This window comes from Zooshikella harenae (genome assembly GCF_018837975.1).
Classification (GTDB): Bacteria; Pseudomonadota; Gammaproteobacteria; order Pseudomonadales; family Zooshikellaceae; genus Zooshikella; species Zooshikella harenae.
Genome location: NZ_JAGSOY010000019.1, coordinates 1 through 57671 on the forward strand (window position 1 = coordinate 1; position 57671 = coordinate 57671).

The 57671-nt window shown below is 40.3% G+C and carries 46 protein-coding genes and 3 tRNA genes; 15 read left to right on the forward strand and 34 right to left on the reverse strand.

Annotation, left to right across the window (positions count from 1 at the left end; genetic code table 11):
* Nucleotides 1-226: 226 nt before the first annotated feature.
* The 14 genes from KCG35_RS09955 to uvrB all read right to left on the reverse strand — a co-directional run bounded on the left by KCG35_RS09955 (nucleotide 227) and on the right by uvrB (nucleotide 14726).
* Nucleotides 227-303: transfer RNA gene (locus KCG35_RS09955), tRNA-Pro, on the reverse strand.
* Nucleotides 304-388: 85 nt separating this feature from the next.
* Nucleotides 389-745 carry a MerR family transcriptional regulator gene (locus tag KCG35_RS09960; RefSeq protein WP_215819548.1) on the reverse strand — a complete coding sequence of 119 codons (357 nt, stop codon included), beginning with the start codon at nucleotides 743-745 and terminating at the stop codon, nucleotides 389-391.
* Nucleotides 720-1028 (reverse strand): integration host factor subunit alpha, encoded by a 309-nt coding sequence (gene ihfA / locus KCG35_RS09965; RefSeq protein ID WP_027709077.1) that lies wholly within the window; start codon nucleotides 1026-1028, stop codon nucleotides 720-722. The genes KCG35_RS09960 and ihfA overlap by 26 nt, the downstream gene beginning before the upstream one ends.
* A gap of 5 nt (nucleotides 1029-1033) precedes the next feature.
* The gene (gene pheT, locus KCG35_RS09970; RefSeq protein WP_215819549.1) at nucleotides 1034-3415 is read right to left on the reverse strand and encodes a phenylalanine--tRNA ligase subunit beta; all 2382 of its coding nucleotides are present in this window, start codon (nucleotides 3413-3415) and stop codon (nucleotides 1034-1036) included.
* Between the two features lie 50 nt (nucleotides 3416-3465).
* Nucleotides 3466-4464, reverse strand: coding sequence for a phenylalanine--tRNA ligase subunit alpha (gene pheS / locus KCG35_RS09975; RefSeq protein WP_215819550.1), 999 nt, complete (start codon nucleotides 4462-4464; stop codon nucleotides 3466-3468).
* 214 nt (nucleotides 4465-4678) lie between these two features.
* Complete coding sequence (rplT, locus tag KCG35_RS09980) at nucleotides 4679-5035, reverse strand: 50S ribosomal protein L20 (RefSeq protein WP_094787767.1); 357 nt, start codon at nucleotides 5033-5035, stop codon at nucleotides 4679-4681.
* A gap of 49 nt (nucleotides 5036-5084) precedes the next feature.
* Nucleotides 5085-5279 carry a 50S ribosomal protein L35 gene (rpmI, locus tag KCG35_RS09985; RefSeq protein ID WP_215819551.1) on the reverse strand — a complete coding sequence of 65 codons (195 nt, stop codon included), beginning with the start codon at nucleotides 5277-5279 and terminating at the stop codon, nucleotides 5085-5087.
* Between the two features lie 90 nt (nucleotides 5280-5369).
* Nucleotides 5370-5867, reverse strand: coding sequence for a translation initiation factor IF-3 (gene infC, locus KCG35_RS09990; protein ID WP_215819552.1), 498 nt, complete (start codon nucleotides 5865-5867; stop codon nucleotides 5370-5372).
* Between the two features lie 56 nt (nucleotides 5868-5923).
* Nucleotides 5924-7861 carry a threonine--tRNA ligase gene (gene thrS, locus KCG35_RS09995; protein WP_215819553.1) on the reverse strand — a complete coding sequence of 646 codons (1938 nt, stop codon included), beginning with the start codon at nucleotides 7859-7861 and terminating at the stop codon, nucleotides 5924-5926.
* A 671-nt stretch (nucleotides 7862-8532) separates the two neighbouring features.
* Nucleotides 8533-8609, reverse strand: a tRNA-Val gene (locus tag KCG35_RS10000).
* Nucleotides 8610-8743: 134 nt separating this feature from the next.
* On the reverse strand, nucleotides 8744-9760 hold the full coding sequence (locus KCG35_RS10005) for an NAD-dependent epimerase (RefSeq protein WP_215819554.1): 1017 nt from the start codon (nucleotides 9758-9760) through the stop codon (nucleotides 8744-8746).
* Between the two features lie 56 nt (nucleotides 9761-9816).
* On the reverse strand, nucleotides 9817-11142 hold the full coding sequence (locus KCG35_RS10010) for a UDP-glucose dehydrogenase family protein (protein WP_215819555.1): 1326 nt from the start codon (nucleotides 11140-11142) through the stop codon (nucleotides 9817-9819).
* 47 nt (nucleotides 11143-11189) lie between these two features.
* Nucleotides 11190-12467 carry a Vi polysaccharide biosynthesis UDP-N-acetylglucosamine C-6 dehydrogenase TviB gene (tviB, locus tag KCG35_RS10015; protein WP_215819556.1) on the reverse strand — a complete coding sequence of 426 codons (1278 nt, stop codon included), beginning with the start codon at nucleotides 12465-12467 and terminating at the stop codon, nucleotides 11190-11192.
* Between the two features lie 243 nt (nucleotides 12468-12710).
* The gene (gene uvrB / locus KCG35_RS10020; RefSeq protein WP_215819557.1) at nucleotides 12711-14726 is read right to left on the reverse strand and encodes an excinuclease ABC subunit UvrB; all 2016 of its coding nucleotides are present in this window, start codon (nucleotides 14724-14726) and stop codon (nucleotides 12711-12713) included.
* 347 nt (nucleotides 14727-15073) lie between these two features.
* Between uvrB and KCG35_RS10025 the strand changes: the two genes are divergently transcribed.
* A tRNA-Asn gene (locus tag KCG35_RS10025) sits at nucleotides 15074-15149 on the forward strand.
* A gap of 16 nt (nucleotides 15150-15165) precedes the next feature.
* On the opposite strand, the gene KCG35_RS10030 is transcribed toward KCG35_RS10025, so the two are convergent.
* On the reverse strand, nucleotides 15166-15447 hold the full coding sequence (locus KCG35_RS10030; protein WP_230409120.1) for a ComEA family DNA-binding protein: 282 nt from the start codon (nucleotides 15445-15447) through the stop codon (nucleotides 15166-15168).
* Nucleotides 15448-16631: 1184 nt separating this feature from the next.
* Nucleotides 16632-17255, reverse strand: a complete 624-nt coding sequence (msrA, locus tag KCG35_RS10035; protein WP_215819558.1) for a peptide-methionine (S)-S-oxide reductase MsrA — start codon at nucleotides 17253-17255, stop codon at nucleotides 16632-16634.
* 193 nt (nucleotides 17256-17448) lie between these two features.
* Here msrA and KCG35_RS10040 point away from each other — a divergent pair, with 193 nt between their 5' ends.
* Nucleotides 17449-18273 (forward strand): dienelactone hydrolase family protein, encoded by an 825-nt coding sequence (locus KCG35_RS10040; RefSeq protein ID WP_215819559.1) that lies wholly within the window; start codon nucleotides 17449-17451, stop codon nucleotides 18271-18273.
* Nucleotides 18274-18337: 64 nt separating this feature from the next.
* Here the strand turns inward: KCG35_RS10040 and glsB are convergent, their stop codons facing one another.
* Complete coding sequence (gene glsB / locus KCG35_RS10045; RefSeq protein WP_215819560.1) at nucleotides 18338-19282, reverse strand: glutaminase B; 945 nt, start codon at nucleotides 19280-19282, stop codon at nucleotides 18338-18340.
* A 566-nt stretch (nucleotides 19283-19848) separates the two neighbouring features.
* Here glsB and KCG35_RS10050 point away from each other — a divergent pair.
* Both KCG35_RS10050 and KCG35_RS10055 read left to right on the forward strand, forming a co-directional pair.
* Nucleotides 19849-20109 carry a hypothetical protein gene (locus KCG35_RS10050; RefSeq protein WP_215819561.1) on the forward strand — a complete coding sequence of 87 codons (261 nt, stop codon included), beginning with the start codon at nucleotides 19849-19851 and terminating at the stop codon, nucleotides 20107-20109.
* A 486-nt stretch (nucleotides 20110-20595) separates the two neighbouring features.
* Nucleotides 20596-22908 carry an immune inhibitor A domain-containing protein gene (locus KCG35_RS10055; RefSeq protein ID WP_215819562.1) on the forward strand — a complete coding sequence of 771 codons (2313 nt, stop codon included), beginning with the start codon at nucleotides 20596-20598 and terminating at the stop codon, nucleotides 22906-22908.
* 116 nt (nucleotides 22909-23024) lie between these two features.
* On the opposite strand, the gene KCG35_RS10060 is transcribed toward KCG35_RS10055, so the two are convergent.
* Together KCG35_RS10060 and KCG35_RS10065 are read right to left on the reverse strand one after the other, a co-directional pair.
* Complete coding sequence (locus KCG35_RS10060; protein ID WP_215819563.1) at nucleotides 23025-23360, reverse strand: hypothetical protein; 336 nt, start codon at nucleotides 23358-23360, stop codon at nucleotides 23025-23027.
* Nucleotides 23361-23462: 102 nt separating this feature from the next.
* Nucleotides 23463-24080 (reverse strand): alpha-ketoglutarate-dependent dioxygenase AlkB family protein, encoded by a 618-nt coding sequence (locus tag KCG35_RS10065; RefSeq protein WP_215819564.1) that lies wholly within the window; start codon nucleotides 24078-24080, stop codon nucleotides 23463-23465.
* A gap of 124 nt (nucleotides 24081-24204) precedes the next feature.
* Between KCG35_RS10065 and KCG35_RS10070 the strand changes: the two genes are divergently transcribed.
* A complete protein-coding gene (locus KCG35_RS10070) occupies nucleotides 24205-25200 on the forward strand; it encodes a ribonuclease Z (protein WP_215819565.1) in 996 nt (331 codons plus the stop codon).
* Nucleotides 25201-25319: 119 nt separating this feature from the next.
* Here KCG35_RS10070 and KCG35_RS10075 read toward each other — a convergent pair whose 3' ends face one another.
* Nucleotides 25320-29129 carry an RIFT barrel domain-containing protein gene (locus tag KCG35_RS10075; RefSeq protein ID WP_215819566.1) on the reverse strand — a complete coding sequence of 1270 codons (3810 nt, stop codon included), beginning with the start codon at nucleotides 29127-29129 and terminating at the stop codon, nucleotides 25320-25322.
* A 2074-nt stretch (nucleotides 29130-31203) separates the two neighbouring features.
* Nucleotides 31204-33162, reverse strand: a complete 1959-nt coding sequence (locus KCG35_RS10080; protein ID WP_215819567.1) for a DNA topoisomerase III — start codon at nucleotides 33160-33162, stop codon at nucleotides 31204-31206.
* 306 nt (nucleotides 33163-33468) lie between these two features.
* On the opposite strand from KCG35_RS10080, the gene KCG35_RS10085 reads away from it, so the two are divergent.
* Nucleotides 33469-34014, forward strand: a complete 546-nt coding sequence (locus tag KCG35_RS10085) for a hypothetical protein (RefSeq protein WP_215819568.1) — start codon at nucleotides 33469-33471, stop codon at nucleotides 34012-34014.
* A gap of 17 nt (nucleotides 34015-34031) precedes the next feature.
* On the opposite strand, the gene KCG35_RS10090 is transcribed toward KCG35_RS10085, so the two are convergent.
* Together KCG35_RS10090 and KCG35_RS10095 are read right to left on the reverse strand one after the other, a co-directional pair.
* Nucleotides 34032-34238: a hypothetical protein gene (locus KCG35_RS10090; RefSeq protein WP_215819569.1), complete on the reverse strand. Its 207-nt coding sequence runs from the start codon at nucleotides 34236-34238 to the stop codon at nucleotides 34032-34034.
* 1102 nt (nucleotides 34239-35340) lie between these two features.
* Nucleotides 35341-36771, reverse strand: coding sequence for an AAA family ATPase (locus KCG35_RS10095; RefSeq protein ID WP_215819570.1), 1431 nt, complete (start codon nucleotides 36769-36771; stop codon nucleotides 35341-35343).
* 308 nt (nucleotides 36772-37079) lie between these two features.
* Here KCG35_RS10095 and KCG35_RS10100 point away from each other — a divergent pair, with 308 nt between their 5' ends.
* Together KCG35_RS10100 and KCG35_RS10105 are read left to right on the forward strand one after the other, a co-directional pair.
* Nucleotides 37080-38174, forward strand: coding sequence for an NAD/NADP octopine/nopaline dehydrogenase family protein (locus tag KCG35_RS10100; RefSeq protein WP_215819571.1), 1095 nt, complete (start codon nucleotides 37080-37082; stop codon nucleotides 38172-38174).
* A gap of 114 nt (nucleotides 38175-38288) precedes the next feature.
* Nucleotides 38289-38969 (forward strand): hypothetical protein, encoded by a 681-nt coding sequence (locus tag KCG35_RS10105; protein WP_215819572.1) that lies wholly within the window; start codon nucleotides 38289-38291, stop codon nucleotides 38967-38969.
* A 173-nt stretch (nucleotides 38970-39142) separates the two neighbouring features.
* On the opposite strand, the gene KCG35_RS10110 is transcribed toward KCG35_RS10105, so the two are convergent.
* A complete protein-coding gene (locus KCG35_RS10110; RefSeq protein ID WP_215819573.1) occupies nucleotides 39143-39559 on the reverse strand; it encodes a hypothetical protein in 417 nt (138 codons plus the stop codon).
* 309 nt (nucleotides 39560-39868) lie between these two features.
* Between KCG35_RS10110 and KCG35_RS10115 the strand changes: the two genes are divergently transcribed.
* The 3 genes from KCG35_RS10115 to KCG35_RS10125 are packed head-to-tail and all read left to right on the forward strand — an operon-like array spanning nucleotide 39869 to nucleotide 43344.
* Nucleotides 39869-41500, forward strand: a complete 1632-nt coding sequence (locus tag KCG35_RS10115; protein WP_215819574.1) for a Y4lR C-terminal helical domain-containing protein — start codon at nucleotides 39869-39871, stop codon at nucleotides 41498-41500.
* 48 nt (nucleotides 41501-41548) lie between these two features.
* Nucleotides 41549-42307 (forward strand): tRNA (N6-threonylcarbamoyladenosine(37)-N6)-methyltransferase TrmO, encoded by a 759-nt coding sequence (gene tsaA, locus KCG35_RS10120; protein WP_309227345.1) that lies wholly within the window; start codon nucleotides 41549-41551, stop codon nucleotides 42305-42307.
* Nucleotides 42308-42363: 56 nt separating this feature from the next.
* Nucleotides 42364-43344, forward strand: coding sequence for an NADPH:quinone reductase (locus KCG35_RS10125; RefSeq protein ID WP_215819575.1), 981 nt, complete (start codon nucleotides 42364-42366; stop codon nucleotides 43342-43344).
* 1 nt (nucleotide 43345) lies between these two features.
* Here KCG35_RS10125 and KCG35_RS10130 read toward each other — a convergent pair whose 3' ends face one another.
* The 3 genes from KCG35_RS10130 to KCG35_RS10140 are packed head-to-tail and all read right to left on the reverse strand — an operon-like array spanning nucleotide 43346 to nucleotide 45537.
* The gene (locus KCG35_RS10130) at nucleotides 43346-44080 is read right to left on the reverse strand and encodes an amino acid ABC transporter ATP-binding protein (protein ID WP_215819576.1); all 735 of its coding nucleotides are present in this window, start codon (nucleotides 44078-44080) and stop codon (nucleotides 43346-43348) included.
* Between the two features lie 3 nt (nucleotides 44081-44083).
* A complete protein-coding gene (locus tag KCG35_RS10135; RefSeq protein ID WP_215819577.1) occupies nucleotides 44084-44755 on the reverse strand; it encodes an amino acid ABC transporter permease in 672 nt (223 codons plus the stop codon).
* Nucleotides 44752-45537, reverse strand: coding sequence for an amino acid ABC transporter substrate-binding protein (locus KCG35_RS10140; RefSeq protein WP_230409121.1), 786 nt, complete (start codon nucleotides 45535-45537; stop codon nucleotides 44752-44754). Before KCG35_RS10140 ends, KCG35_RS10135 begins: the two co-directional genes overlap by 4 nt.
* A gap of 566 nt (nucleotides 45538-46103) precedes the next feature.
* Between KCG35_RS10140 and udk the strand changes: the two genes are divergently transcribed.
* Both udk and KCG35_RS10150 read left to right on the forward strand, forming a co-directional pair.
* On the forward strand, nucleotides 46104-46724 hold the full coding sequence (udk, locus tag KCG35_RS10145) for a uridine kinase (protein WP_215819578.1): 621 nt from the start codon (nucleotides 46104-46106) through the stop codon (nucleotides 46722-46724).
* Nucleotides 46725-47126: 402 nt separating this feature from the next.
* Entirely contained in the window at nucleotides 47127-47513 is a 387-nt protein-coding gene (locus KCG35_RS10150) for a hypothetical protein (protein ID WP_215819579.1), read from the forward strand.
* A 112-nt stretch (nucleotides 47514-47625) separates the two neighbouring features.
* On the opposite strand, the gene KCG35_RS10155 is transcribed toward KCG35_RS10150, so the two are convergent.
* Nucleotides 47626-48594 carry a DUF3137 domain-containing protein gene (locus tag KCG35_RS10155; protein ID WP_215819580.1) on the reverse strand — a complete coding sequence of 323 codons (969 nt, stop codon included), beginning with the start codon at nucleotides 48592-48594 and terminating at the stop codon, nucleotides 47626-47628.
* Between the two features lie 416 nt (nucleotides 48595-49010).
* Here KCG35_RS10155 and KCG35_RS10160 point away from each other — a divergent pair, with 416 nt between their 5' ends.
* Together KCG35_RS10160 and KCG35_RS10165 are read left to right on the forward strand one after the other, a co-directional pair.
* On the forward strand, nucleotides 49011-50183 hold the full coding sequence (locus tag KCG35_RS10160; RefSeq protein ID WP_215819581.1) for a Tim44 domain-containing protein: 1173 nt from the start codon (nucleotides 49011-49013) through the stop codon (nucleotides 50181-50183).
* A gap of 918 nt (nucleotides 50184-51101) precedes the next feature.
* Nucleotides 51102-51545: a hypothetical protein gene (locus KCG35_RS10165; RefSeq protein WP_215819582.1), complete on the forward strand. Its 444-nt coding sequence runs from the start codon at nucleotides 51102-51104 to the stop codon at nucleotides 51543-51545.
* 41 nt (nucleotides 51546-51586) lie between these two features.
* Here the strand turns inward: KCG35_RS10165 and KCG35_RS10170 are convergent, their stop codons facing one another.
* Genes KCG35_RS10170 through KCG35_RS10195 form a run of 6 tightly spaced genes read right to left on the reverse strand, consistent with a single transcriptional unit; the run spans nucleotide 51587 to nucleotide 57563 of the window.
* On the reverse strand, nucleotides 51587-52081 hold the full coding sequence (locus tag KCG35_RS10170) for a hypothetical protein (RefSeq protein WP_215819583.1): 495 nt from the start codon (nucleotides 52079-52081) through the stop codon (nucleotides 51587-51589).
* A complete protein-coding gene (locus KCG35_RS10175; RefSeq protein WP_215819584.1) occupies nucleotides 52082-52789 on the reverse strand; it encodes an OmpA family protein in 708 nt (235 codons plus the stop codon).
* 51 nt (nucleotides 52790-52840) lie between these two features.
* The gene (locus KCG35_RS10180) at nucleotides 52841-54055 is read right to left on the reverse strand and encodes a hypothetical protein (RefSeq protein ID WP_215819585.1); all 1215 of its coding nucleotides are present in this window, start codon (nucleotides 54053-54055) and stop codon (nucleotides 52841-52843) included.
* Between the two features lie 53 nt (nucleotides 54056-54108).
* Complete coding sequence (locus tag KCG35_RS10185) at nucleotides 54109-55455, reverse strand: sodium ion-translocating decarboxylase subunit beta (protein WP_215819586.1); 1347 nt, start codon at nucleotides 55453-55455, stop codon at nucleotides 54109-54111.
* A 16-nt stretch (nucleotides 55456-55471) separates the two neighbouring features.
* On the reverse strand, nucleotides 55472-57256 hold the full coding sequence (oadA, locus tag KCG35_RS10190; protein ID WP_215819587.1) for a sodium-extruding oxaloacetate decarboxylase subunit alpha: 1785 nt from the start codon (nucleotides 57254-57256) through the stop codon (nucleotides 55472-55474).
* A 46-nt stretch (nucleotides 57257-57302) separates the two neighbouring features.
* Nucleotides 57303-57563: an OadG family protein gene (locus tag KCG35_RS10195; RefSeq protein ID WP_215819588.1), complete on the reverse strand. Its 261-nt coding sequence runs from the start codon at nucleotides 57561-57563 to the stop codon at nucleotides 57303-57305.
* Between the last annotated feature and the right edge of the window lie 108 nt (nucleotides 57564-57671).

Here is a 57671-nt window from a genome sequence, read left to right on the forward strand (position 1 = left end):
CAGCATTAGAAACCAAAAGATTGAACATTACTTTAAGAAAGATGACACACGACAGAATAGCAAACTTAGATGACCAATCAGTTCAAAATATAAAGACAACAACTGACGTGTAAAAAGAAGGGGGAATTCGCGTTCTATATACTTAAAATATACTTAAAGTTTACTTAAACGAGAATGAGTCTCAAAAGCAAAAAGCCCGTAACTCATTGAATTACAGGCTTTAAAATGGTCGGAGTGAGAGGATTCGAACCTCCGACCCCCACAACCCCATTGTGGTGCGCTACCAGGCTGCGCTACACTCCGAAAATAAAGAGGCTTCACCTCAAATGTGGTGCGAATACTACTACAATTAACTGAGCTTGTGAACTAGCAATTTAATGAAGCGTTATTATTTTTTTAACACTCTTAACACATCTTCTAGCTCAATAATCATTTGTCTTATTAACTGTCTATAGTAACTCATATCATCTTTAGAGTTTTCACTCTCCAGCTGATTACGAGCCCCACCAATTGTAAATCCTTGCTCGTATAACAAACTACGAATTTGTCGTATAAGCAATACATCTTGGCGTTGGTAATAACGGCGATTTCCTCGCCGCTTAACAGGCTTTATTTGAGCAAACTCCTGCTCCCAGTAGCGCAATACATGAGGTTTCACCTCACATAGTTCACTGACCTCACCGATCGTAAAATAGCGCTTTCCAGGAATGGGTGGCAGTTCATTGTTGTTGCTTGGTTCCAGCATAGGTTTCTACCCGAGCTTTTAGTTTTTGCCCTGGGCGGAACGTAACCACACGTCGTGCACAAATTGGTATTTCTTCTCCTGTTTTTGGATTACGACCGGGACGCTCTCGTTTATCTCGCAAGTCAAAGTTGCCAAAACCAGAGAGCTTAACCTGCTCATTTGCTTCCAAGGCATGACGAATTTCTTCAAAGAATAATTCAACCATATCCTTAGCTTCTCGCTTATTTAGGCCCAATTCCTCAAACAGGCGCTCCGCCATTTCTGCTTTCGTCAATGCCCCCATGGTCATTACTTCCTTAAGATTGCGTTAAACCTCTCTTCTAACTTTTGGGTCACTCTGGTCATTAAGTCGTGTACCTCATCCTCATTAAGAGTGCGTGATGGATGCTGTAACGTCAAGCCCATTGCAACACTTTTTCTATTAGGATCAATACCTTTGCCAATATAAACGTCAAATAACTTCAGATCTTTCAATAATTCACCTGCTTCAAATTCAACAATGCTCATTAAATCTGTAGCATCAACGGCCTGATCAACCACGACTGCAATATCACGGCGAACACCAGGAAATTTTGATATTTCTTGGAAATTGGCAACACTTCCTTGGGTTAATAAGTCTAGCTGTAATTCAAATTGATACACTACTTCAGGTATATCCAATTGTTTTTGTAGTTGAGGATGTAAACGACCTAAAAAGCCAACACATTCATCCTTTAGATACAAAGCAGCACATTGTCCTGGATGAAAGCCTTGCCTTACTTCTCGACGAAACTCAAATTGATCGCCTTTTCCACCTAATGCAGTCAGTTGCTCAACTATCCCTTTACAGTCATAAAAATCAAATTTATCTGAGCTGCTGGTCCAATTTTCCGGATTACGTAATCCACAAACAACACCTGCCAACATCTGCGGCTGCTGTAGTTTATCCCCTTCAGGAAGGAACACTTGACCTTCTTCAAACAAGCGAATTCGAGACTGCTGGCGATTCAGGTTGTAACTTAAGGTTGTCAATAGGCCAGGCAGCAAACTGGTGCGCATAACTCCCATATCGGCTGAAATCGGATTAGCCAGCGCTAGGGCTTCAACTTCAGGCTCTACGCGCTTCTGTAGCTCAGAAGAAATAAAACTATAGTTAATGGCCTCTCTATAACCTTGGGCGACTAAAAGGCGACGAAGTTGGCGAAGTGTCACTTTATCCTCTGGCAAGCCAGACATTGCAACATGTGCCATGGGTGAAGTTGAAGGAAGATTGTTATAACCATAAAGACGTGCTATTTCTTCAATAAGGTCCACTTCTAGCCTAATATCAAAACGATAGGAAGGAATACCAACAACCCAAGCACCTTCCTTCACCGTTTCCATGACCATGCCCAAACCACCGAGTAATTCAGCAATTTCCTCGTTTGATATTTCAAGGCCTAATAAGCTACGCACACGGTTAGCACGTAACTTAACCGCAACAGTATCAGGCAACTGTTCAGGATCAGACTGGTTTATAACTGGCCCTGGCTGCCCTCCACAAATTGTTAAAATAAGTTGTGTCGCACGCTCTATTGCTTTTCTTTGTAGCTGGAAGTCAACACCGCGCTCAAACCGGTGTGATGACTCTGTATGCAATCCATATTTACGTGCTTTTCCAGCAATAAAAATAGGGTTGAAATAAGCGCTTTCTAAAAACACATGACGGGTATTTTTTGACACCCCAGAATGCTCACCACCCATCACCCCAGCAAAGGCAAGTGGTTTGCTCTGATCAGCAATTACCAACACATCATTACTAAGGCTAATCGTTTGGCCATCCAATAATGTAAGTTTTTCTCCATCTTCAGCCATCCGAACTACAATACTGCCTTCCAGCTGTTCCAGATCAAAGCCATGCAGGGGCTGTCCCAACTCCAGCATTACATAGTTTGTTATATCAACAATTGGATCTATGCTGCGTTGTCCAGCTCTTCGTAATTTTTCTTGCATCCATAGTGGTGTTTCAACAGCGACATTAACATCCCGAATTACTCGTCCTACGTAGTTTGGACATCCTTTTGGCGCTTTAATCTCCACAGGAAAAATATCTTTATGAGTCGCAGAGACAGGGGAAACCTCTACTGCATTGACAGCTTGACGGTTAATTATCGCGACTTCTCGTGCAATGCCTGCAATACTTAAGCAGTCAGCACGGTTAGGTGTTAAATCAACATCAATAACAGAGTCATCCAGTTTTAAGTATTCTCGTATATCCACACCTACAGGCGCATCACTTGGTAACTCCATCAACCCATCAGATTGATCAGCCATACCCAGCTCTGCTTCAGCACATAGCATTCCAAAGCTTTCAACGCCGCGAAGCTTAGCTTTACGAATTTTGAAATTCCCAGGTAAAATCGCATTAATTTGTGCAAAAGGCGCCTTTAAACCTACTCTTGCATTAGGTGCACCACATACCACTTGAAACGTAGTTTCTCCGCCTACTGACACCTGACAAAGTTTTAATTTGTCTGCATTGGGATGTTGGTCTGCAGCAGTTATTTCACCCACAACGACGCCAGTAAACTGACCAGCTACTGGTTCTGTTCCATCGACTTCCAACCCTGCCATAGTCAACTGTTCTATAATGGTATGGGTATCAACTTTGGGATTGACCCACTCACGTAGCCAATGTTCACTGAATTTCATGTTCAATCCTTACATTACACCTGGTGTATATCTTTTGATGAGGCAAGCACTTAATTAAATTGCTCTAAAAACCGCACATCATTTTCAAAAAACTGGCGTAAGTCTTGAACGCCATAACGCAACATCGCCATTCGTTCTACACCAAGACCAAAGGCATATCCTGTGTATTTCTCTGAGTCAATATTGGAGTAATCAAAAACCTTCGGATGCACCATACCGCACCCCATAATTTCTAACCACCGTATTTTTCCATCACTATCTCTTCCCCATTCAATATCTACTTCAGCAGAAGGCTCAGTGAACGGGAAGTAGGAAGGACGAAACCTGACTTGTAAATCACGTCCAAAGAATGCCCTAAGAAAATCAATAATCGTACTTTTTAAATCTGCAAAACTCACATTTTCATCAACTAGCAATCCTTCAACCTGATGGAACATAGGTGTATGCGTTTGGTCTGAATCACAACGATACACTTTACCAGGGCAAATAATCCTTATCGGAGGCTGGTTTTGTTCCATTGTACGCACTTGCACTGGAGACGTATGAGTTCGAAGCAATGTATGCGCATTAAAATAAAATGTATCATGCATTGCCCTTGCCGGGTGATGACTAGGAATATTTAAAGCTTCAAAATTATGATAGTCATCTTCAACTTCAGGCCCTTCAGCAACAGAAAAACCTATTTTCTGAAAAATATCTTCTATACGTTCAATTGTTTTCGTAACGGGGTGGATACTGCCCAATGACTCAGCACGACCAGGAAGCGTAACATCGATTGACTCAGCAGCAAGCTGCACTTCTAGTTGAGCCGCTTGTAGCATCTCACGACGATCATTCAAGGCGACCTGTAGTTGTGTTTTTGCCTCATTAATCTTGGCTCCCATTGCGGGTCGTTCATCTGCAGACAATGCACCTAGTGTTTTCAAAAACTGAGTAATTTCTCCTTTTTTACCCAGGTATTTTACCCGCACTTGATCCAGTGATTGGGTATTTTCTGCAGTAGCTGTTTCTTCCAGCGCACTGGCTAACAGCGATTCCAAATTATTCATGGCTCACTCCGCAGACAAAATAGTCGTTAGCGTCGTTATGTAATAATAAGCAGTTGCTTGATTGTTACTGCCAATGACCATGACAGACGCTTACCTCTAGTCCAACTGTTAGAAAAGTCTGATATTACCAAATCAATACGACAAACGTTGTCAAATAAAAAAAGGAGGCTCATGGCCTCCTTTTAATCAAGCTAACAACAGATAATGCTGTGTGTTAGGCCAGCGCTTGCTTTGCTTTCTCTACGATAGCTGCAAACGCTTGCTGCTCATGAACAGCTAAATCTGCTAAAACTTTACGATCAATCTCAACAGATGCTTTCTTAAGTCCCGCAATAAAGCGGCTATACGAAAGACCATTGATACGTGCAGCCGCATTGATACGTGCAATCCACAATGCGCGGAACTGACGTTTACGCTGACGGCGGTCACGGTAAGCATATTGGCCAGCCTTAGTTACCGCTTGCTTCGCTACGCGAAATACACGACTGCGGGCACCGTAGTAACCTTTAGCTTGCTTTAAAATCTTCTTATGGCGACGACGAGCCACAACTCCACGTTTAACACGAGGCATGATACATTCTCCTCAGATGATACCTTTAACTATAAGCAAAGCTTTGGGATTAGTTGGTACGCAGCATGCGTTCAACAGATGCTTGGTCGCTGCTTGCAACCATAGATGTGCCCCGCAACTGACGCTTACGTTTAGTGGTCATCTTGGTAAGAATGTGGCTTTTAAAAGCGTGCTTACGCTTAAAACCTGAAGCTGTCGCTTTGAAGCGCTTTGCAGCACCTCGTTTGGTTTTCATTTTAGGCATACAGAATACTCCGCATTCATAGGCCAGGATACCAACTAAGTAGTTCCTGGCTAATTTTATTGAGCAAATTCAACTACCTAATAATTGAATTTACTTTTTCTTTTTAGGAGCCAAAACCATGATGAGTTGTCGCCCTTCCATTTTTGGGTATTGCTCGACGATCCCGATATCCTCAAGATCTGCCTCAACTCGCTTCAGCAATTCCATACCCAATTCCTGGTGGGCCATTTCTCTACCACGATAACGTAGTGAAACCTTGGCTTTGTTCCCTTCTTCTAGGAAACGTATCAGGTTGCGTAGTTTGACCTGATAATCCCCTTCTTCGGTACCCGGGCGAAACTTTATTTCTTTCACCTGAGTTTGTTTTTGCTTTTTCTTAGCGGCCGCCTTTTGCTTCTTAAGCTCGAACAAATGTTTGCCATAGTCCATTATCTTACAGACTGGAGGCTCAGCACTGTTATTTATTTCTACCAAGTCTAACTCAGCCTGCTTTGCAGTCTCCAGTGCTTCACTAATAGGCACAATACCGACCTGTGTGCCTTCGGCATCTATTAAACGCACCTCCCGAGCTTTAATCTCTTCATTCATGGCGGTTGTTGGTGTGCGTTTATCTTTTCTGTTGTCGCGCTTAATTGTGGTATCTCCTACTTCGTATCTTTCTCATTGCTGCTTCTGCCATGCTGAGCAATTTCCTGCTTTACTAAGCTGATGAAATCGTCAACAGGCACAGAACCTTGGTCTTCGCCTAACCGCGTTCTGACAGCGACCGCATTTGAATCAACTTCCTTATCGCCAACTATTAGTAGATAAGGAACTTTCTGTAAAGTATGCTCACGAATTTTAAAGCTGATTTTCTCGTTTCTCAAGTCTACAGCAGCTCTTATTCCGTGTTTTTTGAGCTTTTCCTGTACCTGAGTAACATAATCCGCTTGTTTGTCTGTAATGTTGAGCAATACGACTTGTGCCGGAGCCAACCAAACAGGCATAGCACCAGCATAGTGCTCAATAAGTATACCTATAAATCGCTCAAATGAACCTAAAATTGCTCGGTGCAACATTACAGGCACTTTTCGTGAACCATCTTCAGCAACATACTGAGCATCTAAACGCTGAGGCATTGAAAAGTCAACTTGAATTGTACCACACTGCCAAACACGACCAATGCAGTCTTTTAGAGAAAACTCAACTTTTGGTCCATAAAAAGCCCCTTCTCCAGGTAGTTCTTCCCATGGTAGATTTTTTGCGTTTAGTGCTTCAGCCAGTGCCTGCTCTGATTTATCCCAAATTTCATCACTTCCAACACGCCTCTCTGGCCGAGTTGAGAGCTTATAGATAATCTCGGAAAATCCAAAATCAGCATACACTTCATGCAGGAAGTCAATAAAGTGAGCTACTTCTTGCTGGATATCATCTTCATCACAAAAGATGTGTGCATCATCCTGAGTGAACCCCCGAACCCGCATCAACCCATGAAGAGCACCAGAGGGTTCGTTTCGATGACAAGAACCAAACTCAGCTAGACGTAATGGTAAATCTCGATAACTTCTTAAGCCTTGGTTAAAAACCTGTATGTGGCAAGGACAGTTCATGGGTTTAATTGCAAAGTCATGGTTTTCAGACTCTGTAGTAAACATTTCTTCATGAAACTTATCCCAGTGGCCAGATTTCTCCCATAAAGTTCGTTCAACGACTTGAGGTGTTTTAATCTCTTGATAACCATGGTCAAGCAGTTTATTTCGCATGTACTGCTCAATTTGCTGATAAAGTGTCCAACCTGCAGCGTGCCAGAAGACCATACCTGGTGCTTCTTTTTGCATATGGAATAAGCTTAGTTTTTTGCCAAGCTTTCGGTGGTCTCTTTTTTCAGCCTCTTCAAGTCGCTTTAAGTACGCTTTAAGCTGCTTTTTATCTGCCCAAGCCGTACCATAAATACGCTGTAACATCTCATTGCTTGAGTCACCACGCCAGTATGCTCCAGCAAGCTTTGTCAATTTAAAAGCGCGTAAAAAACGTGTATTAGGTACATGAGGACCACGACACATATCAATGTATTCTTCGTGGTAGTACAGCCCTACAGCTTTAACTGATGAATCCATATCATCAATCAGCTGCACTTTATATGTTTCATTACGTGACTGGAATATCGCTCTCGCTTCATCCACTGGCGTCATGCGCTTTATGACATCATAGTCTTTAACTATCAACTCATTAATACGCTTCTCAATTGCCTCAACATCTTCTTGTGTGAATGAGTGTTCATAGGCAATATCATAATAAAAGCCATCTTCAATAACAGGACCAATAGCCATCCTTGCTTCAGGATAAAGTTGCTTTACCGCATGCCCCATAAGGTGAGCAAAAGAGTGGCGGATGATCTCAAGTCCTTCCTGATTTTTAGCCGTTATTATTTCTAGCTTGGCATCTTCGGTGATCAAGTCACATGCATCAACCAGCGTACCATTAACACGGCCAGCAATGGTTGCTTTAGCTAAGCCTGGACCAATGTCCTTGGCAACAGTCAATACACTGACATCATGTTCATAATGTCTTTGACTTCCATCAGGGAGGGTAATAACTGGCATAAACTTACCTTAAATGGTGACAGTGGTGACCCATACCAAAGGCCACATGAAACAAGTGAATACTTTAAGTCTGTAGCACGCTTACTCTGTGCAGAACAAATTAGACAAAAGGCTGCTATTTATACTGTTTTTGCGAAAAAAGTCAACTCTTGCTCATATAATTAACCTGATCAAGTTACTTTGAGCCAACCTATTCATTGATAACTGAGAGGTTTAATCTGGAAAACAATTGTTTCCAAATACCCAGAATAGAGTGATTACATTCACTCCCCTGCCTATAGATAAATCGAATCAGGCACAGCACCCAATAGGGCACCACAAGTCTGGCCCGATATATGATCGGTCTATAAAACCAAGAGTATGCCTTGCATAAATGCTCCCACTTAGGGTTATGGCCTTTTTTGTAAAAATCAGAGACATCAACAACAGACTCCAGCTGTAGTGAAGAATCTAATAGCATTCGTTTAATCTGGAGGGAGAAAAGATTGGGCTGAATACAACAAGAAAATCACCTGAAACAGTACAAATATCAATCAAACCATATGAAGGCTACATTAATACTATCCAACGTATTGACTTGCAAGAGTGGCAAAGAAGATTTCTTTTAGAGAAATGAAAAAACTTTTCGACAGGCAATAAAAAAGCCAGTATTTACTGGCTTTTTTAAAATTTGGTAGGCGCGATTGGAGTCGAACCAACGACCTCTACCATGTCAAGGTAGCGCTCTAACCAACTGAGCTACGCGCCTAAATCGTGGGCGTAAGATACCAGCAGATTTTAAAAAGCGCAAGCCCTTTAGCTTGCTTGTTTTAAACTTAAAATTTACGGTTCATTTTGTTGTAGTCAACTATACCACAAGTGTTTTGTTTGCACTTAGGTTATTCACACATGATAAAAGTCTCTATACCACTCAACAAATCGTTTTATACCTGTTTCTACCGTTGTGTTTGGTTTATAACCAACATCATTAACTAAGTCATCCACATCCGCATAGGTATCAGGCACATCTCCTGGTTGTAATGGCAATAAGTTCATTTGAGCCTTTTTCCCTAACGCATTTTCTAACGTTTCAATATAAGTCGAAAGCTCAACAGGCTGATTATTACCAATATTGTAAACCCGCCAAGGGGCATTTGAAGTACCTGGGTCTGGCTGCTTACCTGACCATGATTCATTTGGCTGCGCCACATTATCCAGTGTACGAATTACTCCCTCAACAATGTCATCAACATAGGTAAAATCTCGTCGGTGTTTACCATAGTTAAAGACATCTATTGTCTTACCTTCCAAAATAGCTTTGGTAAATAAAAAAAGCGCCATATCTGGCCTTCCCCATGGCCCATAGACCGTAAAGAAGCGAAGACCTGTAGTAGGTAAACGATATAAGTGTGAGTAAGTATGCGCCATGAGTTCATTAGCTTTTTTACTCGCAGCATACAATGAGAGAGGGTGGTCTACATTATGGTGTACAGAAAACGGCATATTTTCATTCGCACCATAAACAGAACTTGAGGAAGCATATACAAGGTGTTTCACTTGTTGATGGCGACATCCCTCTAGAATATTCATAAAACCAACAATATTGCTATCAACATAAGCATGAGGGTTTTCCAATGAATAACGAACACCTGCTTGTGCTGCCAGATTAATCACTTTATCAAACTTTTCAGCAGTAAAAAGCTGTTCAATCCCTTCTTTATCTGCCAGCTCCATTTTGATGAAGCGAAAGTTTTCTGCACCAGACTGGGAACGAATGCGTGCCAAGCGTGCTTCTTTCAATGTTACATCATAATAATCATTGAGATTATCCAGCCCTACAACCTCGTCACCCCGCGCCAACAACTGGATGCTGACATGACTACCAATAAATCCGGCTGCACCGGTCACTAAAACTTTCATTGTTTATTACTTTTACCTGTCCAACGTATTATGTTGAAATTGTATTTAAAAAATAATCAATTACCGCGACCTATGCCATAGTACTGTAAACCATAAAACTTTAGACGCTCAGGGTCATACAAATTTCGACCATCAAATATAACAGAACTACTGAGCTGTTTTTTTATCAATTCAAAATCGGGGGCTCGAAATACATGCCATTCAGTGCATACCACTAAAGCATCAGCACCTTGCAGTGCCTCTTCTGGACTACTAGCCAAACTAAAATCATCACGATGACCAAATAAGCTATGAGCAGCATCCATTGCTTCTGGGTCATAAGCCTGCACTCGTCCTCCTGCAGCCCAAATAGCACTCATAAGAGATATACTGGGTGCTTCACGCATATCATCTGTCTTTGGTTTAAAGGAAAGCCCCCACACAGCAAATGTCTTATCTTCAAGACCATCAGTAAAATGAGCCTGTATTTTTTCAAATAAACGAAGCTTCTGGCACTGATTTACATGAATGACTGACTGCAAAATATCTGCACGATAACCTACTTTATTCGCAATATTAACCAAAGCATTCAAGTCTTTTGGAAAACAAGAACCGCCAAAACCACAGCCAGGGTATATAAAATGATAGCCTATACGAGGATCAGCCCCAATGCCTTGCCTAACATGTTCAATATCAGCCCCTAGTTGCTCGGCCAAATTGGCCATTTCATTCATAAAACTTATCTTTGTAGCAAGCATGGCATTCGCAGCGTACTTAGTTAGCTCAGCTGATCGTGTATCCATAAACATCATACGGTCATGCTGTCGGTTGAAGGGTGCATAAATCTCTCTCATCAACAAACGACAAACATCATTATCTGTCCCTACGATAATACGATCAGGCCGCATGAAATCTGCAACAGCTGCACCTTCTTTAAGAAACTCTGGGTTGGCAACCACATCAACAGAAAAGCTCCCCTCTCGCTGCAGTAACTTTTCCTTAATAACAGACCGAACTTGATCTGCAGTTCCCACAGGCACAGTTGATTTGGTAATCACAACTTTATGACCACGCATATGGGTTGCGATGGCATTCGCCACCGCTAGCACATGTTTTAAGTCAGCAGACCCATCTTCCTCTGGTGGTGTACCTACAGCTATAAAAAGCGTAGAAGCAAAATTTATAGCGGCAACCATATCATTTGTAAAATGTAACCTGCCCTTTTCTGCATTCCGCTGTACGATCGCTGCCAACCCTGGCTCAAAGATTGGTATACGGCCTAGCTGTAACGCCTGAACTTTTGTGTTATCAATATCAACAACACTAACCTGATGACCTACATCAGCGAGACAGGCGGCTGTTACTAGACCAACATAGCCTGCCCCTATTACAGATAATTTCATGCACCTTAGCCCAGTTTAGCTACTTTTCTTATGCCACTAACTTTTAACTATAAGCGAGTATCAACCCACACTTTAGGAAAAGCACTTTTCACATCAACTACTACTGCAGTAGATTTACACAGGCTTTCTAGATCTTGCTTTTCCCAGTTCATAAACTGCTGGTGAGCTACAGCAAGCACCACTCCATCATAGGTTGTACTCGGCTTTTCTGTTAAAACTTCTACACCATATTCATGTGCGGCTTCTTCTGGATCAATCCAAGGGTCGTAAATATCAACCTGGACACCCCATGCCTGCAATTCTTCAATAATATCAATTGCTTTAGTGTTACGAAGATCAGGGCAGTTTTCTTTAAACGTCAGACCAAGCATCAACACTTTTGCTTCAGCAATATGAATTTTTTTCTGAATCATTAACTTTATCAGCCGTTCAGCCACATAGCTGCCCATTCGGTCATTGATACGTCTACCCGCAAGAATAACCTCTGGCCTATAGCCAATTTCTTGTGCTTTATGAGTAAGATAATAAGGGTCAACACCAATACAGTGCCCCCCCACCAATCCAGGTCTAAATGGTAAGAAATTCCACTTTGTGCCTGCTGCTTCAAGCACTTCTAGAGTATCAATACCCAGTTTTTCAAAGATCAAAGCCAGCTCATTTATTAATGCTATATTCAAATCACGTTGTGTGTTTTCAATGACTTTTGCAGCTTCAGCCACTTTTATACTGCTGGCTTTATGGGTTCCAGCAACAATGATAGACGCATAAATCTGATCAACAATCTCTGCAATTTCAGGAGTAGAACCTGATGTTACTTTTTTAATATTGACCAAACGGTGTTCTTTATCCCCAGGGTTAATACGTTCTGGGCTATAACCTGCAAAAAAGTCTTGATTAAATACAAGTCCACTATCCCGCTCAATAATTGGAATACAATGCTCTTCTGTAGCGCCTGGGTAAACAGTTGACTCATAAATGACAATATCGCCTTTACTGATAACCTTAGCTAGCGCCTCACTGGCTTTAGTTAAAGGTGTTAGATCAGGCTTTTTAAAGCGGTCTATGGGCGTGGGTACTGTAACAATATAAATATTACATGTACTTAAATCTTCTAACTTTGCACTATAAGTTAACTTTGAAGCCTGCTTTAATTCCTCAGCTTCAACCTCCAATGTACGGTCTATACCTTGTTTCAACTCAGTAATACGTTGCTCATGAATATCAAACCCTACTGTGTTGAATTTCTTACCAAACTCAACAGCCAATGGTAAGCCGACATAACCTAACCCTATAACACCAATCGTTTTAGCAGCTAACTGCTCCATGTTGAATCAAACTCCACGTAAGTTAAATATGAATGTAAAGCCTAAAATGAAAGATCATAGGTAATACTGAATATATTTAACTATACAAAGTATTACTATGTGAAACACTAAATACACTTGTCATGCCCCTTCACTACGATCTTCACAGAAAGTTTTCCTGCTCTCTCTAACTTAATTGATCACTAGCAGAGACACATCAATTCACTGGTTACCAACAAGTGTAATTCAATCAACATGGAATTCTTATTGCAGGAGGGTATTTTGTTTTAGCTTTGTGATCTGATCCCTAACAGCAGCTGCTTGCTCAAACTCCAAATCCTTTGCATGCTGGTACATTTTTTCCTCAAGCGTCTTTAACAATCTAATCATCTCATGAGGAGAAGTAGGCACAGCAACTGCGTATTCCTTTTGCGCTTCTGCCACCTTACGCTTGTCTCCTCGTTTACGTTTACCAGGAATAATTGCTCCTTCCATGATATCAGCTACAGATTTCTGAACTCCTTTGGGTATGATCTTGTGCTGTTTATTATACATTAACTGCTTACTACGACGCCGCTCTGTTTCATCAATTGCCTGCTGCATAGAACCCGTCATACGATCAGCATAAAGAATAGCTTTACCATTAATATTTCGCGCCGCTCGGCCAATAGTTTGTACTAGTGATCGCTCTGAACGCAAAAAACCCTCTTTATCTGCATCTAGGATAGCGATAAGCGAAACCTCTGGCATATCAAGCCCTTCTCTTAGCAGGTTAATACCCACTAATACATCGAAAGTACCCAACCGCAAATCACGAATAATTTCTACTCGCTCCACTGTGTCAATATCCGAATGTAAATAACGAACCTTAACACCATGTTCAGAGAGGTACTCTGTCAAATCTTCCGCCATACGCTTGGTAAGCACCGTAACAAGAACCCTCTCCAGCTTGACGACATGTTTATGTATTTCGGTAAGCAGGTCATCAACTTGAGAGGTAGCAGGCCGTACCTCAATTTCAGGATCGATCAAACCAGTTGGTCTCACAACTTGCTCAACACGCTGCCCCTCATGCTCAACTTCATAATTCCCGGGTGTGGCCGAAACAAAGATTGTTTGTGGTGAACGTATTTCCCATTCTTCAAACTTAAGTGGACGATTATCTAATGCCGAAGGGAGACGAAACCCAAAGTTTACTAGTGTTTCTTTTCGAGAACGATCACCACGGTACATCGCACCAATTTGGGGAATAGTTACATGGGACTCATCAATGACTAACAAAGCATCGTCGGGCAAGTAATCAAATAATGTAGGTGGTGGCTCACCAGGGTTTCGACCTGATAAATAGCGGGAGTAGTTTTCAATGCCACTGCAATAACCAAGCTCAATCATCATTTCAATATCAAACTGGGTACGTTGCTCTAATCGTTGTGCTTCAACCAACTTATCTGCGTTACGTAATTCAGCTAAACGCTCCTTTAACTCAACCTTTATTTGTTCAACGGCATCAAGCACAATTTCTCTTGGCGTTACATAGTGAGTTTTAGGATAAATGGTAATTCGAGGTAGCTTTGTGATAACAGCGCCGGTAAGTGGATCAAATAGAGAGATATTTTCTATTTCATCATCAAAAAGCTCAACGCGAACAGCTTCTAGATCTGAGTCAGCAGGAAAGATATCAATAACATCTCCCTTAACCCGATAAGTGCCTCGATGTAATTCAACATCATTCCGTTGATACTGAAGTTCTGCTAAACGATGCAAAACAGCACGCTGATCAACTTGATCTCCTCGACTTAAATGCAAAAGCATTTTTAAATAACTGTCTGGGTCACCCAACCCATAAATAGCTGATACCGTCGCGACAACTATACAGTCATTTCTCTCCATCATTGCTTTGGTCGCTGAAAGACGCATTTGCTCTATGTGATCATTAATAGACGCATCTTTCTCAATGAATGTATCTGTAGCAGGTACATAGGCTTCAGGTTGATAGTAATCATAGTAGGAAACAAAATATTCAACCGAGTTATTAGGAAAGAACTCTTTGAATTCGCCATAAAGCTGTGCAGCTAACGTTTTGTTATGTACCATTACTAATGTGGGACGTTGAGTTTGAGCTATTACATTGGCTATGGAGAACGTCTTACCAGAACCAGTGACGCCAAGTAGAGTTTGCGTGGCTAGCCCAGCTTCAATCCCATCAACCAAAGACTTGATTGCATTAGGCTGGTCACCTGCAGGTTGGTAATTTGCTACCACACGAAATGCTTTACTCATTACTAGCCTCTCAACGAAAAATCCTTAACTTGATAGTACTTTAACCTGCTCAAGCCATTTTTGCATGTGACAGCGCATTATACTCCCATTGAAAGGCTCAGATTTAAACTAGGATGGTTTTACACGCTGTGCACTCTACCTTACGCATGTACCTTTAGCACTCACTTACTTATATACTTTCTTTCTATTTTTTTAGTACACATAAAAAAGCATCAAACTGAACAGCGTCAAGTTTGATGCTATAAGTTGCTAACCCAATGTGCTTTATCTTTTAATTTTATAATGCCCCTGTAGGGTATTGACGTCTACGTCAACTACTATTACCATAACAGCCGTCCTTCAGGAGATCCCCGATAGCTCAGTTGGTAGAGCAAATGACTGTTAATCATTGGGTCGCTGGTTCGAGTCCAGCTCGGGGAGCCAAACTCTATATAAAGATTTAGAATGAAATCTTTTCTTTGTTTTTATCCAGTGTTTTCTTACCAATGCCTTTTACCTGCTCAACTTCGTCTAGCGAGCCAAAAGCACCAAACTCTTCACGGTAATCAACAATAGCCTGGGCTTTTGAAGGACCGACCCCCACCAACACGTCTGCAATTTGCTCTACAGTTGCTGTATTAATATTTATGGATTGCAGTACCGCAGCTTCATCATCAGCAAAAGAGAATGATGCCGTTGCAAGTGCAAACACCATAACAATACAAGTTAAAAACTGTTTCATTCAGTTCTTCCTTCTGAAAAATCAAATAACACAATCATCCTTGTCGTTATTTAATATTTAAATTCCTTTAACCTTTTCCTTAAGATTAAACTTAAAAATAATTCGTACAGTAACTTAACAATTAACTTTTAATTTGTATATTATTCAACCAACACCAAAGTGCAAAACATGGAATTTAATCACATAAGGTTTTGCTATAATAAATAGTGTTTTTAAGAAAATGAATCGCTCACGTTATCAAGTATTTATATAATAACATTTTATTCCCCCCACAACGTATTGATCAAAAACCAAAAGAAAATAAAATGGATTACTAAAATCAAAATCTAGAAAAACAACTTTTCTACAATTCTTTTAAAATGATTGACTTAACTCAACTAAGTTTTATTAAACAAGATAAAACACTTACCAGAAGTCTTCGCATCACATTAAAAACAAATACTTATTTTGTATCAGTATCAGGAGGATAGAAACATGACAATTTTAAAGTCGCACCCAGTTAATTCATCAGATTTGATAGAACTTAATCACAACACTCGTCTTAATGCCTTTATATAAACAAGCCTATAGCATATCAAACTAAACAATGACATAAGTCATTTTATTCTCTCAAGGAAAGTAATAGGGATATTTTGAAATATAAAAAAATTAATATATTAAATACCATTAACCTATAAAAATAGTTATACACGTACGTGAAAATTTCTTTATCGTACGTAAAAAACGTATTTAATTTGGTAGAGCTACGCATAAAAAAAAGCAAGGTTCTTTATTAATATTAGTTCCGCGTTGAGTTACTCCCTTACTATCTCATCAGAGAAGCTAGAACCCTGACGATCCTCCTCCCCCTTTCTCGTCAGGGTATTTTTTTGTCCCGCAAAAGCAAATTTGACACAAGTCAATGTAGTAAAATTACCAACTTCTCATAAAAAACACCTACTTTAATGTCATTACAAAAAAAATTTGCATTTATGTAGTAAACATACATATAATCAAAATCGTCGATACGTACATGGCGTAGTAGTAACAGTAAAGTTACGACTTTGGTCGCACTACTGCTTCTACTACTATTTAGTCTCACACTCTAAGGTTAGTTTTGTATGAGTAGGCTCCCTGATCCCAAATAGGATCAGGGTTTTTTTTATGTCTAAAAAACAAAACTCTTATAAAACAACAAGTTATAATCATACATTACAAGTCACACCAGTACCTCCTAACCCACAATACCCTTTAGGATTCTTTGCTAGATACTGTTGATGATAATCCTCTGCAAAGTAAAATATCGATGCATCTTCTATTGTTGTCGTAATTTGACCAAATCCTGCATCTCTTAAGCGCTGTTGAAAATGTTGTAAACTTTCATATGCCGCTTCACGCTGTTTATCTGTATAAACAAGAATCATTGATCGATACTGGGTTCCTTTATCATTCCCTTGCCTCATTCCTTGTGTTGGGTTATGTGATTCCCAAAATACTTGCAATAATGTTTGATAATCCACTTGCTTAGGATCATAAATGACCCGAACAACTTCTGCATGACCTGTTAACCCTGTACACACATCCTGATAAGTAGGATGCTTAGTAACCCCTCCAGCATAACCAACCTGAGTAGAATACACTCCAGGCACTAACCAAAACCGCTTTTCAGCCCCCCAGAAGCACCCCAACCCAAACATTGCGGTCTCAAGCCCTTTAGGAAAGGGTTCAGTCATTTCATGACCATTTACCACATGGGTTTTAGCAACTTCTATAGGTACTTCTCGATCAGCCATAGCTTCCTGAACACTTGGTAGTTGGTTGTTACTCATTACCTTGCAACCCCCTCTTCAAAATTAATTCTCTTGAACGTTACATTAACTAAAAATCATTATCACTCCCAAGCAAAAACACATCTTTCCAATCGCTATCTACAGTTAATGTCATTCCCTTGTCTCGATCACACGCCAAAATAGTTACAAAACAACACTTCATGGGACTCTTTAGCATTAAGGAGAATAAAACATGCATTACAACTTCATTAGAATTATCTTTCCATTTTTCTTGCTATTTCCCTTATCGGGCTTATCAGCAGTTAAACATGAGGTCGTGCACTATCAAGCAACAGATGGACATAAGATGAGAGGATACATCTCTTTCAGCGAAAAATATCCCCCCCCCCGACCCGTTGTCATTGTTGTCCATGAGTGGTGGGGATTAAATAATTACACCAAAAAAAGAGCCGACATGTTAGCGGAAGCAGGCTATCTCGCATTTGCGATAGACATGTATGGCCAAGGGAAAAAGGCAGAACACCCAGACAATGCAAAAAAATTTGCCCAAGAAGCAACACAAAAGTGGCCTGTTGCACAAAAGCGCTTCCAAGCAGCTTTGGATACAATTAAACAGCATCCAAAAGCCAATAAAGAATTAATCGCAGCGATTGGATACTGTTTTGGTGGAGGCGTTGTTTTACAAATGGCAAGAATGGGTGAACCTTTAACTGCAGTTGCTAGCTTTCATGGCAGCTTAAAGCCTGTAAAACCAGCGCAGGCAACAACCCTAAAGGCAGCCATTCGGGTTTTTAATGGCGCTGATGATAAAATGATAACAACAGATGACATTAGTGCCATACAGAAAGAAATGAAACAAGCGAACGCTGACTTCAAACTTTACACTTACCCCAATGCCAAACATAGCTTTACCAATCCAGAGGCAGATCAAATTGCCAAGCAATTTAAACTACCCATTGGGTATAATGCGGAAGCAGATAAAGACTCCTGGCAAAAATTACTTGAATTTCTTGCTGTTCAGTTTGAACGTGCGCTACCTGAGCCGATTCCAAGCTAATTTACTGCTCTTGCAGTGTTTCTAGCCGTAACAAAGACATCCAGGTGATAGAGTATGAGATAAACTAAAAAATTGAACGACCCAACTTTGTTGTAAACTTCTCTAGCATTGCTGTTCCTACTAGTGAGTTACCCGCCTCATTCAGTGCGGGTGACCACACACAAACAGACAACTCACCAGGTATAATTGCAATGATCCCACCACCAACACCACTTTTCCCAGGCATACCAACCCGATAGGCAAAGTCCCCAGCTGCATCATACAAACCACTGGTCGCTAATAATGCATTTAAACGTTTAGTTTGTTTAGGAGATAGTAGTGGCTTTGCACCAAACAAAGGACGACCTCTATTGGCAAGAAAAACAAAAGCTTTGGCCAAATCTACACAACTCATCATAAAAGCACACTGCATATAGTAACTTTGCAGAACTTGATCAACCTCGTTGTTGAAGTTACCAAAAGACTTCATCAAGTAAGCCATAGCAGCATTTCGAGCACTATGCGGGTGCTCATACTCACTTCTTGCCACCCACTTGTCTGCCATAATACATTTATTCCCTGATAACTGCCGTACCAGTGCTAACGACTGTTGTTTAGGTGCAGATAGACGAGATTGAAGAATATCATTCACGACCAGCGCACCAGCATTTATAAAGGGATTGCGTGGAATACCATGCTCGTACTCCAACTGACTAAGTGAATTGAATGATTGTCCTGAAGGCTCTTTACCAACCCGAGCCCACAAAGCGTCCCCCACCCGATTCATGGCAAGAGTTAAACTAAACACCTTGGATATACTTTGAATCGAAAATGGCTCAAGGGCATCCCCTGCATAACTCAATTCCCCATCAACTGTGCATACCGCAATGCCAAGCTTGTTTGCACTGACTTTAGCTAAAGCAGGAATATAATTGGCCACTTTGCCTTGTCCCAAAAGGGGGCTGACCTCAGTAAGAATATCTTCAAGCATATCGTTACTTGGCATGTTCCAACTACCTCTTAACTGCATAAAACACCCCATATTCATGGGGGAGGCAATCATACCTGATAACAAAGAAAATGACTGCTATTAGTCACAAATTATTTTCATTTACAAATAAAATAAATTCCCATTATTTAGAAAATCCGTTAATGCATTCAAACTAACGGAATAACTCAAGAACAAAGTCATTCAAAAAGCCACTGTAAAAAGTACCAAACAGCGCCTTTAGGGCAAAAGTGTAGTGTTTTCTAACATACTCAAAACAGAAAAGTAAGGAAATACTTCATCGCTAGTTGTTGTTAGTTGATACCACATTTCGTTTTGCTTTACGAAAGACTATAAAGCACTCATTCTCTTATTTTTTATATGGTTATAGACACTCACTGAAGTAGTAATATAACCACTTACTGTAGTTTGACTTAACACTCTCTTTAAAATAGTTTTATTAACATTAAATTCAGCGAAATAAATAGCTTAATAAATTAATCAGGTTAAAGTTGTTTTCATGACTATCGCGGCTATCAGCCGAAGCATGGTATAGTCAATATAATGCTTAAGCATATAATATTGAAAACTTAATTAAGAGATTTCCAATGAAACACTTAATATCCTTACTTAAACTCACTTTTTTCATAGCCTTCTTCACTATACTCAGTACAGCAACCCAAGCTGACGTTCCAGTCGAAAATTTTGATAAAATTGCTGAGATGCTTAAGCAATCAGGAAAACTCTCCGAAACAGCAACTGAAGAAGAAACAGAACAAGCTGTGAAAGATTACATCAGACAACGTACAAAATCATTTAAAGACAGCCCCCAAAAGCCACCAAAAAAAATGAATCTTAAGTCATACTAAATTAAGATGATTGCATATCAAAAAAAATAGCTCACGGCACTTGTCTCCTAGATAATATTTTTGCTATAACAAACACTTAGAAGAATGGCTTGTTTTCCAAAGATAAAAGGTATCTAGTAAAACAATACAAAGAATCGTTTATTAAGACTTAATCCTCTATTATTCACCCTCTACAGAGGTATAGAAAAGTGATTGCAGAAATAAGGACAATCGCTTATGTTCCCACAAGGAAATGTTCTTAATAAATGATTTATAAAAAAGGAAAAACAAGCCAATTTCCAAACTTTCCTTTTACGCTAATAAATGTAGTTAGAAGATAGACTGGTCGACATTATAACCAGCTTCAAACCATTTATACCTAGAGAATGACTCAAACAAGTCGTGCTAAAAGATTACGATAAGTTAAGCATTCTGCCCTTTATAGTCAGCGTTAAGGAAAACATTTTGTGCTCACACTCTAATAATAAAAACCGGGAGAGTTTTAACGTGTCTCAAAAGCGAGTAATGACCTCTCTGCTAGCAGGCTCTTTCCTGTTTAGCACCTTGGCTGTAGGTAAACCTGTTTCTCATGTACAACCATTTGATTTACCATTGGCTGATAACGATAAACTCATAAACATGCTGAAAAAGTCTGGCAAACTTTCAGCTAATGCAACAGCACAAGAGGAAAAAAAAGCACTTTCAAAATACCTTGCCGATAAAAAAGTCCAATTTAATAGCTTACCACCAGGAGAATGGGCTGATCTGGCCAATAAGCGCTCAGCAACCCAAAAGCAACGTGCTAAAAATTTTTCTACCAGTCAAAATAACCTAAACGATCGTATCTTTACTGACCAACTGACGCCTATCAAGCCTGAAACCTATAATGGTAGTGTCACTTCTGATCGAATTCTGGCTATTCTTATAGACTTTCCTGACTATTTACATAATACGGTAACAAGTGAGTCTACCGATATGTATTATGACGACTATCACCGTCAACACTATCAGGATCTTTTATTTTCACCCAAAGGTTATGACGGACCCAATGGTGAAAACCTGTTATCTATGCGCCAATTTTATAAGGCCCAATCAGGAAACAGTTATGCGGTTAATGGAAACGTCGTTGGCTGGTATACCGCTAGCAAAAGTGCACGTCACTATGGTGCTAACGCTAATTCACAAGGTGCTCGTGAATTAGTACGTGAGGCGCTTGAGGCCGCAGGGAAAGAAATCGACCTTTCCTGGTTTGACCAAGAAGATCGATATGACTATGACAACGATGGTAACTACCGTGAACCAGATGGCGTCATTGACCATTTAATGATTTTCCACGCCAGTGTGGGCGAAGAGGCAGGCGGTGGTGATTTAGGTGAAGATGCCATTTGGTCACACCGCTGGGATTTAGGTGATGTGTTTGTCATTCCTGGCTCTACAAATAATAGCTCTGACCGGTACGAAGGAAAAATGGCAGCCTATGATTACACCATTCAGCCTATCGATGCTGCTGCGGGTGTAACCTCACATGAATATGGCCATGATTTAGGGCTTCCCGATGAATATGACACAGAATATTCAGGAAAAGGCGAGCCTGTATCTTACTGGTCAATTATGTCCAGTGGCAGCTGGGCAGGAATGATTCCTGGCACTGAGCCAACGGGTTTTAGCCCTTATGCTAGAGAATTTCTCCAAGCCAATGTTGGTGGTAACTGGTTAAAAGGCACATCAATTGATGTTGATACCATTACACCATGGGGTATGACTTTCTTCCTGGATCAAGCGAGCAGTAAAGGTACTCATAACGATTACCTACGGATTAATGTCCCAGACAAGCGCATTCACATTACAGCTCCAGCAAGTGGACATTACGCTTATTACAGTGATCGTGGTGATAACTTAAATAACACCATGACAATTTCGCTGCCATTGACCAAAACCAACCAGCCTAAGCTTATCTTCAAGACCTGGTATGAAATCGAAGAAGGCTATGACTATGCCCGGGTGCTTGTTGATGGAAAGCCAATTGCAGGTAATATCACCGTTGACTTTGATCCCAATGGTATAGGCTTTGGTATTGGTGTCACTGGGAGTTCTGGTGGCTGGATTGATGCTGAGTTTGACCTAAGCCAGTTTGCGGGACATACCGTGACACTTACCTTTAACTACATGACTGACAGTGGTGTAACTCGACCCGGTTGGTTTGTAGATGATATTCAAGTCATTGATGGAAGCAATGTTATTCTAAGTGATAATGTAGAAAGCGATAGTGCTTTCGAAATGACTGGATTCAGAAAAGACCCAGGCTATCTCCTTGCAAAGAACTATTACCTACTTGAATGGCGTAACCATGATGGCGTAGATATGGGATTGGCCCATATTAATCGTGGAAAAGGGTTAATGAGCTTTGATCCAGGCTTAGTCGTATGGTATGTCGACCATAGTCATACTGATAACTGGGTAGGTATCCATCCAGGAGAAGGCTTTTTAGGTGTTGTAGACCAAGATCAATCTGTCGTTTATTGGCAGGACGGTACTGTTGCAGAAACACGTTATCAATTAAAAGATGCTGCATTTGGTTATAACTTACAGTCTGCACTCAGTATTGAACGTAAAGGAAAAGTCATCACCGACCAATCTCGTTACAGCGACCCTGTTTTCTTTGATCGGTTACGCTATATTAACGACACTATCCCTGATGCAGGAAAAAAACTTCCTGAGTTAGGTCTAACGTTTGAAGTTACAGGTCAAAGTGAAGATCAGACAGTTGGCCGCATCATGTTACGCCGCTTTGATGATAACCTTTGGGGATCTTCTAAATAAACGAGATACGACAGAAGTAAACTAAGAAGCAATTCGCTTAATCTGTATCTACCTTTAGTGACATCGGTGACTAAAGGTAGATATCAAACACACTAGCTACCTTTCCTCTAACTAAATTATTTAGCTTTCCGATTTACTTTAAGCTTAAATCCAACCGGCTTATCTTTAAGCCAATCTACAAACCGGGAAATTTCAACACTTTTCAATAGTTTTTCCTGAGAGTTATACTCTAATCCAAGTGTTTTCTCTGAAAATGTCGCATGCAAATTTTTATGACATGGGATACAAACCCATAAGATACGCGTGATCATATCTTCTTTACTAAAGAGTTTACGAAATTGACGACGACTGTGGTATGTGCGCGGAATCAAATGATGTTTTGTCAACCGCTCTGACCGATCACACAATTGACAGTTTGAAGGACTGGGTGGAATTCTTAACAGCTCAACCATATTGCGTTATTCATTCTTAAAAGTGTTAACCCAAAAATATAATTAAGTTAAAAGCAGCCGACATTTAGCCATATTCTTACATATAACCCTTAAGTACTTACATTATATCTCAGCCAGTTTAACCAAACGAAACGTCAAATTAACACGAGGCTCACTCACTTTATTAAGGCTTCGCTTGGGAACGCTATGTTGCCAATAACGCTGTGTAGCTCCCTTCATTAGTAAACAACTTCCACTGATAAGCGTCTGGGTGACCACAGGCTGTTGACTCTTCCTATACTTTTTATGACGTAGCTTGAAGTCACGGCTAGCACCAAAACTTACAGAGGCTATTACTGGATCATCGCCCAGCTCAGGCTCATCATCACTATGCCAGCCCATATAATCTGCCCCATTCTGGTATAAATTCAGCAGTACACTATTAAAATGCTCCCCACATACATGCTCAACTTTTTGCTTGATTTTGGTAAGTTCAGCCGTCCATGGTAAGGGTTGGTGCAACACACCACTATAAGCATAAACAGCTTCAGAGTCTCCATACCAGGCTACTTTTCGAGGGACTACAACCTGCTTGCCAAAAAGGCTCAGCGTTTCGTATTGCCAGTCCACACTGTTCATTAAAAACTGAAAGTAGGCTTGCTGTTCAGATAGGTTAAATAGCTGGGAAAGGTAACCAACCTCCCCATCAGGCAATGTTAACCAGTGAAATCTTGGAGCCATAAACACCTTTTCAAAAAATGCCTTTACCAAGAGCTACAACGAAAAGTATAACTAAGGTATATATTTACTAAAGGTATAGACAAGGTACAATCCAAGCCGCTGTTATTTTTAAGTACTACATACTATGATTGAATTTCACTTTTTAGGTACAGCGGCAGGTGTACCTACCCCCAAACGTAATGTCACTGCTTTAGGTGTTCGTTTTCCTCAGCAACGTAATTGGGTATTGATTGACTGCGGAGAAGGAACCCAACATCAATTAATGCATAGCGAGTTAACCCTAAGTCGTTTAAACACTATTTTCTTAACCCATCTTCATGGTGATCACTGTTATGGTTTACCTGGTATCCTTGCTAGTCGTTCCTTACAGGGAAGTGGCTCAGAGCAAACTCTTACTGTCATTGGTCCTCCAGGAACAGAGCGACTGATCAAAACCATTATTGAACTCACTGAGCTCAACTTAAACTACCCACTAAAAATAGTTGAATTCACACCCGAAGACTGGCAAAAACAGCACTGGGATTTTCCTGGCTTGAGTGTACAACCTGTTGCTCTTTCCCACTCAATCCCCAGTTTTGCGTATCGTTTTACAGAAGCACCACGACCTGGACGCTTTGAAGTTGCAAAAGCTAAAGCAGATGGTATTCCTCCAGGACCTATTTATCAGCAACTGCAGCAAGGTAAAAGCATTACCCTAGCTGATGGTCGGCTGATTAATGGATTAGATTATATTGCTGCCCCACCCAAACCTCGGCAGTTTATCATTGGAGGAGATAATGACAGACCAGAATGCCTTCAGTCAGCTTTGCTTGATTGTGATCTGCTAATACACGAAGCCACCATGACCGAGGAGATGCGAGCAGCGATTCAAGGGTATGTTAGCCACTCAACAGCTAGTGATGTGGCCCAGATTGCTGAACAGGCTCAATTACCCAATTTGGTTTTAACTCATTTCAGTGCTCGATTTATGGATCGACAACATGCATTACAAAGTGTGATTGATGAAGCTCGGCAACATTATTCTGGCAAGCTGTTTCTAGCCAATGATTTTATGCAATTCCATTTAGATCGTGAGGGTAAATTAACGCAATACAATCCCTCTCATACAGTCCAGTCATAGCCATTACAATCAGCTTTTATATATTTTCCCCAAACAATAGTCACCTTTAGTCAAATTCTCTCTAAAAATAAAAAAGGCTGCATGAAGCAGCCTTTTTGTTTGCATGTTACAGCTATTTTCTAGAACGTATCTGGTAGTCGGAACAACCACACACCCTCATCTTCTTTATTAAAACCTAAGAAACAATCATAGTCAGGTAAATAGCGCCAGCGTCCATAAATACCTCGGTCCCGACGTCCTCCCCAGCTGGCAAGGGCACTTGGCGCTCTACTTTCTACTTGTGGTTGCAACTCTTTAATTGACCAATCACTAGGGTCAAGAATCAATACATTGTAATGACCATCCCACAATACAAACACATCACGCTTACTGTCATAGTCAATGCCATAGTGACGTAAGGTTGGGGCTTCATAGCTCAACATACCTTGGCCATTATTAAAATATGCAGACTGTTTTCCTTTGAGCTTAATGGGCTGAATCATCATTTCAGGTATTGAGGCTTTAGGATCCTGCCAGTCAACTTCACTCAAGTCATAAATAGCCAGGCTATGATTTAATAGTTGAATGAATAGTTTACGCTTAGGATCATAAACACCTGGAGAAGCTCCACCATAGTTTGGCCCAATAGGTGACTGATGTTTAACCTCATCAGTCTTTGGATCATAGGCAATCAACTTATAGCCATTGGCTACCAATAAGTAACCAGTTGAAGGATCAAAAGCTGAGCTAAATTCACCTTTTATGGTAAGAGATGACTTCTGCTCCCATTTTGGATTATCGCTGTCAAACCAGTAGTTTTTTTCAGTGGTATAACCAGCGCCATATCGTGTGCCATTACCCATCCAAAAACGCTGAACATTTGGCAGGTATTCTACGCCATCATAAGAATGTGCTGAGGTTGGAGTACCATCTTTAGTTATACAAGCAATTGCAGGTTGTCCTTCTGCAGTAGTACATCCCCCATAGTTATCTAGGTAGTACTCACTGGGTTCAGTCAACCGAGTCCAATTAAGCGTTTCAAAATCCATTTGGTAGACTTCATTACCACCATAGTCTGTTTTCCCTCCGCCCCAGACTATCAGCTTGTTATCTCCTACGGCACCACCAGACCAGGCATCAAGAACACCAGCAGGCCCTAGTGATCCCCAAGCCTCATGATAAGCGGGGAAAGTATCGCTTAATGTATTACTACCTTTTGCTTCAAGCCACTGACCAGGCTTCAACTCCTCAACAAATGCCTCAAGGGATTTATGTGTGGTAGGTGTCTCTGGCGTATCATCTGTAGGATCTGATGGGGTGCTTGGTTCAGAACCAGATCCAGGCGTTTGCGGCTCTTCAGGACTACCATTATCGACAATAATTACACCACCATCATCAGTACCTGAATCCCCTGTATCAGGTGTATTAGGATCTGTAGGGGTTGTTGGTGTACTTGGATCACTGGGGGTCCCAGGATCTGAAGGTGTACTAGGGTCTGTAGGCGTTCCAGGGTCATTAGGTGAACCAGGATCAGACGGTGTATCACCAGGGTCAGAGGGTGTATTAGGTACAGTAGGCGGCTCAGGTGGTTCTGGGTAACGAGGTGGCAACGTACCTGTTAAAGGACCAGGTTGATTTGTCGCAATAACTTCATTGCCTTTTGTGCCAACCCCATACTCACCTTCCAATGCAATTTGCTTATCAGAAGCAGGAGCAAAAATTGAACGTGGTACCACTGCAAACTGAGGCTCAATACTATAATCCGGCTTATAAGAGCGCTGTTCAAACTTGCTCCAGGCTTGACTTGCATTAGGATAATTTGAATCAGTAGCAGCCGCCAAAGCTATCTGCATGTTAGCAGGAAACCCTTCTGGGGAAGCAGCATAACCCAACATTTGCTTAGGATTTAACTCTAAAGGAATCTGGTCTTCTGAAGCAGAAAAGGACTCAGCTAATGGAATGATTCGTTGAGAGTTACATGGTGCACTATTCAAGCTAATTGATGTTGTTCTGTTGAAAGCTTGAGCAAAAGAATCCAGAACTTTTGCTTTGTTATTTGGCTCTACAACCCGAATGCCTTGTTGTAGACTTGCAAAAATCCAACAGTAGCCAGGATCAATCATACGACTTACGCTGAATTTTGCACGCTTATCCATGACTTCACCTGCTTTTGTGAAGCCTAAATCTTTAAGAAAACCAATTGACCATGCATGAAAATCATCCATCCAAGGTGATAGCGCTGTTCCACTCTTATAAACGACAGCATATTCACCTGTTCTTACACCAAATCGGTCAATCATGACTCCAGGATCATAACCCAGACGTTTTTTCACATCTTCACTATCACGGTCCGCTTCATTCCGAGCCACATACAAGTTATACAAATAATCCACGTTGTTATTAATTAACTTGATAAAATAATATTTCATTGGGTGGTTATCAGGCGTGATAAATGCGGCCTCACCTAACGCTCTCAGAGACCAAGCTTCTCCTCTCACTTGACCCCGCCGCAAAATACCTTCCTCTTTACGGCGATAATAAGGATGCATATTAATTAAGTTATAGTTAGCCCAGAACTGCAACTCTTCAAGCAAATAGTAATCACCCGTTACAACATAAGGCAAATAAGCTAAAGAGGGCTGATGCGCACTGTCAGGCTTATAAGGTGACGGGCATTGCTTACACGCAGGAAATGCCTCACTACGATCAGTTTTGGGATTATGGTGATCAAAATCATTCCCCCATAATCCAGCATAAGGCCAATCATCAATACGAAGCATATAACCTGTTTTTTTGTCCCGGTAATGAACAGACCAGCTTCCTGCCAAGCTCGCATTCCCTTCTGTTACCGTTTTAAGACGTTTATCCTGAGAGAGTAGATAAGCTGTGGACCACGCTGGCATAGGACCTATATCATACCGTCCTCCAGCCATTGGCATAATAGGCTCCACAGTACCCACCTTCATTAAATCATTTTTAGCTTGGTAGTCACTGTATAAGTTAGTAATTAGCCCACCAGCTACATTTAAATCAGGTTGATAAAGAGGGAAGACCTTACTATTCATAAGGTAATTTCGATTAAAAATAACGTGTGTTAATGCCTTCCCTTGTAAGAAAATGTCTTTTTTCCAACGAGCATGATGATAATGAGTGACATTCGACTTTTTATATACTGACTGTTTATTTGCAATCAGTTCTACATCATATGTTACATTGCCAGGGTTGGTAGCATAAGAGTAACTATTTTCAACGACGACAGAAACACGTACTTTTTCACGTTTTCCATATGTTCGCACATAAAATCGTGCATGAAGCAATGGGTGCTCAGCACCTCCGGCTTTAAGTGGCGCGGTAAAAATAAACTCGTTTGCGATTCCACCCTCTAGCCATTGGCGCTTTAACTCCCCAGACTCAATAACATCAGATAGCTTAGAGGTATAAGCTTTGCCGCCAATGGTCAGTTGCAGGGTAAAATCAAGATCTAGCGCAGCGAGTTGTGTTCGATTAAGCCCAGTAGTCGATTCAGTTTCATCAATGGTATATAAGCGAAGGGTTTGCTGTTTTGCTGACGGGATTTTAACTTTGGCAGAAATGATCGCGTGTTTTAAAGAACCATCCTGATAAGTTGCTTTTTTATCGACCTGAGTTGCAATCGACTTACCTGCACTATCAACTAAAAGCACAGTTTTACCTTGAGGTACATCACCCTCTTTAAATACGTGACCAAATGTCACATAGTCTTCAGCTGCAGTGGTAGTTTTATCATGGACCAACGCTACATCAGTGACATACTGACTGTTTGAAAGCGTGGTATCAGCTTTGGCCTGACTAAAGAAAAAAGTACCAGGTAAGGTTGACTTTGTCGTCGATGCTAACTTAGGTATAACCTGTGTTGAGGCACTTGCACCTACAATACAAGCTATTAATACGTTATATGAAAAATATCTCATAAAAAAAGAATCCCGCGCTTCAGCCTTGCTTAACCAGTTGACGAATAAACCATGATCGACCGCTCAGGTATACGATAAAAACGCCTATTTTACGAGCGATCACAACCCAAAATAGCGAACCAGTTAACAATTATTAATGGATTTTGCTTGATCATTTACGAAAGTCGACAAAATTATAACTTTTCGTAAATACATTCCTCTCCACATCCTGTGTCGGACAAAATGACTCAAGAAAAACAGCACAGGTCCTACTGCCGTTAACAATTAACACTTAAACTATCTCATAGTAGAAACACTAATTACTCTGCTTATCTACCGAATAAACGTTTATCACTTCACAAAAGTCCCTAAAACCCCTACTCTGCCAAAGTTATCTTTCTGATTGAGTGGGTTATAGTGTAAAGATGACTTACCAGACAACTTACCTAAAATAGGTTTAGCAGACCCAGTTCCTTTCCTGCTGTTGTTGTAACCATTTAATCCCTTCTTGGTAACCTGGTAAAAAATTATTTCCTTTAATTTAGCCTTCTGCACATTACATTCTTCAACCGAGGACAGTCGCAACAAGCATTTGGTCAACTCGGCATCCTCAAAGAGGAAATAGAGAAAGCTTTTATATGCCATCCACTCTACCGATCTTTTAATGAAGCCAATCTTAAACGATATAACAGAGTAAAACGTTGCTAATGCTCTCAGTTTAGTCGTTTCAATCGTGTTAAACCCTTAATAAAATATATTGTTGAAGTTTACACTACACTAATTGCCTAGTTCACAAATCATTTTTTTAGCTCGATCAAACTATCCATAATCTCATACAAAATCCCTCTTAATGAGAAAATATTGTGGGTTTAATTAGGCTACCTTAAAATTCCAATAGTTAGCGGTTATAGCATCAATGGTAGTTCTATTATTTGTCGTTTATGGAAAAGAGTAGCTCAAAAAACCATAATACCCACTCATAAATTCCAAGCAGATCAGTCAACTACCATTTACCCAACTCGTTACAATATAATACAAATCAATCCAAACCTAATAACCCTTTTCATAAAAGAGTAAAATTTCAATTAATACCTTTAAAGTACAACTAGTTACGTTGAGTAACCAGAGAGCCTCAAGTTCAACCAAAGCGTCATAAAACTACCAATTCGTGTTAACTATCAATAAAGAATCAAAATTATTTCTCTTTAAACACAGTTTCATTAAATCTTACAGGGACTCACACAAACTAACGACTTCACATCATACTTATTTTGTTTTTTCACTCTTATTAAAAAGCAGTGAGCATATAACTTATTTACAAATACTGATATTACCTAACAGTACAAAGTAAAACCTCACTGACTGGGTAGTAACCCCCATCTTCAAGGCCAAACAATCTATTTTCAATCTAAAAAAATATCACCTTAGGCACCCATACAAAAAAAATAAAATTACAGACTTTATTCTCATATAAAACAACAGCATAAATACAACAAATCAAATTCACTTTTTGATTATCACCTGCCCAATACTACGCACCCCTTGCACTTTTATAAAGACAATTAAACTATTACTTAATTAATAGCGTAGAGTACTAAAACGTGCCACCACAGCGAGGGATTTTTAAGGACGAACTTAATGGTTTAACCCCCTCCTAACCCCCCCTCATTATGGGTATAGTGAAACAGGCTAGGGCTAATATTAGGGACAAAAAAAACGATGGGAATTTAGCAAAACACTACAACAAAATAATAATAAAAACATAAACAATTAGCGAACAATTCTTAGGAAGACTTAACAATCCTCGCAATATCAAGGTAAACCTATAAAATACAAGAGAAACAGTACCAAGAAAAGTTTTAGCTTATGTCTTCATAATACTAAGAGATAATGCTTTCCCAAAATTACAATGCCTATCACCATCCTTTAAAACCAGTTCACTTCCTTATGGGTAGCAGGGAAGGATTCACGGCGTATTCGAAGGGCATTATGCAAACGTTGGACAAAGGTGCTTTAGAAAATGGATCTTATAAATGATTGCCCTGGGGATTCATTACTTGACGCCATTCCTAAAAAACCCGTTGTTATACGCATATTAAGGCTTTTTTTTTCTTTTATATTTTCTTTTAGGATTTTTGTGTACAACTTGGCCTTTTCCTTTTAACGACCTAAAAGCACTGATATCTACTTGGTCAATTAACTGATGAAGAGTATTCTCCATCGGTTCCATAAAGCTTTTATAACTGGTTTCTTTGCTACTAATAGAGGTCAATTGTGATTCCCATTGAGCCGTCATATCGGGAGTGGTAGCAATTTCAGGTAAGCTAGCAATGAGTTGACGACCCGTTTCAGTGGAACGAATTGTTTTACCTTGCCGAGTGAGAAACTGTCGTTTAAATAATAACTCAATTATTCCTGCACGAGTCGCTTCCGTGCCGAGGCCATCTGTTTCTCTTAATATTTTTTTGATTTTCGGATCTTTTACAAAGCGAGCAATACCCGTCATGGCAGAAAGTAATGTGGCATCTGTAAAAGGCTTAGGTGGTTGAGTCATTCTTTCAGCCAGCTCACCTTTTAGACATTGAACAACTTCACCTTTTTTCACATTAGGGAGCTTTTGCTGGTCTTCTTGATCGCAAACTTGAACATCTCCTTGCGTTACTCCTGTCACCTGAATTCCAGTTTTATTATTCTGTGACAATAGTTTTTTCCAGCCCAAGTCAGTGGTTTGTCTTGCAGTGGCGATAAACTTACCACCACTGATTTCTACTTCTACTCTACGCTCATCATATTGCCATGCGGGGTAAAACTGTGCGAGATACTGTCTTGCAATAAGCTCATAAATTTGTAATTCGGTTTTAGATAGTCGGCTTGGGTCAAGTTTACGCTCAGTAGGAATTATGGCATGGTGAGCTTCCACCTTTTTATCATTCCAGGCTTTGCTTTTTAGGCTTAAGTCTGCGTTGTTTACCGCTGTTTTTAACGGTTGGCACACATGGCTAATTGCTGCTGTGACAGTATTTATTTGGTTTAAATGTTCTTTAGGCAAATAGCGACAATCTGAGCGCGGGTAAGTAATCAGTTTATGTTTTTCGTATAAATCCTGACAGGTGTTCAAAACTTGTTGTGCATTTAACCCGTAACGTTTAGCGGCATCAATTTGTAAGGCTGATAAACTATAAGGTAATGGGGCTGCCTGTTGTTTACGCTTTTTTGTAGCAATAGTAACCATCCCAGGCTGACCAGTAATGCGTTTGACGACGTTTTCAGCCAGTTTTTTTGAGAGGACTCGGCCTTCTTCATCTTGATATGGCTGGCAGGCTTCACTAGGTTGCCATTTCGCTCTAAACTGTTCGCCTTTTTCTGTTTCCAGCAAGGCAAACACTTCAAAGTAAGGTTTTGATTGAAAATCTTCGATTTCAAGATCACGCCTTGCCACGAGACCTAACAATGGGGTTTGCACTCGCCCTACTGAAAGCACCCCTTGATAACCGGCTTTTCTACCTTGAATCGAGCACACCCGACTCATATTAATGCCATATAACCAATCGGCCCTGGCCCTCGCTAGAGCAGAAATAGAAAGAGGAACAAAATCACGGTTATCTCGTAAATTAGCCAATGATTTTTTTATAGAGTTTGGGTTTAAATCATTAATTAAGCAGCGTTTGACCTCATTACGCTGTTTATCCGGTACACCTGTGTAATTAATAACCTCATCGATCAAGATTTGACCTTCTCGATCTGGGTCTCCTATGTGTATTAGGTCACTTGCCTGTTTGATCAGCTTTTTTAAAACTTCAAATTGTTTTCTTGTGTTTGGTTTGACTTTCAGTTTCCACTTATGAGGAATAATCGGTAAATGACCTAAATCCCACCTCTTATATTGAGGGTTATAGTCTTCAGGCTCTGCTTGCTCAAGTAAGTGTCCTATGCACCAAGATACACAGTCACCATTTCCTACCCTAATATAACCATCCTGTCGTTGATGCGGTTTTGGTAAAACATCAGCCACAGCACGTGCCATACTTGGTTTTTCAGCAATATAAAGCTTCATGTGTATACTTAACCGACTCACCCACTGTATAAATACACAGCTTACCCCAGTTTACAGAATAACTAAAGCACCAGGATGTGAATCAGATCCTATACAGTAAAGGCTATTCCATGAACAATTAACCTCTACCTTAGATGCGATGCCTATTGTAGTGGTTGTTTTAGGGAGAGCTTAAGTAAGTGACAGAAGTACAAAAAAATACTTAAGCTTGTTATGATTGATACAATACCTTTTTGTATCCCCCCTCTTGAAAAGCCAGCACAACAGGCATCCGCTATAAAGTATACATAATGTTAAGGAAACCTCATGCCTTTTAAAACCTGCTTACTTGTTGTTTTTACAAGTTTTATACTACTTGGTTGCAGTGGGCTTAACAAAAAAGGAAGTGCCTCAGTTCCAAACCAAGTTACACTGCTCTTGAACCAACGTTTATTATTACAACAAGGCTTAGCAGACTATAATAGCCAAGCATTTCCCATACTAAGTTCAATAAGAACATGCACACTACGAGACAAATCACGCCCCTTTTGTGGTTTTGCTTATTCTGATTATCAACATCAATATATAATGGTAGAGGTTTGCTCCACTCGAAAAGGTAGCGCTGATCGACCTGGTGAAGGACTCTACTTTATAACCCCTGATAAACAGGTCAGCTATTATCCCTGGTATTCACCACAGTTCAATAAATCTGCATGTCAAAGTAAAAAGGGAACCTCCACAGAGGAAGCCAAATATATTCTTAAACTCGCAGGCGATCGTGTAGATAGGTTAATTTACCTATTTAAAACAAATAATAAAGAAGCTTTCATCCAGTTAAGCGTAAGCGAAAAACAGTTGTCTATTGTACAATAGATTTACTATTCCAACGATTATTTATGCCAATGATGACGCTGGTATTCCCACACAGGATGCCAGTGACTTGAAGCAAAGCTTTGAGATGAAAGATGCTGATCAACCGCTGTTCTTTGAATAACCCGCATCCGCTGACGTCGCCTTAACTTAATCCAATGCCACGATAATAAAAGCCATTGCACACCTACATGTTGCTGTAAATGCATCTTAAAATTCTTTTTCATTACTTATTCCCTTCCAATTATATACTACATTTACAGCAGCTTTTAAGAGTAACCATCGAGCATGGTTGATATAACAATATTTTCCAGTAAATAGCCCAATAGCTAATACAACTCGTTGCCAACGCATAACTACAGTAAGCCATACTAGATGATGTATTAAGAAAAATGACACTCCCTATCACTTCTTAAACCTTAGAAAAACAAATGCTGTAATCCTAAAAACATTCCACAAAAGATATTGCAATCCAGCAGAATGAATATTCACTATACTTTATATTCATTTTATACTCAAAACATAAGCTTTAGATAAGGATACAAAGCGACTATCCCATATAAAATGAATATATAAATGTACCCTTCACGATTCAATTTTAGGGTTTGTTGTCGGCGTTCTTGACCAACAAAGATGTTGAGAATACTGTTAATACAGAAGCTTTTAACTGCCACCTTAATATGAGCGCACAGCTAGTGCTTTTAAAACAGTTTAACAACTATCCATAAAGCAATACTCATCACCCAATCCGAATACAACTAAGGCTATTGATAATAACAAAATAAAGTAAATTATTTTATACGGTAATATCCGTATTTATACCTAAGAATGCAATGAGATGAGGTGGTTTTCTATAGTGCCTTATTATTAACACCATCTATGACAATTGATTGCTGCTTTATTGACAGCAAAAGGAACTATTTTAGTCACTCCTAACAACTTTTTGTCATAAACCTGAAAACAATATTCTTTTTATAAATAGAGCATCTATACAAACATCTGAAAAATCACTCGCGGGAAGTTAAGAGGCCACATCTTTATTATGAATTTTTTATTTATTAATACTTAATTATTTACGTCCACATCCAGTTTAATTCAAGCAGGTAAAAGCTCCAACTAAAACGTGTTAAGATAACTAGACAATAACCGAGTACACTACTATCATATAGACCTGCTATACTACACATCTATTACAAATTAAGCAAATAGTATTACAATGCCACTCTCTAATTATCTTTAGGGTACTTCTAAAAATACATATAAGCACAAACTACATAGGGTATATCGCTCACAATGACCACAAATCTTAAGCTTCACCCTAAAGCAAGCTCAATTTGGTATCGTCTTCTTCTCACATATCACAGCTAATTCCAATAATGGTTTAACATGATTACAAACAAAAATAATATGATGCCTAGCTTTTAACATCAGGCTATATAAGTCAAAACGCTTTTGCTGATATACTGTTTCACATAACGCTTTATATCGCACTTCGGGAGGCCGACGAAACTTCCAAAACTGCTGTACACCAAGCACAATAATCACATCGGCTTCTAGTCCTGCCAAATTAGAGGTTAAGCTAAATAAGAGTTTAGGTTGCGTCTCTTCATGGTAATTATGATAGCTTTCAGTAACAACAAGTGTCTGAATATATTTTGACCAATAATCGTTAAGTTTTTTCAATAACCACCCCTGATGGGAAACAATAAGCAGTGTGTTTACTTCAGAGGAAGAAAGTAATTCTTTGATTAGCTTATGAGTCAAATTTATTTCTTCTACAATATTTCTTACAGAATACAACCACGGACGCCGACCACTTCCTTTTAGATCCACAACCCTTAATGCTGGCTTACCCAAGTTTAATAGCCCCCCCAAACGCAAAGCCGAGCGAACTTGCAGTTTCGATGATCGTAGCTGTGATGATAACACGATATTTTCGGTTAGATTTACACCTAAGCGCTGTTGATCACTATGATTAATTGAGTACGCGCTTGACAATATGACAGATGAAGCGGATTGGATTAAGTGCTTAATCATTTCCCGCTGAAGGGGACCTGCTAAGTGAATATCATCAATAATCAGTAAACGACTAGAAATAGCAGAACTAGCATAAGCTTTTTTTAACAAAATAAGCCTGTCATCTACATCAATTCGGTAAGCCTTCTTTCGCAGTAACTGCTGATAACTAGCATACACATTGAGAATGAATGCACGTTCTTGAGTGGTTAATGTCTGCAACCACAACATGATATGCTGATTTAGCTCTTCATCAGCAAAAGATAACTGCTTTACCCAACGTAGTAATACACTCAACCACTCTAACTGCTGTGTTTCTGTTTTTTTTCCTGAAGTCAGAATACTTTCATATATCAGCTGTATACGTTCACCTTCAGACACTACTTTCGGTAATGGCGCTAAAAGTAATGAGTCTAATGTATGACAGCAATTGAGATAGTGTCCCCCACTCTTTTGTATTTTGTTTTGTAGTTGCCAACAACTATACGAGTTGGCCGAAATAACAACAATATCCTTTTCCAACCACCTCTGTTTCTCCAACTCAGTAATCAAATGAGCCAGTAGTGATGTTTTACCCGTACCACTGATACCTAAGACTCCTACAGCTTGTGCAGCATGTTTTACCTTATCCAATAAAACATGTAACCACTGAACGTAGTCACTATATTTGGAGAATTCAGAATAATCTATAGCCCCACTGGAATTCGTCAATGAGTGAACTGGTACAGTAAGATCATTATGCATTGTTTTGATTCTCAGTTCCTCATTGACACTAAATGCTTTAAACCTAATATAAAAAGAATTCTAGGTTAGTAACCATTGCCATAGCATCCTACACTTGTTTTACATTTTATCATGTCTTAATTAGGTGAAGACTAATAAGCACTTCATACTATTGACATGAAAATGCTATTTAAATGCTATTTGCGTTAGCTAAATAGCTTTGCTTTGCTTAAACGTATGCGATTCAAAAAAATGACAAAAATTCCCCGATCACATAAGTTGATCTCGTTTAAGTCCTACAAATGCTGGTTGGAAAGGGAGTTTAACCAATGAAAGTAGCTGTTATGGGCGCCGGTGGTGGTGGCGTTGCACTTGCAAGTCACCTTGCCCAGCTGGGCTTCCAAACTGCCCTATATGCCCCACCTGAACACGCCAAGAATGCTTATGCTATTTCAGAGCAACAGGGTGAAATCCATATTACTGGAGACCACCCCCAGACCTGTAAAGTTGACTTAGTCACACTTGATATAAGACAGGCCGTTCATGGCGCAGACGTCATTTTCATGATTGTTCCAGCCTTTGGCCAGGAAGCACTCTTTGAAAATATGCTCCCTTTTTTAGTTGACGAGCAAGTCATCGCTGTAATGCCAGGTAACTTTGCTACCTATCCTCTGCAGTCCATGCTCGAAAAAATTCGTCCTACGCTAGATATTACATTGGTCGAAAGCTCCTCATTACTGCATGTTGCCGAAATAGAAGAACCAGGTACTGTACATATAGCATCTCAGCATAAAAACCTGCTAGAGTTCAGCGTCTACCCTGAATACCAAACAAAAAAAGCACAGGCACTTTTACAACAATGCATGCCTGAAACTCACATAAAAACTGTCAACAGTTACTTAGCCATTGGTTTAAATTCGCCAAATGGAATTGTTCACCCAACCCTAACGATTCTCAATTGTGGCTATATTGAAAGCACTCATGGTGAATTCTATTTTTATAAAGATGGAATGACGCCTGCCGTTTGTAAAATTATTAATACACTCGACAAAGAACGCCAAGCTATAGGTAAAGCTTATGGCCTAGAATTACCCCCCTTACTTGATATTATTCACCACTACTATGGTATTAATGCATTATCCCTACGGGATTTTGCGCTAACCTCAGCCGTGCATAATCAGCGTTACAGTGCACCGACCTGTTATAACCATCGGTATATTTCTGAAGATGTCCCTTATCTCTTAGTACCCTGGCTCTCACTTGCCAAAGCGGCTAATGTAAATACGCCTATTCTGAAAAGTATTATTGGTATTGCCTCAGAACTGGTAGATTGCAACTTTGTGAAAAAAGGTCGATTAATCAGTCATTATCTGCCCTCTCAACCCGTCATCCCTCTTCACCTAAATAGCCAACAAGCCGTATAAAGATAACCACTTCACATAACAATCAAAACGATTTATCATAGCTGAGGAGAAATAAACCTCTTCAGTTATGTGCTCTATTTCGCTCGAAATAACCCTACTGCGTCCATTTCCCCTATGGAACATAGACTAAAAAAAGAGCATGTTGTAAAAACCCACTACCGTTACGCTTTTATTTATATGAAGTCTTTATCTATCTTAGTCATCATAACCAGTATGATGTCTGGATGTGCAATTAAATCTGACCTGCTACCGACGCGTCCGCCAAAATCACTTGAGCCACAAGTGATGCCAGCGATGACAGTAAGGGTAACTTCGTTTAGTAATGGGCAACTTTCACCTCTTGGAGCAGCATACCGCACGAGTAATGATATATACCACCTTGCAAAGTCACTTGGCCTTCCACCAAGTTATAGCCTAAGTCAAACAAGTCCATTCCAAATAAAACTTACTGTCGATTGGAGTGATTCTCTCCATGAAGAGGGTTCGCTGTGGTTTTACTCTACAGCTATGTTAGGTTGGTTAATCCCAGCAAAAGTCACATATGCCAGCACACTAACAGCAGAAGTTTTCTATCAAAATAAATTCCTTAAACGTTACCAATACTACGATAAATTCGAAACTTGGTATTTTACACTTGGCTTTTTAGCTGGCTCATCCCACTACCCAAGACAAGTAAGAAGTGATGTAGAAAGAAATATGTTGCATCATTTAATGCACGACATCCAGCTAGACCAGAGGCTTTACAAAGAACACTTAACACCCAAACTTATTGCCGAAACCAAGCCTACTGACTAACTGAAGGCCAATAACATAATTATTTTCTGTGAGACTTACTAAGTAAAGTAAAACCAGGTAGAAATAGTATCTTTTCAGAAATCTTGGCGGGAAAATTCTGCCAGTCAAATAGTCGTCTTTTTACTGGCAGATGTTGTTAGAGGTTAGATAAGAATATTGTTTTTAGAGAGTATCTAGATTAAAGCAATAACAACGACACTTAATAAGGCAGCACCTGCTGCAGTACCAACACAGGCAAACTGCCACTGCTGAACAAGCTGTTCTGCTCCATAAACTTGCTTTTCTCGATTTTTATAACTTTGGACCAATTGCGGAATCATATAAAAGCCAGCAAAGAAAAGGCCTGCTGCCACAGTCACCATGATAACAGCAGCAATAAATACTGGTTTAGATAATAAAAACATGAGAAAAACACAAAGTGTGGATACGGCTCCTAACACAGGAAAACCAAAGGGTAAGACTTGCGCTAATAGTAGTTGTTCACGAAGTTCATCATTCAACCGCCAAAAGCACTGAGGTAACAAAACACAAGCAAGTATAGCGGCTGCTAGCGTCAACAAACTAATAAGGGTAATGATTAAAAACGCCATGATGAGTCTCCGTGCTCGCTTTCTGCAAACAGCTAACCTGACTTAGCTGTTATGATGTATCTTAATTATTCGTTTTACTTAATTGATCAATCGAAATAATCTGGTAAGAAGTATCAAAACTGACAGTGAGTATTTTATACACGATTAATGAAATACAAACTGCTGATCAAGTCTCTATTTCACATTTAAATTGAGAACAACCTTCAAAGGCTTCAGCAAAAGTAGATTTATTTCACAATATATTGATGCTAGAGTGACTATCCGTGTTTAATCACTCGTAGCACGTTTCAAAAGAAAGGTTAATTATACATGCCATCTAACCAAGCTCTTGCAGCTCAGTTATTAGCATCAGTAGCACAAGAAATTGAACAAGCAGGCGACTCAACAGCACCAGACTGGCGCGCTATTTATTCAATGGGCTGGCGGACACCTGCCGACTTTATCAGTGAGCTTTTACCCATTGGCTTAGAATCATCTAAGACTTCCCCCTCATCCTCCTATCATAACGAAGCCTTTGAACGACTTCTGTTTGCCAGCTTACTACAGCTGATGATTGACATTCGAGAAGGTCGAACCAATGCAGAATCTGGCTGGCAACAAGTTCAACAACAACTTGCAAGTTACATGAGTCATGAAGGTGTCAATGGCGAGGCCATGATGAGTATTATTGGCCTTCTTGCAAGCCTTGACTTACCAATGGATGAAGAGTTTGTTGAGCAAACTAAAGATTGGCAGTCTGACTACTATTCCGACAAAGTAGATCACGCCTCAGAACTTGTCACTATGGAGCCTCAAGAAGCCCTTCAACTGTTACTTGATGAAGAAGCAATCCAAACAGAGTACGACTTCTATTTATTATTTGCTGAGCAGTTAACCTTTATTCGTGATTCCATATTAGACCCTCTACTCCAGTCATTACTACAAACTCATCATGATGATATTAGAGAGGGTACGCTACTATTTTTACTTCACAAACAAAAAGAAGTACGACAAACCTTACTTAAGTTACTGCAAACCCCACAGTACCAACGATTAGTGACACCATTAGGACTTCGCCGTCTCATTACCATTCGAAACTGGATTGAAAAGTCCGAGCAAGCCACTCTAGACCGCATAATTCGGAACGTCAGAAAACTTGGCACACCCTGTGCCCAATATGAAGTACCCAAAAAAGCTCATATCGAAAAAGTATTCAGCTCTGCTGTAGATGGGGCTGGAGCCCAATCAATCGTCATTTTATGCAAAGAATATGGGCAATACCGACTCATTGGTATTTTGCTTAAAGAAAAACTAGGGATTATTGACGGCTGGTTAACCCCCTTAAGTTCTAAGCGCAGCTGTGAAAACATTATTAGTCATTTACGACAGGAAGTGTATACATTACCTATTTCTATTAACTACTTACAAACAGTATTACCTCATTTTTTAGCCTTAAACTCACAGTCAGGCCAACCGCTCACAGCAGAAGTTTTGATGACGCTAGAATATTGTGGACTGAAGCAATGGCAACCCCAACCACTTGATTATCAAGATATTATGGCTCGCTGGCAAAAAGAACACCCTGAAATATTCACTCCTAACGCCTTACAGCAAGCTATGCGCAGAAATAAATTATGGGTTGTCAGAAACTTTGATTCGCTGATGTGGTTTGAAAATGATGCAGACACGGTTAAAAAAGCACAACATGTTTTAGAAGAACAACACGAAGGCCCTTTTGTTAGCTATCTACTTGAGCCATATCGTACAAAATGGCAAGCCCGTTTTATTCGGTTAGCATTATGGGCTTTTAATAATAGTCAAAAGCGGGGTCCTAAATGGCAGGATTTTGCCACTCTAAGCTGGGCACTTAGCAATGACACGCCTTTGGAAAATATTTCAGTTTTTGACTGTATTGCTGCTGAGTCCCTTGCAGTTGCTGAAGATGAATTATATGCTGAGTAGCCGCTGTTAACGCGGCTAACTGTGCTGATTTAAAACAGGTTTCACTCCGTGTCTATTGCCCTCATTCATTTAAAGCCTATTGGTATTATCCATTCCTGTTTCAAACAAAAATTTGGCATACCACGACAATCAAGGCTAGCTCCAGCAGCAACAGCAGAGCTAGTTCTTTTACCACCATATAATCGAGCAGAAGCCATCAAGGGTCTTGAGCAATTCTCACATATCTGGATAACGTTCATTTTTCATCAGATTCAAAGTGATGATTGGTTACCCACTATTCGGCCTCCCCGTCTTGGTGGCAAACAACGATTAGGCGTTTTTGCCACCCGATCCACACACCGTCCAAACCCTTTAGGACTTTCAGCAGTAAAGCTAGAAGAAATCTGTGTTCAAGACAGTGAAGTTTATTTAAAACTAAGTGGTGTAGACTTTTTAGATAAAACACCTGTTGTGGATATTAAACCCTATCTGCCTTATGCTGATGTCATTACTGATGCAACCTATGGCTATGCTGACCAACCTCTTGATGAGCAATGTCCAAACAAGCTGCAAATTTTATTCACTGCAGATACGCAGCAGTTTTGTGCCGACTATCAAAAACAAACTGGCCGAGTCCTGGGTTCACTTATTCAACAAATACTCGCTCAAGACCCAAGACCAGCTTATCTACGTAATAAGCCCGTACCAGAGAGCGAACAACCTCGCTACCACGGTATATCTCTTTGGGATCTTAATATTCGCTGGTATTACTCCACCGCAGGAATAGTTGTGGATGATATTCAGTTTGTTAATACAGATAATGTATAACTATACCTAATGCGAAGGGTATACATACACAATACAAGTGTATTGAGGGACATAACATGCAAGCTATTCGTGTACATCAACATGGTGATACAGATGTATTACAAGAACAGGTCACAGACACACCTCAAGTGGCAAAAGGCCAGGTTTTAATCAAAATAATGGCGGCTGGCATTAATCCTGTTGACACCTACATTCGCGCTGGAAGCAATAATTATACGGCACAATTTCCATACACACCGGGCAAAGATGGCGCTGGTGTTATTGCAACATTAGGCGATGATATTCAACATTTAAACGTTGGTGATCGGGTCTATTGCACAGGCAGTATTACAGGAACCTGTGCTGAATATGCGTTGTGTGAAATCGCTCAGGTTCATCCATTGCCTGATAACATCACATTTGCCCAAGGTGCCTGTTTGGGTACTCCCTATACCACTGCCTATCGTGCACTAATTCAAAAGGCTCAGGCTAAACCCGGTGAAACAGTATTAATTCACGGTGCCTCTGGTGGTGTAGGAACAGCAGCGTTACAAATTGCCAAAGCCCATGGTTTAAAAGTGATTGCCAGTGCTGGCAGTGATTCTGGGAGACAACTGCTTACCTTATTAGGAGCGGATCATGTCATTGATCATCACCAAGCAGACCATCTGACACTTCTTCCTAAAAATATTATTGGCAAAGGTATTAACATTATTTTAGAAATGCTAGCCAATAAAAATTTAGGTCATGATTTGCCAGCACTCGCCTTTAATGGTCGAGTCATTGTGATTGGCAGTCGCGGTGAAGTCAGTATTAATCCTCGCTTACTGATGGCAAAGGATGCAACGATTATTGGTATGGCACTATTTAATAGCAGCCCAGATGAACTGTCAGAAGCACAAGAGTATTTATTCAGTGGATTATCTCAGAGATTGCTGGATCCGGTTGTTCGAGATGTATTTGCTTTAAGCGATACCGCTAAAGCTCATCAAGCCGTTATGCAACCTGGTGCTGCAGGCAATATTGTGGTTACCCCCCATGGCAACCACGAAGGCTAAACTAAGCCCCAAGGTGCTCTAAAAATCGTTGCGTACGTGGATCCTTAGGTGACGAGAATAGCTCGTGGGGTGTACCTTGCTCCACGAGTTCACCATCACTCATAAACCACACTTCACTGGCAAGCTGCTTTGCAAAGCGTAACTCATGAGTCACCACCATCATTGTCATCTCTTTTTCGGCAAGCTGACGTAGAAGCGTTAAAATATCAGCAACAATTTCAGGATCTAGAGCCGACGTAGGTTCATCCAACAACATGACCTTACTTTCTGTTGCTAAGGCACGACCAATGCCTACTCGCTGTTGTTGTCCTCCAGATAACATAGCTGGATACACATCATGCTTATCCGCCAATCCCACTTCAGCAAGAATACTCATAGCTTTTTTTTCAGCCTCAACAAAAGGCATCTTTTTTACCACAAGCAGACTTTCCATAATATTTTGTACTGCAGTTTTATTTTTAAATAAAGCAAAGTTCTGAAAAACAAAAGATGTATATTGACGCAGTTTTAATACTTGCTGCTTTGTATAATGTTCACTATCAACAGTTAAATCATCAATGGTTATACTGCCAGAAGTTGGCACTTCCAGGTAATTTAAACAACGTAAAAGACTGGACTTTCCTGTACCCGAAGGACCAATAATAGCAATAATGTCCCCCTTTTTAATCGAAAAGTTTAAGTCATTAAAAACTGTTTGCATCCCATACGTTTTGCTGAGTCCACTTACCGAAATCATAATCTATCGATACCCCCGGCTTAGCCGCACTTCCAACCACTGTTGTCCTTTAGTGCATAACACCACAACAAACCAATACACTAAAGCCACAACTAAATAGCTCTCAAAAAACTTAAAGCTACTCGCAGCTTCTAACTGTGCTTTTGCCATGATTTCGGCTACGCCCAGCGTAAATGCAAGCGATGTTGATTTAAGCAAATCAATAAAATTATTCATTAGCGGAGGAATCGCAATGCGTGCTGCCTGTGGCAAAATAATACGACGCATCGCCTGAATTTCAGTTAAACCAATACTTAACGCAGCCTCTCGTTGTGAGGACTCAACACTTAATATCGCAGCTCTCATGCTCTCTGCCATATAAGCAGCAAAGTGCAAACTCAATCCGGCAATAGCTGCTTGAAAGGCTGTCATATCTTTTAATGCCGGAAATAATTGAGGTAAGCCATAATAAAACAAAAAAAGCTGCACCAATAAAGGTGTGCCCCTGAAAAACGAAATAAAAAGATCGGCTAACCAAACCAGTCCTGACCACTTAAAAACTTTTATCAGTGCCAGTAATAACCCTGTTAACAGGGCTATTACCAGCGATATAGCAGCCATACCAAGAGTAATATGCAAATACTTTAGAATTATTGGTAGTAACTCTAGTGCATAATGTACATCAAATTGAATCATGGTTTCGCCGTTATATCCGCATCAAACCAGTGTTTTGAAATACGAGCCAAGGAACCATCTGCATGCATTGTTTCCAGCGCGTTATTAACCTGCTGTTGAAGCTTTTGTCCTGCCTCATTCTTTTTGAAAGGTAAAGCATTAGCAATTGTTTCAACAGGTTTTCCAGCTAATTTCAAAGGTAAATTAGACTTTTTAATCAATGCCAATACAGATACTTTGTCCATCATAAAGGCATCCATTCGGCCTATCGCAACATCTTGCTCCATACCACCATCATAGGCAGTGATATTTATTTGGTCTCCAACTGACGAGTTCCGTAAAACCTGCTCAAAGTTAGACCCCAAATTCACAGCAACTTTTTTATCCACTAAATCGTTTATACCATGAATAGATGTATTATCTTTATGAACAACCAGCTGAGCACCATCGTAAACATAAGGATCAGAGAATAAATATTTTTTTGCTCGCTTATCTGTAATGGTAATTTGGTTTGAAATCGTATCGATTTTCCCTGTTTCCAACATGCCAAATAAACCCGAAAATTTAGCCGTTACAAACTCAACTTTATACCCCTGACGTTTACCAATCTCATTCCAAAGATCAATTTCAAAACCTTGCAACTTATCCTTTTCAACAAAGGTGAAGGGATAGTAACTGCCAGAGCTGCCCACTCTAATTGTTTTTTCTGCAGTAGCACTTTCTGATGACTGCTCACACCCTGACAACATTACCATTAGTGGAAATAACACCCAAAGGGTACGCTGCAGCATACTATTGCTCATAAAAGTTCACCTACTAAAACTAAGGATACCGATATGTAGTGGCAGGGTAATGAGCTTTCACCTTGATAATATTTCATTACCCTCGTGATATCGCCACAGAAGTCTATGTCCAGCAAGACCTGTTTTACACTTACTTATAAAACATACCCGCTGGGACTTGCGTTTTGACGCGGAAGCATACCGGAATCTTAAGCTATTGAATAATAATAAAAAATAACACATTTATACTAATTGTGCATATAAAAGCACCATAGACTCATTATTCTCTTTTGATCGGACCTATTAAAGCAGGAATAGTCTCCCTTTATTGATACCCATCATTCCAGTCACTTATTAAGCAATGTCATTGGTTTCAGTCTCCTTTAATGGTTAATCAAAGACTGAGTGCGTAGGAGAGATAGCCTGTAATACCTAGCAACAGATATTGCCCTACCAATCATTGACTCTTTAATAAACAAGCAAATAACACAGATAGGTAAAAAAACTGATGCACTTCACATAGAATTTTCAGTAGAATCGCAAAAATTTTGACTCTGTATCGTGCAAGTTCTCTAAGGCTGTAATCGATGTCTCAAAAAACGATATTAGTGGGTATTGCTGGCGCATCAGCATCTGGTAAAAGCTTATTAGCACAGACGCTGGCCAAAGAATTACCATCAAAACACTTGGTTGTTATCTCTGAAGACTCTTACTACAAAGACCAAAGCCACTTAACCATGGAGGAGCGAGTCAAAACAAACTATGACCACCCTCGCTCACTCGACCATGGTTTGTTAATCCAGCACATGCAGGAGCTTAAAAAAGGTAATTCAGTACAAGTTCCTGTTTATGACTATTCCATCCACAATCGCCGAACAGAAACACGAACAGTTCAACCTACCAAGGTTGTCATTATTGAAGGGATTTTGCTATTAGCTACCCCTGAGTTACGAGAAGAGTTTGACCTTCGCTTTTACATGGATACGCCACTCGATATATGTTTACTCAGACGATTACAGAGAGATATCATCAGCCGAGGTCGAGATATCAGCATGGTCATCTCCCAGTATCAAGAAACCGTTCGCCCCATGTACTTAAGATTTATCGAACCCTCCCGCCAATATGCAGACTTAATCATTCCTCATGGTGGCAAGAACCGAATAGCCATTGACCTTATCAAGACTAAAATACACTCCTTAATTAGTTAAATTGTTACTTTCCTGTAGTAATACAGCAAGTTTTTCATAATAGTGCCTGTAAGTTGCGGGCACTCATTAAGCCACTCCAGCCATCTTCTCCTTCCTTGCTTTGCGTAATTGCAGTTAATCAATAAGTTATTCATTTTTTAAGGTTGCCATAAAAAAACGGTTTAACATCACTGTCATCTGACTCGATTGACGTTTAAACCCATATCGTACTGAATTTAGCTATGTTTACAGGAGGGAAGAATGCATATTGTAAAGGATTACACTTTGAGTACTGTTTATCGCAGTGCACTTAAACCTTTAACAACCTTTGAACTGTCGTCCAATACACGCACACTAAGAGTTCGAATACACAATTATTTGATAACAAAACACCAAAATCAACTCTAGAGTAAGGGCAAGGCAATGCAGAAGAAAATTTACTTTTTAATCGCCTGTTGGTTAAGTTTTATACTTACTGGCTGCAGTCACATTGAAAAAATGCATGCTAAATATCCTCTTGCCGTATATTTCTCAGCCATCAACGATTACATTACTGTTCGCGCATATAGTCAGGAAGGTACCCCTATCGCAGGAGGCAATATCAAAGTATTTAATGACTTTGACCGGATCATTATTGATGAATCTTTAAGTGGTCGTGGCATTTACCGTTTCCGTTACCCCATCAATACCATCAAACTGACTGTTATCATCACAGATAACGAAGGTAAGCAAGGAAAACGTTATATAGAGAAAGAAGATATACGTCCTGTCTACCCTGACCGTTATAGTCAGTGGTGGCTAAATCCTTAGTGCTTATTTTAGTTTATCATCTAGATCTGTAGAAAAAAGTGAGTAACAACAGCAGGGATTTACTTCACTTATGAAAAAAAATCACGCTATTGTTGTTACTCAACGTGTTTGATTACGATGCGCGGGAAGTCAAACCAAGATCATAAAAAATAGTAAACACGCGCATCAAATCTCCATACCAGCTCATAACATCATCAGCATAGAAGTTTTCAAAGTATATATTTCTGGAACGGTCAAATATATGCAGACCATTTACAGCAACTGTAATATGACCCTTTTCAACCGTGATATACACATTATTGCCAAACTTTTGCTGCAAAGACAGTACCCGAAGCATAAAACGTTCTGATAGTAAGGTCTTGGCTAACATAGGATCTGAAGCAAGTACTACAAAACTTCGCTCAAACTCTGCAAACTTTGTATGGTAACGCTCCAACCTTGCATAGCATTTTGAATCCAAATACTCAGGATCAAAATCTGGCTTACATTTTGGCAAAATGACAACCTGACTATCATTAGCCTGCTCAAACTCTGCACGAATCAATACGCCGTCAAACAGTGCTTTATCTTGAGCTAAGCATTTAATAACAGGGTTTGAAGACTCATTCTGATGCTGCACAACAATAGTTGAAGCTTCAAAATGAACACCATCATACTCTCCAGACAAGTAATCTTGGCCAGAATAAGTATTGAATGGCAGAGGGATAAACTTTGCATCAGTGAAAATATGTTGCGAAACAACACGTGCAGAAGCGTAGTGTAAATTTCCATCAACAAACTTAACAAGTTTGGGAAATATTTCAGCATAACATCGTTCATTAAATGCTTGTTTAGCCTGCTTATACTGGTCATTTAACAACCAGCCAATAACAGCTGCGGAGATTAAAATAAAAAATAAAATCCATGTACTACTGGAAAAAACTAACGCAGCAATAATGATTGCGGCTAACCAAACCAGCAGTCCTTTCTGCACACTTTGATAAAGGGTATTGCCTATCAGTTCGCTCTGCTTAACCAAATCGCCCTTACCTTCGGCAAATGCATCTACATAAAACGCGGAGAGTTCATCAATTGACTTCATGAAATACCTCAGTATTCCCTGTTTTATCATACTTTAAGGGTGAGCTTTTACATTATAAACATAACTAAGACGTCATGTTGCAAAAAAATTTCCCTGACAGATTAATGGATTTGCAGCACTAAGTCCCAAAACTGCACACCTGCTTAAATTAGCTCGCTCCCCCCAAATACGTCTTCTCTTGATGTAATTAGAACGATTATTGAACGGCTTGTGAATAAACAAGACATCTGAAGAAGTACTTGACTTTCAATGAGGCCCCCCTAGACAAAAACTCGACTCGCCAGAACCAAGGTTTACCCAGGTATTAACATGTACAAAAGTTGTTACTCTTGACACCCACCACATTCCTGAAGATAAACGCCAATTGCAGCAAACGTCCTGACTGGGCATAATTTCATCTTTAGCAGTAACCTTGTTTGAAAATTGGAGCTATCGCATTGAAGCGTCTGCAACTGGCTATCCTATACTGCATTGTCAGTATAATGTTCCACTGCCCCCTACTCTTAGCTGAAGAGGCAGCACCACCCGCCCCCTCGACAGAACAACATGAATCCTCAGCAGCGGATTCTGATAAGGATGACCGTATACTGGCAAATATGGTTGGCTCTGGACTAGTGGCCTGGTTGCTTTATGGCAGTGATTTTGATGGGCTTGAGCTGGTGGATATTGTTATCCTCTCTTGCGCCGTCTGTTTGGTGGTCTTCTGGCTCAGACGTCAATCAGGAACATCACCTTCTCAAGGGCATAGCAGAGTCAGAGAAGAACCAACCTTTGCAGAACAATCACTGCGTAATGATCACTACACAGTAGAAACAGGATTACGTGAAAGCAACCTACAGCTTCAAGCTCAACGTACAGTCTATTCTGCACCGCAACCGCAACCGCAACCGCAACCGCAACCGCAACCGCAACCGCAACCGCAACCAAGTGTACAGCCTGCTCGTAGGGATATCACAATTCCTTACACCCCCCCAGTTCAAACTCAACAACCATCTGCTAAGCCAAAGGTACACCCCCCATCATCTTTCACAACAGAACCCACCTCAACTAGCCAGATACCATCGTCGCCTATTGAACAACCAGCAACCGCTGCAGGTCTAGATCCTGTCGCGGAGGAAGTTGCCAATCCGCCTCCTCAACCCAATACTCGGTCAGCAGCAGTCCAAGCACTTGCCTCTCTGGAAGCCGAGCAAGTTAACCCTCACTATAACCAATTTGATCTGCCTCCGGATTTCAACCCCGAACAATATTTAGAGCAAGCCAAAGAGCACTTTAAACAACTCCATATTGCACTTTTGACTCACAATGACAGTGTACTAGCCAATCTCACCTCACCTGAATTATTTGAACAACTATTGAGCGAAAGGGACAGTATCGATAGCCAGCCTTCTTCATCTATTGTCACTGTTTTCAACGATATTACACATGCCAGTCATATGGGAGATATCAGTATGCTCAGTATTAAGTTTCACGGCTGGATGAAACAGTCTGATCAAAAAGATGTGACTGCCTATGCTCATCTTTGGCACTTGGAGAAGCTCACCAACGATGACAGCTGGCAAATAGTTGGTATACAAAAACTTCGCTAAGCCTGTTAATCATCATGATAACCAATAAATTAAAGCATCAAATAAAACAGCGTAAAAAGACTAGCAAAGATGCAACATGATTAAAGATCCTTGATAATTGCAGAACAACTGGCTAACACACAGTTTAAAGCTGCACGAATATTTAGAAAGCATCAATTGCATAATGCTTTACTGCCATAGTATCAGCATGTTTGAAACACGTTCTATAGCATTCCTGCAGCATGATTTCAGTCGTCATTAATCTAATATAATTTTTTGTATTGTGATTCAGTCGATTTTATAATAGAATCGCAGACGTCTTAGTAGCTTCAGCGTAGTAGGCCATAAAAATATACGACTTTAAGCGTGTATATGCCTGTTTTACTGGCTAATCGAGCCACCTATACTCGGTTTACAGTAAGAAGCAAAGAGAGAACCTGCAGAGCCAAAGGACCCAAATAGCCTCTGCATTGTTTTTACCATGGTTTTTCCTCATTTTAACGTGCTAAGGAAGCTTGTTAGTGGTTACCATTGGTAGAATTTAATAGTTGCATTTCTATTTATATGAAATTAAGAAGTTACTTGTTTCTTTGGAAGACAATGTATTGCAATCAACCCATTAATCATACATTAAAGCAACACAGTAAATGCTTCGTGTAAAGCTTTTCTAAGTTTATAGTTTCTTGTCGAACCAAGAATAACCCCGAATTTATGCTTCAAGTAGCATATGCTGCTAGAAGATAATTATTTTTATGATTTATTTATAACGAACTTATTTTGTCAGAATTTAACCATTTATTTTCTGTCTTTTTAAAGCGTCTGTTAATTAGTTAATGCCTGATTAACCAGATATTTCTGACGAAAAGCTGCGAAATTAGCACTAACAGGTTAGTTCGTAAATAAAGTAGTGAACAGGCTTAATCAATAGCCGGAGTTAGTATGCCAAAGTATTTATACCCTACAGTCTACGAACAGTTTACTGGTCAAAAACCACCCGAACCTCAACAAGTACGGGAAGAAAAACCCAAACGCCCTCGTCGGGTACATGGCCACCCCTATCGGATGCGCCACAACATGCAACAGGCCCAAGAACAGTTGCCTGATGACACTTATTACCCTCAACAGCAGGAAGTTAAAACCTATAACCACCGAAATAACCAAAAACAAAGTCAAAGTCAAGGTCAAGGTCAATATCCATACACGACGCGGGGCAACCGGCACTATACATCAGGTAATACACACGATTACCAGCCTACAGATAATAGTTATACAAGCCGACGTAATAACAACGCTAATACTCGTGTCACTTACAAGAAAAAACGCCAGTATAATCAACCTCAAATAGGTATATTTCAACCTAAGCATGATTATAATCAATATTAAGTAATGCTGTTTGCTGTTATAGCATGTTTGACTACATGCTTTTAAAATATAAGCGGGTAGGGTGGATAGGCTAAAAAAAATGCCGAAAGCGAAAACTGACTTTGAATCAGTTGGTTGTACCCTGCCCTACGCTTAATTCGTTGATCAAACCCTTTGTAACGAATTTTTTGCAGACACAAATTACAAATAGAAAAACACTTAAACTCTGCTGTATTTAACAAATTCTCATTAGCCGATATCACCAGGGATTCTGATTGCTTACACACCCGCTCTATCACCTCGCACCCACTAATGTGCAAAGTTTGATCAGTACCAGCTACAATAATTCGACTATTTTTGTAGGCTATTGTTTGATCACAGAGTTTCCGTAAATGCTGACTATCAATCGTAAGTCTGTCTTCAGATAAAGTGATTCGCTCATTGCCTGTCAGGTGTTTTTCTGGATTAAATAGCTCGAAATAACCCAGTTTCTTAGTCCCTATTTTTTCTCTTAACTGATTAAAAGGCTCAAATGTTAAAAAATTAATCAGCTTCATTCACTGAATACCCTCAATAATTTCAGCGATTCTCTCCTCAGCATTGGTTCTTAACCTAAACTCAACTCTGCGTGACTGTGCACTTTTCTCCTCATGATTTTCTGTATAAATCAACTTAGAAGAAGACAACCCATTTGCCGTCAAATGCGCTTTTAACCACGGCTTTTCTTGCTGTACCAGTGCCTGTTCAAGGGCAAGCAAATAAGCAAGGGTTGTTCGTGTCCTTGACTGAGATAAAGCCATATTCTTAACATAAGCATCATCCTGATTTAAGGCATTATCCCAACCACTATCAGTATGCCCCTCAATTCTTACCTCTTCAACAGCACCTCGAAAGTCATCATCGGTAATAATTTTTAAGTAACGAGGAAAAAAGTCAGCAAGAATAGATTGAAATTCTGTTTTAAGTTCTGCTTTACCTCGATCAAATAAAATATCGGTGTTATTAAACCGAATACTGGCATCATCGCTTAATGTTGCTCCCCAGCGGGGCAAATCATCTTTAAATTCAGCATACAAGCGTGTATGTAAATCCAATTTTAACCGTTGATAAATAAGCGCCACATTACGAATTTTATTACGTTCATGCTCAATTACCACCACAAACAACACCGCAATCAACATAAAAATCATTAACAGGCCAGCCATTAAATCACTCATAGCTACCCAATGAGATTCACTCTCTGCGGCATGCTCTTCAGTAAACATCGTAAAACCCTTACCTATATATCGGCCGTCCCTTTAGCACAGGGTATAGCATTAAGCATCCATAGCTTCAGCGATTGTTATTATTTTCCGTAATTTTTCTGTCAACGGTGCATAGTCACTGACAAACTTTTCTGATAATGCGGTTAATTGATAACCAAAGGTTTCAAGTGACTTATTTAACTGAGATGTCAATACACTATCTAATTGCTGCCAGTGTTTTTCTGTCAGTCCGACTAAGCTTTCTCCCTGCTTGTCCAATACCTGTTGATAACGCTGTAACTGGGTGCTTAAATTTCTATGATCCATCACAAGGTCATTGGCTGTTTCTGTCATTAACTGCTTCATTTGCTGCTGGTTCATCGTTAGTGTATCAGCCAGCCCCGATGTTAAACTGATAATTCGCTCTTCCAGTTTCGGTAAACCACTGGATGCCGAATTAACAATCGTACCCAGTAACTGAAGATAATCTTCCAGCCCTTTTGCTTGCTTTTCTAACCCCCCCAGTAATTGTTCAAGTGCACCAGACACCTGAGTAAATATACTGGTTTGCTTAACCACACGTTCATGAGCCGCGGTTGCTTCAGTCATTATTTGCAGGGATACCTGCTGCTGTGCCATAAACTCATCCAGCTGGTGTCGGGTGACTTGCTGCCACTCAAGCATCCCACCAACGGCTTTATTTAACGCTTGAAAATTTTCACCATACTGCACTTCTATTTTTTCATTAAACTCAATCAATAGTTCGCGCAAACTTGATTGCAATGCCTGCGTTTGCTTAGCCGTTAATGCCTGCTGGTGCTGTTCATAAATACACTGCAACTGAACGATAGCCTGTTTAAGGTCATCATGCATACCAACAACGGCCTGTTGTTGGTTATTACCTTGTTGTTGAATCGCATCCCGAACTTCGCCTAATAACTCAAGCTGAGTCTGGTAGTGTGTTGTTTCTGCTCGACTTGGCTTACTTAAGACAAAGCGTGCTTTTATGGTCAGTGCAGCACTTAACCCCGCAATAGATGACCAAAAAGCAGTTTTAAGCCCTTCAATAAGCATGGGTACACTGGCTTGAATATCAGTCGTATCAAAATTCTTTAAACCTAAGGCTATTCCTAAAAAGGTCCCAAAAATACCAATACTGGTGAGTAGCGTTGGCGCGTGATTAACAGTTCGAGGCTGAAAGGCTGCGATATGAAAGTAGACGGCTAATAAAATAATAAGACCAATAAGAATGGCGGTCAGCCAGGAAAATTCAATGTGCGCATCCATGTGCTTGTGCTTGGTTGGGCGTCGTCCACAACTCAGGACGACGCACAGGTGACTTATAAACCAGAAACGTACTTAATCATAACACCCGCAGCAACTGCAGAGCCTATAACACCTGCCACATTAGGTCCCATGGCATGCATTAACAGGAAGTTATGTGGATTAGCTTCCAGTCCCAATTTATTTGATACTCTAGCAGCCATTGGTACAGCTGACACACCTGCAGAGCCAATTAGTGGATTAATTTTATGCTTGCTGACTTTATTCATTAATTTAGCCATTAGTACACCTGTTGCTGTACCAATACCAAAAGCAACAATACCCAAAGCCAAAATACCTAAGGTTTCTGCTTGTAAAAACTTATCAGCAACCAGCTTAGAGCCAACCGATAGTCCTAAAAAGATAGTCACGGTATTAATTAAAGCATTTTGTGCAGTATCACTTAACCGGTCAACAACGCCACATTCACGCATTAAGTTACCAAAGCAAAACATTCCTAATAACGGCGCAGCATCAGGTATAAATAACGCGACCAAAATAAGCAACACTAAAGGGAAGCATATTTTTTCTGTTTTTGATACATGACGTAGCTGAGTCATTTCAATTTTTCGCTCAGCTACTGTGGTCAACGCTCGCATAATAGGAGGTTGAATCAATGGGACCAGAGCCATATAAGAATAAGCTGCTATTGCAATTGCCCCTAACAACTGTGGCGCTAAAACACTAGACACATAAATCGCTGTAGGTCCATCTGCACCACCAATGATGCCAATTGCCGCAGCATCAGCCACGGAAAAGTCCATCAACCCTGTCGCAGAAAGACCAAGTGCTCCTAGCACCGTAGCAAAAATGCCAAACTGAGCCGCCGCGCCTAGAAACAACGTTTTAGGATTGGCTAAGAGCGGCCCAAAGTCAGTCATTGCCCCCACCCCCATAAAGATCAAGAGTGGGAAGACACCGCTACCAATTCCGGCTGCATAAAAATAGTACAGCACGCCATGATTATACTGTAAGTCAAGTGCCGTATTCATTGCAGCTGTTTGTAAATGGTGGCTGGCTGTAGCGTACTCTTTTAACAACAATAAAGGATCTGTCGTTTTTGATTGCAAAGCTCCCGCAATTGCTGTTACCACATGCTGTGCATGCTGCTGCAAACCAATATCGTCAGAAGCCAGGTAATGAGCTGCTTGATATAAGGCTTTGTCCAAGGCAGAAAAAGCTAAACCAGCCTCAGGAATATTGGCAAGAATGCCTCCAAAGCCAATGGGTACTAATAACAAAGGCTCAAAGTTTTTACGAATGGCAAGAAACAACAGCAATAAACCAATTAATATCATTACAAACTGGCCAATGCTTAAATTATACAGCCCTGACCCTTGCCAAAGTGCGTAGAGTTTTTCCATTGGAGCTACACCTTTATTACGCCAGAGTCAGCAGCGGATCACCCACTACAACCGCATCGCCATCCTTCACATTAACAGTGATAACCTTACCCGCTTTATGGGCACGTATCTCTGTTTCCATTTTCATTGCTTCTAACACCACCAGTACATCACCCTCTTGTACGGTTTGTCCTGGTGTGACATGCACTTTCCAAATAGTCCCTGCAAGTGGTGCTATTACTGGCTCACCACTGCCAGCATTCTGACTAGTACTCGCGGCAGCAGGAACAGCGGCTACAGACTGAATATCCCCCCCCTCAGCGACTTCCACCACATAAGCCTGACCATTGACTTTGACGGTATAAACCTCGTTTCCATTGACAGTTTGTGGTGCTGTTTTAGCCTGAGCAGGTGCAATCTCCTCCCCTGTTGGCACTGGTTCAAAGGCATCAGGATTGCCTCGGTTCTGCAAAAACTTCAAACCCACTTGTGGAAACAATGCATATATCAACACATCATCCACTAGCTCATCAGCCAAGGTAAACCCTTTTTCTTTAGCTAGCTCTGCCACTTCTTTAAGCAGCTTGTCCATTTCCGGCTGAATTAAATCACCTGGACGACAGGTGATAGCTTCTTTGCCATCCAGTACTCTGTTCTGAAGATCTGCATTAAAAGCAGCAGGCGCAGCCCCATACTCACCTTTAAGGATGGCGGCAGTTTCTTTTGAAATATTTTTATAACGCTCACCAGTAAGCACATTAAGTACTGCCTGAGTACCCACAATTTGTGAAGTAGGCGTCACAAGGGGAATATGCCCTAAATCTTCCCTAACCTTGGGAATTTCTTCCAATACATGGTCAAACTTATCCAGGGCACCTTGTTCCTTTAACTGGTTTTCCATATTCGTCAACATACCACCTGGAACTTGTGCCACCAGTATACGAGAATCGACGCCTTTTAATTTACCTTCAAATTTGGCGTATTTCTTTCTTACATCACGGAAATAAGCAGCGATTTCTTCAAGCAATAACAGATCCAGTCCTGTATCGCGATCAGTATTTTGCAATGCAGCCACTATCGATTCAGTGGGTGTGTGGCCATACGTCATACTCATTGAAGAAATAGCTGTATCGACGTTATCAATGCCTGCCTCAATGGCTTTCATCAGCGTCATCGGTGAAAGCCCTGCTGTTGCATGGCAATGCAGTTGAATAGGAATTGACAGTGAGCGTTTTAGCCGAGAAACCAGCTCGAAAGCATCATAGGGTTTTAAAATGCCCGCCATATCCTTAATCGCTATCGAATCAGCCCCCATATCTTCAATACGTTTAGCTAGATCCACCCAGTTTTCAATAGTATGTACAGGACTTGTTGTATAAGAGATAGTCCCTTGTGCGTGCCTATCCTGCTTCTTAACAGCCGCCAGTGCAGTCTGTAAGTTACGAGGGTCATTCATAGCATCAAATACCCTGAAGACATCTACGCCATTTTTAACCGCACGCTCAACAAATTTTTCTACTACATCATCCGCATAATGACGATATCCAAGCAAGTTTTGCCCCCGTAACAACATTTGCTGAGGGGTTTTTGGCATGACTTTTTTCAACTCGCGAATTCGGTGCCAGGGATCTTCGCCTAAAAAGCGAATACACGAATCAAAGGTGGCACCACCCCACGACTCTAAAGACCAGAAACCAACCTGATCAAGCTTACTGGCAATAGGCAACATATCATCTAAACGAAGACGCGTTGCAAACAACGACTGATGTGCATCCCGTAATACAACATCGGTAATTCCAAGGGGCTTTTTATTTTCACTCATGAGGAAAGGCCTTTTCCATCGCTAACCAAAAATGAATTGTTATCTGTTAGTCCCGATCAGTATGCTTTTTACGGTATTGCTGGATAGCTGCAGAGATAACCGCAATCAGTTGGGTATCCTCTGCTTCTGCAGGGACAGGACCTATTTTTGCCAACTTAGCTGGTATTAATTTTTCGGGGAAATATTTCTGGACAACAGCTGACATGAGTTCTGTGGCATAGATCAGCAGCGTCAAGAACACAAATACAAACCCCATTCCGAGCAACATTAAGTAAAGACCTTCGGTCATTAATTCAGCAGGGGTCATAGACTTTCCTTAACTAGAATTCCACGCTGTTAAGCGATATCCAGTATAAACGATATCCACATCTTACGTTGTCCATTCTTTACACGCCTGATGCCTTCCTTCACGACA

Bases quoted from the DNA above. Each gene is read 5' to 3' on its own strand.
- KCG35_RS09960 (WP_215819548.1), bottom strand. From the start codon at position 745: ATGCTGGAACCAAGCAACAACAATGAACTGCCACCCATTCCTGGAAAG.
- ihfA (WP_027709077.1), bottom strand. From the start codon at position 1,028: ATGGGGGCATTGACGAAAGCAGAAATGGCGGAGCGCCTGTTTGAGGAA.
- pheT (WP_215819549.1), bottom strand. From the start codon at position 3,415: ATGAAATTCAGTGAACATTGGCTACGTGAGTGGGTCAATCCCAAAGTT.
- pheS (WP_215819550.1), bottom strand. From the start codon at position 4,464: ATGAATAATTTGGAATCGCTGTTAGCCAGTGCGCTGGAAGAAACAGCT.
- rplT (WP_094787767.1), bottom strand. From the start codon at position 5,035: ATGCCTCGTGTTAAACGTGGAGTTGTGGCTCGTCGTCGCCATAAGAAG.
- rpmI (WP_215819551.1), bottom strand. From the start codon at position 5,279: ATGCCTAAAATGAAAACCAAACGAGGTGCTGCAAAGCGCTTCAAAGCG.
- infC (WP_215819552.1), bottom strand. From the start codon at position 5,867: ATGAATGAAGAGATTAAAGCTCGGGAGGTGCGTTTAATAGATGCCGAA.
- thrS (WP_215819553.1), bottom strand. From the start codon at position 7,861: ATGCCAGTTATTACCCTCCCTGATGGAAGTCAAAGACATTATGAACAT.
- KCG35_RS10005 (WP_215819554.1), bottom strand. From the start codon at position 9,760: ATGAAAGTTTTAGTGACCGGTGCAGCCGGATTTATTGGTAGTCATGTC.
- KCG35_RS10010 (WP_215819555.1), bottom strand. From the start codon at position 11,142: ATGAAATTATCTGTAATAGGGGCAGGCTATGTTGGTCTAGTAACAGCC.
- tviB (WP_215819556.1), bottom strand. From the start codon at position 12,467: ATGGAGCAGTTAGCTGCTAAAACGATTGGTGTTATAGGGTTAGGTTAT.
- uvrB (WP_215819557.1), bottom strand. From the start codon at position 14,726: ATGAGTAAAGCATTTCGTGTGGTAGCAAATTACCAACCTGCAGGTGAC.
- KCG35_RS10030 (WP_230409120.1), bottom strand. From the start codon at position 15,447: ATGAAACAGTTTTTAACTTGTATTGTTATGGTGTTTGCACTTGCAACG.
- msrA (WP_215819558.1), bottom strand. From the start codon at position 17,255: ATGAGTAACAACCAACTACCAAGTGTTCAGGAAGCTATGGCTGATCGA.
- KCG35_RS10040 (WP_215819559.1), top strand. From the start codon at position 17,449: ATGCATTACAACTTCATTAGAATTATCTTTCCATTTTTCTTGCTATTT.
- glsB (WP_215819560.1), bottom strand. From the start codon at position 19,282: ATGCAGTTAAGAGGTAGTTGGAACATGCCAAGTAACGATATGCTTGAA.
- KCG35_RS10050 (WP_215819561.1), top strand. From the start codon at position 19,849: ATGAAACACTTAATATCCTTACTTAAACTCACTTTTTTCATAGCCTTC.
- KCG35_RS10060 (WP_215819563.1), bottom strand. From the start codon at position 23,360: ATGGTTGAGCTGTTAAGAATTCCACCCAGTCCTTCAAACTGTCAATTG.
- KCG35_RS10065 (WP_215819564.1), bottom strand. From the start codon at position 24,080: ATGGCTCCAAGATTTCACTGGTTAACATTGCCTGATGGGGAGGTTGGT.
- KCG35_RS10070 (WP_215819565.1), top strand. From the start codon at position 24,205: ATGATTGAATTTCACTTTTTAGGTACAGCGGCAGGTGTACCTACCCCC.
- KCG35_RS10075 (WP_215819566.1), bottom strand. From the start codon at position 29,129: ATGAGATATTTTTCATATAACGTATTAATAGCTTGTATTGTAGGTGCA.
- KCG35_RS10080 (WP_215819567.1), bottom strand. From the start codon at position 33,162: ATGAAGCTTTATATTGCTGAAAAACCAAGTATGGCACGTGCTGTGGCT.
- KCG35_RS10085 (WP_215819568.1), top strand. From the start codon at position 33,469: ATGCCTTTTAAAACCTGCTTACTTGTTGTTTTTACAAGTTTTATACTA.
- KCG35_RS10090 (WP_215819569.1), bottom strand. From the start codon at position 34,238: ATGAAAAAGAATTTTAAGATGCATTTACAGCAACATGTAGGTGTGCAA.
- KCG35_RS10095 (WP_215819570.1), bottom strand. From the start codon at position 36,771: ATGCATAATGATCTTACTGTACCAGTTCACTCATTGACGAATTCCAGT.
- KCG35_RS10100 (WP_215819571.1), top strand. From the start codon at position 37,080: ATGAAAGTAGCTGTTATGGGCGCCGGTGGTGGTGGCGTTGCACTTGCA.
- KCG35_RS10105 (WP_215819572.1), top strand. From the start codon at position 38,289: ATGGAACATAGACTAAAAAAAGAGCATGTTGTAAAAACCCACTACCGT.
- KCG35_RS10110 (WP_215819573.1), bottom strand. From the start codon at position 39,559: ATGGCGTTTTTAATCATTACCCTTATTAGTTTGTTGACGCTAGCAGCC.
- KCG35_RS10115 (WP_215819574.1), top strand. From the start codon at position 39,869: ATGCCATCTAACCAAGCTCTTGCAGCTCAGTTATTAGCATCAGTAGCA.
- KCG35_RS10125 (WP_215819575.1), top strand. From the start codon at position 42,364: ATGCAAGCTATTCGTGTACATCAACATGGTGATACAGATGTATTACAA.
- KCG35_RS10130 (WP_215819576.1), bottom strand. From the start codon at position 44,080: ATGATTTCGGTAAGTGGACTCAGCAAAACGTATGGGATGCAAACAGTT.
- KCG35_RS10135 (WP_215819577.1), bottom strand. From the start codon at position 44,755: ATGATTCAATTTGATGTACATTATGCACTAGAGTTACTACCAATAATT.
- KCG35_RS10140 (WP_230409121.1), bottom strand. From the start codon at position 45,537: ATGAGCAATAGTATGCTGCAGCGTACCCTTTGGGTGTTATTTCCACTA.
- udk (WP_215819578.1), top strand. From the start codon at position 46,104: ATGTCTCAAAAAACGATATTAGTGGGTATTGCTGGCGCATCAGCATCT.
- KCG35_RS10150 (WP_215819579.1), top strand. From the start codon at position 47,127: ATGCAGAAGAAAATTTACTTTTTAATCGCCTGTTGGTTAAGTTTTATA.
- KCG35_RS10155 (WP_215819580.1), bottom strand. From the start codon at position 48,594: ATGAAGTCAATTGATGAACTCTCCGCGTTTTATGTAGATGCATTTGCC.
- KCG35_RS10165 (WP_215819582.1), top strand. From the start codon at position 51,102: ATGCCAAAGTATTTATACCCTACAGTCTACGAACAGTTTACTGGTCAA.
- KCG35_RS10170 (WP_215819583.1), bottom strand. From the start codon at position 52,081: ATGAAGCTGATTAATTTTTTAACATTTGAGCCTTTTAATCAGTTAAGA.
- KCG35_RS10175 (WP_215819584.1), bottom strand. From the start codon at position 52,789: ATGTTTACTGAAGAGCATGCCGCAGAGAGTGAATCTCATTGGGTAGCT.
- KCG35_RS10180 (WP_215819585.1), bottom strand. From the start codon at position 54,055: ATGGATGCGCACATTGAATTTTCCTGGCTGACCGCCATTCTTATTGGT.
- KCG35_RS10185 (WP_215819586.1), bottom strand. From the start codon at position 55,455: ATGGAAAAACTCTACGCACTTTGGCAAGGGTCAGGGCTGTATAATTTA.
- oadA (WP_215819587.1), bottom strand. From the start codon at position 57,256: ATGAGTGAAAATAAAAAGCCCCTTGGAATTACCGATGTTGTATTACGG.
- KCG35_RS10195 (WP_215819588.1), bottom strand. From the start codon at position 57,563: ATGACCCCTGCTGAATTAATGACCGAAGGTCTTTACTTAATGTTGCTC.